At 62.2% G+C, this 54,793-nt stretch carries 62 protein-coding genes (1 of these 62 cut by a window edge); 13 read left to right on the top strand and 49 right to left on the bottom strand.

From position 1 onward, the window contains the following. The 6 genes from F2P45_RS04195 to F2P45_RS04170 all read right to left on the bottom strand — a co-directional run. A protein-coding gene (locus F2P45_RS04195) for an Rpn family recombination-promoting nuclease/putative transposase (RefSeq protein ID WP_166870803.1) crosses the window boundary here: on the bottom strand, nt 1–352 show its 5' portion. 722 nt of this gene lie to the left of the window's left edge; only the first 352 of its 1,074 coding nucleotides appear in the window; its start codon is at nt 350–352; its stop codon lies beyond the left edge, outside the window. A 42-nt stretch (nt 353–394) separates the two neighbouring features. Then, nucleotides 395–1,012, bottom strand: coding sequence for a protein-methionine-sulfoxide reductase heme-binding subunit MsrQ (gene msrQ / locus F2P45_RS04190; RefSeq protein WP_166870801.1), 618 nt, complete (start codon nt 1,010–1,012; stop codon nt 395–397). 4 nt (nt 1,013–1,016) lie between these two features. Then, nucleotides 1,017–2,000 (bottom strand): protein-methionine-sulfoxide reductase catalytic subunit MsrP, encoded by a 984-nt coding sequence (msrP, locus tag F2P45_RS04185; RefSeq protein WP_166870799.1) that lies wholly within the window; start codon nt 1,998–2,000, stop codon nt 1,017–1,019. 76 nt (nt 2,001–2,076) lie between these two features. After that, nucleotides 2,077–3,246, bottom strand: coding sequence for a c-type cytochrome biogenesis protein CcsB (gene ccsB / locus F2P45_RS04180; RefSeq protein WP_187367137.1), 1,170 nt, complete (start codon nt 3,244–3,246; stop codon nt 2,077–2,079). Nucleotides 3,247–3,284: 38 nt separating this feature from the next. Beyond that, a complete protein-coding gene (locus tag F2P45_RS04175) occupies nt 3,285–5,387 on the bottom strand; it encodes a cytochrome c biogenesis protein ResB (protein WP_166870795.1) in 2,103 nt (700 codons plus the stop codon). 317 nt (nt 5,388–5,704) lie between these two features. After that, the gene (locus tag F2P45_RS04170; protein ID WP_166870793.1) at nt 5,705–6,382 is read right to left on the bottom strand and encodes a c-type cytochrome; all 678 of its coding nucleotides are present in this window, start codon (nt 6,380–6,382) and stop codon (nt 5,705–5,707) included. Nucleotides 6,383–6,580: 198 nt separating this feature from the next. On the opposite strand from F2P45_RS04170, the gene yihA reads away from it, so the two are divergent. Together yihA and hemB are read left to right on the top strand one after the other, a co-directional pair. Further along, nucleotides 6,581–7,297 carry a ribosome biogenesis GTP-binding protein YihA/YsxC gene (yihA, locus tag F2P45_RS04165; RefSeq protein ID WP_099873853.1) on the top strand — a complete coding sequence of 239 codons (717 nt, stop codon included), beginning with the start codon at nt 6,581–6,583 and terminating at the stop codon, nt 7,295–7,297. 42 nt (nt 7,298–7,339) lie between these two features. Beyond that, nucleotides 7,340–8,356: a porphobilinogen synthase gene (gene hemB / locus F2P45_RS04160; RefSeq protein ID WP_166870791.1), complete on the top strand. Its 1,017-nt coding sequence runs from the start codon at nt 7,340–7,342 to the stop codon at nt 8,354–8,356. A gap of 64 nt (nt 8,357–8,420) precedes the next feature. On the opposite strand, the gene F2P45_RS04155 is transcribed toward hemB, so the two are convergent. The 6 genes from F2P45_RS04155 to F2P45_RS04130 all read right to left on the bottom strand — a co-directional run bounded on the left by F2P45_RS04155 (nt 8,421) and on the right by F2P45_RS04130 (nt 17,972). Then, a complete protein-coding gene (locus F2P45_RS04155; protein ID WP_166870789.1) occupies nt 8,421–9,329 on the bottom strand; it encodes a hypothetical protein in 909 nt (302 codons plus the stop codon). 174 nt (nt 9,330–9,503) lie between these two features. Continuing rightward, nucleotides 9,504–11,411 (bottom strand): FAD/NAD(P)-binding protein, encoded by a 1,908-nt coding sequence (locus tag F2P45_RS04150; protein WP_166870787.1) that lies wholly within the window; start codon nt 11,409–11,411, stop codon nt 9,504–9,506. A gap of 95 nt (nt 11,412–11,506) precedes the next feature. Next, on the bottom strand, nt 11,507–14,599 hold the full coding sequence (locus tag F2P45_RS04145) for an efflux RND transporter permease subunit (protein WP_166870785.1): 3,093 nt from the start codon (nt 14,597–14,599) through the stop codon (nt 11,507–11,509). Next, the gene (locus F2P45_RS04140; protein ID WP_166870782.1) at nt 14,596–15,795 is read right to left on the bottom strand and encodes an efflux RND transporter periplasmic adaptor subunit; all 1,200 of its coding nucleotides are present in this window, start codon (nt 15,793–15,795) and stop codon (nt 14,596–14,598) included. The genes F2P45_RS04145 and F2P45_RS04140 overlap by 4 nt, the downstream gene beginning before the upstream one ends. An 87-nt stretch (nt 15,796–15,882) precedes the next feature. Beyond that, the gene (locus tag F2P45_RS04135; protein ID WP_166870780.1) at nt 15,883–17,247 is read right to left on the bottom strand and encodes an ATP-binding protein; all 1,365 of its coding nucleotides are present in this window, start codon (nt 17,245–17,247) and stop codon (nt 15,883–15,885) included. Further along, entirely contained in the window at nt 17,244–17,972 is a 729-nt protein-coding gene (locus F2P45_RS04130) for a response regulator (RefSeq protein WP_126077535.1), read from the bottom strand. Before F2P45_RS04130 ends, F2P45_RS04135 begins: the two co-directional genes overlap by 4 nt. A gap of 173 nt (nt 17,973–18,145) precedes the next feature. Between F2P45_RS04130 and F2P45_RS04125 the strand changes: the two genes are divergently transcribed. After that, a complete protein-coding gene (locus F2P45_RS04125; protein WP_166870778.1) occupies nt 18,146–18,631 on the top strand; it encodes a Spy/CpxP family protein refolding chaperone in 486 nt (161 codons plus the stop codon). A 246-nt stretch (nt 18,632–18,877) separates the two neighbouring features. Then, entirely contained in the window at nt 18,878–19,555 is a 678-nt protein-coding gene (locus F2P45_RS04120; protein ID WP_229504911.1) for a hypothetical protein, read from the top strand. Between the two features lie 21 nt (nt 19,556–19,576). On the opposite strand, the gene dsbD is transcribed toward F2P45_RS04120, so the two are convergent. The 3 genes from dsbD to F2P45_RS04105 all read right to left on the bottom strand — a co-directional run bounded on the left by dsbD (nt 19,577) and on the right by F2P45_RS04105 (nt 23,476). Continuing rightward, nucleotides 19,577–21,412 (bottom strand): protein-disulfide reductase DsbD, encoded by a 1,836-nt coding sequence (gene dsbD, locus F2P45_RS04115; protein WP_166870776.1) that lies wholly within the window; start codon nt 21,410–21,412, stop codon nt 19,577–19,579. 272 nt (nt 21,413–21,684) lie between these two features. Next, nucleotides 21,685–22,428 (bottom strand): hypothetical protein, encoded by a 744-nt coding sequence (locus F2P45_RS04110; RefSeq protein WP_166870774.1) that lies wholly within the window; start codon nt 22,426–22,428, stop codon nt 21,685–21,687. A gap of 115 nt (nt 22,429–22,543) precedes the next feature. Beyond that, the gene (locus tag F2P45_RS04105) at nt 22,544–23,476 is read right to left on the bottom strand and encodes a sodium-dependent bicarbonate transport family permease (protein WP_166870772.1); all 933 of its coding nucleotides are present in this window, start codon (nt 23,474–23,476) and stop codon (nt 22,544–22,546) included. A gap of 92 nt (nt 23,477–23,568) precedes the next feature. On the opposite strand from F2P45_RS04105, the gene F2P45_RS04100 reads away from it, so the two are divergent. Then, a complete protein-coding gene (locus F2P45_RS04100) occupies nt 23,569–24,528 on the top strand; it encodes a LysR family transcriptional regulator (RefSeq protein WP_166870770.1) in 960 nt (319 codons plus the stop codon). A 47-nt stretch (nt 24,529–24,575) separates the two neighbouring features. On the opposite strand, the gene F2P45_RS04095 is transcribed toward F2P45_RS04100, so the two are convergent. The 30 genes from F2P45_RS04095 to F2P45_RS03945 form a co-directional block, all read right to left on the bottom strand. Beyond that, nucleotides 24,576–27,656 carry a M66 family metalloprotease gene (locus tag F2P45_RS04095; RefSeq protein ID WP_187367136.1) on the bottom strand — a complete coding sequence of 1,027 codons (3,081 nt, stop codon included), beginning with the start codon at nt 27,654–27,656 and terminating at the stop codon, nt 24,576–24,578. A gap of 257 nt (nt 27,657–27,913) precedes the next feature. Next, nucleotides 27,914–28,309, bottom strand: a complete 396-nt coding sequence (gene rplQ / locus F2P45_RS04085; RefSeq protein WP_099873839.1) for a 50S ribosomal protein L17 — start codon at nt 28,307–28,309, stop codon at nt 27,914–27,916. 109 nt (nt 28,310–28,418) lie between these two features. Continuing rightward, complete coding sequence (locus tag F2P45_RS04080) at nt 28,419–29,396, bottom strand: DNA-directed RNA polymerase subunit alpha (protein WP_126077545.1); 978 nt, start codon at nt 29,394–29,396, stop codon at nt 28,419–28,421. A 133-nt stretch (nt 29,397–29,529) separates the two neighbouring features. Next, nucleotides 29,530–30,153, bottom strand: coding sequence for a 30S ribosomal protein S4 (gene rpsD / locus F2P45_RS04075; protein ID WP_054265841.1), 624 nt, complete (start codon nt 30,151–30,153; stop codon nt 29,530–29,532). A gap of 229 nt (nt 30,154–30,382) precedes the next feature. After that, complete coding sequence (gene rpsK, locus F2P45_RS04070; protein WP_008444339.1) at nt 30,383–30,787, bottom strand: 30S ribosomal protein S11; 405 nt, start codon at nt 30,785–30,787, stop codon at nt 30,383–30,385. A 12-nt stretch (nt 30,788–30,799) separates the two neighbouring features. Further along, nucleotides 30,800–31,165, bottom strand: coding sequence for a 30S ribosomal protein S13 (gene rpsM / locus F2P45_RS04065; RefSeq protein WP_166870766.1), 366 nt, complete (start codon nt 31,163–31,165; stop codon nt 30,800–30,802). Between the two features lie 28 nt (nt 31,166–31,193). Then, complete coding sequence (gene rpmJ, locus F2P45_RS04060; protein ID WP_010394471.1) at nt 31,194–31,307, bottom strand: 50S ribosomal protein L36; 114 nt, start codon at nt 31,305–31,307, stop codon at nt 31,194–31,196. Nucleotides 31,308–31,344: 37 nt separating this feature from the next. Next, nucleotides 31,345–31,563 carry a translation initiation factor IF-1 gene (gene infA / locus F2P45_RS04055; protein ID WP_005663428.1) on the bottom strand — a complete coding sequence of 73 codons (219 nt, stop codon included), beginning with the start codon at nt 31,561–31,563 and terminating at the stop codon, nt 31,345–31,347. A gap of 36 nt (nt 31,564–31,599) precedes the next feature. Further along, a complete protein-coding gene (gene secY, locus F2P45_RS04050) occupies nt 31,600–32,934 on the bottom strand; it encodes a preprotein translocase subunit SecY (protein WP_166870764.1) in 1,335 nt (444 codons plus the stop codon). 32 nt (nt 32,935–32,966) lie between these two features. Next, a complete protein-coding gene (rplO, locus tag F2P45_RS04045) occupies nt 32,967–33,398 on the bottom strand; it encodes a 50S ribosomal protein L15 (protein ID WP_054265838.1) in 432 nt (143 codons plus the stop codon). A 28-nt stretch (nt 33,399–33,426) separates the two neighbouring features. Continuing rightward, nucleotides 33,427–33,615: a 50S ribosomal protein L30 gene (gene rpmD, locus F2P45_RS04040; protein WP_054265837.1), complete on the bottom strand. Its 189-nt coding sequence runs from the start codon at nt 33,613–33,615 to the stop codon at nt 33,427–33,429. Between the two features lie 10 nt (nt 33,616–33,625). After that, nucleotides 33,626–34,144, bottom strand: a complete 519-nt coding sequence (gene rpsE, locus F2P45_RS04035; protein ID WP_054265836.1) for a 30S ribosomal protein S5 — start codon at nt 34,142–34,144, stop codon at nt 33,626–33,628. A 12-nt stretch (nt 34,145–34,156) separates the two neighbouring features. Beyond that, nucleotides 34,157–34,519 carry a 50S ribosomal protein L18 gene (gene rplR / locus F2P45_RS04030; protein WP_054265835.1) on the bottom strand — a complete coding sequence of 121 codons (363 nt, stop codon included), beginning with the start codon at nt 34,517–34,519 and terminating at the stop codon, nt 34,157–34,159. Between the two features lie 11 nt (nt 34,520–34,530). After that, nucleotides 34,531–35,064, bottom strand: a complete 534-nt coding sequence (gene rplF, locus F2P45_RS04025; protein ID WP_054265834.1) for a 50S ribosomal protein L6 — start codon at nt 35,062–35,064, stop codon at nt 34,531–34,533. Between the two features lie 12 nt (nt 35,065–35,076). Then, on the bottom strand, nt 35,077–35,472 hold the full coding sequence (gene rpsH, locus F2P45_RS04020) for a 30S ribosomal protein S8 (RefSeq protein ID WP_054265833.1): 396 nt from the start codon (nt 35,470–35,472) through the stop codon (nt 35,077–35,079). Between the two features lie 14 nt (nt 35,473–35,486). Continuing rightward, the gene (gene rpsN / locus F2P45_RS04015) at nt 35,487–35,792 is read right to left on the bottom strand and encodes a 30S ribosomal protein S14 (protein WP_054265832.1); all 306 of its coding nucleotides are present in this window, start codon (nt 35,790–35,792) and stop codon (nt 35,487–35,489) included. A gap of 4 nt (nt 35,793–35,796) precedes the next feature. Beyond that, the gene (gene rplE / locus F2P45_RS04010; RefSeq protein WP_054265831.1) at nt 35,797–36,336 is read right to left on the bottom strand and encodes a 50S ribosomal protein L5; all 540 of its coding nucleotides are present in this window, start codon (nt 36,334–36,336) and stop codon (nt 35,797–35,799) included. A 6-nt stretch (nt 36,337–36,342) separates the two neighbouring features. Then, nucleotides 36,343–36,657, bottom strand: coding sequence for a 50S ribosomal protein L24 (gene rplX / locus F2P45_RS04005; protein WP_099873836.1), 315 nt, complete (start codon nt 36,655–36,657; stop codon nt 36,343–36,345). Between the two features lie 9 nt (nt 36,658–36,666). Further along, nucleotides 36,667–37,035, bottom strand: a complete 369-nt coding sequence (rplN, locus tag F2P45_RS04000; RefSeq protein ID WP_008444317.1) for a 50S ribosomal protein L14 — start codon at nt 37,033–37,035, stop codon at nt 36,667–36,669. Nucleotides 37,036–37,505: 470 nt separating this feature from the next. Beyond that, nucleotides 37,506–37,778, bottom strand: a complete 273-nt coding sequence (gene rpsQ / locus F2P45_RS03995; RefSeq protein ID WP_054265829.1) for a 30S ribosomal protein S17 — start codon at nt 37,776–37,778, stop codon at nt 37,506–37,508. Beyond that, the gene (gene rpmC / locus F2P45_RS03990) at nt 37,775–37,966 is read right to left on the bottom strand and encodes a 50S ribosomal protein L29 (protein ID WP_054265828.1); all 192 of its coding nucleotides are present in this window, start codon (nt 37,964–37,966) and stop codon (nt 37,775–37,777) included. The genes rpsQ and rpmC overlap by 4 nt, the downstream gene beginning before the upstream one ends. Nucleotides 37,967–37,978: 12 nt before the next feature. Beyond that, nucleotides 37,979–38,398 carry a 50S ribosomal protein L16 gene (gene rplP, locus F2P45_RS03985; RefSeq protein WP_054265827.1) on the bottom strand — a complete coding sequence of 140 codons (420 nt, stop codon included), beginning with the start codon at nt 38,396–38,398 and terminating at the stop codon, nt 37,979–37,981. Between the two features lie 2 nt (nt 38,399–38,400). Continuing rightward, nucleotides 38,401–39,249: a 30S ribosomal protein S3 gene (gene rpsC / locus F2P45_RS03980; protein ID WP_054265826.1), complete on the bottom strand. Its 849-nt coding sequence runs from the start codon at nt 39,247–39,249 to the stop codon at nt 38,401–38,403. Between the two features lie 9 nt (nt 39,250–39,258). After that, complete coding sequence (rplV, locus tag F2P45_RS03975; RefSeq protein WP_181002795.1) at nt 39,259–39,591, bottom strand: 50S ribosomal protein L22; 333 nt, start codon at nt 39,589–39,591, stop codon at nt 39,259–39,261. Continuing rightward, the gene (rpsS, locus tag F2P45_RS03970) at nt 39,588–39,863 is read right to left on the bottom strand and encodes a 30S ribosomal protein S19 (RefSeq protein ID WP_054265824.1); all 276 of its coding nucleotides are present in this window, start codon (nt 39,861–39,863) and stop codon (nt 39,588–39,590) included. Before rpsS ends, rplV begins: the two co-directional genes overlap by 4 nt. A gap of 9 nt (nt 39,864–39,872) precedes the next feature. After that, complete coding sequence (gene rplB, locus F2P45_RS03965) at nt 39,873–40,700, bottom strand: 50S ribosomal protein L2 (protein ID WP_054265823.1); 828 nt, start codon at nt 40,698–40,700, stop codon at nt 39,873–39,875. Next, nucleotides 40,700–41,017, bottom strand: coding sequence for a 50S ribosomal protein L23 (gene rplW / locus F2P45_RS03960; RefSeq protein WP_166870762.1), 318 nt, complete (start codon nt 41,015–41,017; stop codon nt 40,700–40,702). The genes rplB and rplW overlap by 1 nt, the downstream gene beginning before the upstream one ends. Further along, a complete protein-coding gene (rplD, locus tag F2P45_RS03955; protein ID WP_166870760.1) occupies nt 41,014–41,640 on the bottom strand; it encodes a 50S ribosomal protein L4 in 627 nt (208 codons plus the stop codon). The genes rplW and rplD overlap by 4 nt, the downstream gene beginning before the upstream one ends. 2 nt (nt 41,641–41,642) lie before the next feature. After that, nucleotides 41,643–42,299 (bottom strand): 50S ribosomal protein L3, encoded by a 657-nt coding sequence (rplC, locus tag F2P45_RS03950; protein ID WP_166870758.1) that lies wholly within the window; start codon nt 42,297–42,299, stop codon nt 41,643–41,645. Between the two features lie 365 nt (nt 42,300–42,664). After that, nucleotides 42,665–43,168 carry a hypothetical protein gene (locus F2P45_RS03945; RefSeq protein ID WP_166870756.1) on the bottom strand — a complete coding sequence of 168 codons (504 nt, stop codon included), beginning with the start codon at nt 43,166–43,168 and terminating at the stop codon, nt 42,665–42,667. A gap of 257 nt (nt 43,169–43,425) precedes the next feature. On the opposite strand from F2P45_RS03945, the gene F2P45_RS03940 reads away from it, so the two are divergent. The 8 genes from F2P45_RS03940 to F2P45_RS03905 all read left to right on the top strand — a co-directional run bounded on the left by F2P45_RS03940 (nt 43,426) and on the right by F2P45_RS03905 (nt 51,837). Next, nucleotides 43,426–44,001 (top strand): TerD family protein, encoded by a 576-nt coding sequence (locus F2P45_RS03940; RefSeq protein ID WP_166870754.1) that lies wholly within the window; start codon nt 43,426–43,428, stop codon nt 43,999–44,001. A gap of 245 nt (nt 44,002–44,246) precedes the next feature. Then, a complete protein-coding gene (locus tag F2P45_RS03935; RefSeq protein ID WP_166870751.1) occupies nt 44,247–45,566 on the top strand; it encodes a VWA domain-containing protein in 1,320 nt (439 codons plus the stop codon). A gap of 48 nt (nt 45,567–45,614) precedes the next feature. Continuing rightward, nucleotides 45,615–46,649, top strand: coding sequence for an ATP-grasp domain-containing protein (locus F2P45_RS03930; protein WP_166870749.1), 1,035 nt, complete (start codon nt 45,615–45,617; stop codon nt 46,647–46,649). A gap of 2 nt (nt 46,650–46,651) precedes the next feature. After that, complete coding sequence (locus F2P45_RS03925; RefSeq protein WP_166871150.1) at nt 46,652–47,812, top strand: phosphoribosyltransferase domain-containing protein; 1,161 nt, start codon at nt 46,652–46,654, stop codon at nt 47,810–47,812. Further along, nucleotides 47,799–48,563 (top strand): HAD family hydrolase, encoded by a 765-nt coding sequence (locus F2P45_RS03920; RefSeq protein ID WP_166870747.1) that lies wholly within the window; start codon nt 47,799–47,801, stop codon nt 48,561–48,563. Before F2P45_RS03925 ends, F2P45_RS03920 begins: the two co-directional genes overlap by 14 nt. Then, nucleotides 48,560–49,651, top strand: a complete 1,092-nt coding sequence (locus F2P45_RS03915; protein WP_166870745.1) for a cysteine protease StiP family protein — start codon at nt 48,560–48,562, stop codon at nt 49,649–49,651. The genes F2P45_RS03920 and F2P45_RS03915 overlap by 4 nt, the downstream gene beginning before the upstream one ends. After that, nucleotides 49,644–50,558, top strand: a complete 915-nt coding sequence (locus tag F2P45_RS03910; protein ID WP_166870743.1) for an HpcH/HpaI aldolase/citrate lyase family protein — start codon at nt 49,644–49,646, stop codon at nt 50,556–50,558. The genes F2P45_RS03915 and F2P45_RS03910 overlap by 8 nt, the downstream gene beginning before the upstream one ends. A gap of 28 nt (nt 50,559–50,586) precedes the next feature. After that, entirely contained in the window at nt 50,587–51,837 is a 1,251-nt protein-coding gene (locus F2P45_RS03905) for a TerD family protein (protein ID WP_166870741.1), read from the top strand. Between the two features lie 56 nt (nt 51,838–51,893). Here F2P45_RS03905 and creD read toward each other — a convergent pair whose 3' ends face one another. The 4 genes from creD to abiEi form a co-directional block, all read right to left on the bottom strand. Then, nucleotides 51,894–53,306 (bottom strand): cell envelope integrity protein CreD, encoded by a 1,413-nt coding sequence (gene creD / locus F2P45_RS03900; protein WP_166870739.1) that lies wholly within the window; start codon nt 53,304–53,306, stop codon nt 51,894–51,896. Nucleotides 53,307–53,425: 119 nt separating this feature from the next. Continuing rightward, complete coding sequence (locus F2P45_RS03895) at nt 53,426–53,644, bottom strand: hypothetical protein (RefSeq protein ID WP_166870737.1); 219 nt, start codon at nt 53,642–53,644, stop codon at nt 53,426–53,428. A 7-nt stretch (nt 53,645–53,651) separates the two neighbouring features. Then, the gene (locus F2P45_RS03890) at nt 53,652–54,095 is read right to left on the bottom strand and encodes a nucleotidyl transferase AbiEii/AbiGii toxin family protein (protein ID WP_166870735.1); all 444 of its coding nucleotides are present in this window, start codon (nt 54,093–54,095) and stop codon (nt 53,652–53,654) included. After that, complete coding sequence (gene abiEi, locus F2P45_RS03885; protein WP_166870733.1) at nt 54,092–54,649, bottom strand: type IV toxin-antitoxin system AbiEi family antitoxin; 558 nt, start codon at nt 54,647–54,649, stop codon at nt 54,092–54,094. The genes F2P45_RS03890 and abiEi overlap by 4 nt, the downstream gene beginning before the upstream one ends. Nucleotides 54,650–54,793 lie beyond the last annotated feature (144 nt).

Raw genomic sequence — 54,793 nt, 5'->3', positions numbered from 1 at the left:
GCACCGGCGGCAACAGCAATCCCGGTGACAATTCATGGCGCTTGACCAGATCCTGGCACAGCAAGCCAACGTAGGTCTGCATGCGCAGCGCCATGCAGCGGTCCACGCCCGACTGGAATTCGAGCAGGATGACCACGTCCATCAATTGAGCGCCGACCCGGACGCGCCAGACCACGTCGCCATGGCGCGCCGACGGCCGCTCGCTCACGTAATCCGCATTGACCCGTTGGAAGGCCGACAGGGCGACTCCTTCAAGCAGCTTGAAGGGAGTAAAGCCGGTGATCAGCTCGCGCACCATTTCCGGGTGCGCGAACAGGGCACGGTAGCCACGGTCGTGTTGTTGAGTAGTCATGGGGCATTCTAGCCAGCGCCCCTGCCCTGCCTTTGCGCTGCCTCAAACGCGCGCGGCAGCCTTCTGGCGACTCCAAAAAACCCGCAGGCCCAGCAGTAGCGCGACGATGGCGCCCGTAATCAGCGGTTCGGTGAAGTTGTTCTTGCCCGCCTTCATCCACCAGAAATGCAGGATCGCCAGCGGCGCGATGACATAGATGAGCCGGTGCAGCCACTGCCAGCGCTTGCCGCCGAGGCGCTTGATCATGCCGTTGGTGCTGGTGACGGCCAGCGGAATGAGCAGCACAAAGGCGATGAAGCCGACCGTGATGAAAGGCCGTTTGATGACATCCCGGAACATTTCCGCAACATCGAAAAAATGATCGAACCACAAAAAGGTCAGGAAATGCAGGAAGCCGTAGAAAAAGGTGAACAGGCCGGCCATGCGGCGCAGCTTGACCAGCCAGTTCCAGCCCGTCAGGCGGCGCAGGGGCGTGATTGCCAGGGTGATGCACAGCATGTACAGCACCCAGTCGCCGCTGCCGCGCGTGATGAATTCGAGCGGCTCGACCAGCTGCCCGCTGACGGTCAGGTACACCATGCGCGCCAGCGGCAGCAGCGCCAGCGCGAACAGCGCGGACTTGATCGCTAACAGTTGCTTCGGACCGGGATTGAACGCCATCGGTTCAGAAATTCTTTTTCAGGTCGAGTCCGCTGTACAGCGAGCCGACGTCATAGCCGTTGAACATCAGGGTCTTGCGTTTTTTCTGGAAGAAGCCGTCTTCGCCGATGCGGCGCTCGCTGGCCTGCGACCAGCGCGGGTGGTCGACCTCGGGATTGACGTTGGAATAGAAGCCGTACTCGGACGGCGCCGACACATTCCACGCCGTACGCGGCTGGTCCTTGACGAAGCGGATCTTGACGATCGACTTGGCCGACTTGAAACCGTATTTCCAGGGCACCACCAGGCGCACCGGCGCGCCATTCTGGTTCGGCAGGGTCTGCCCGTACATGCCGAGGGTAAGCAAGGTCAGCGGGTGATTGGCTTCATCGATGCGCAAGCCCTCCACATACGGCCAGTTCAGCACGCGGCTGCCCACGCCCGGCATCTGGGCCTTGTCGGCCAGGGTGACGAATTCGACGTATTTGGCGTTGCCGGTCGGCTCGACCTTCTTGATCAGCTCGGACAGCGAATAGCCGACCCAGGGAATCACCATCGACCAGCCTTCCACGCAGCGCAGCCGGTAGACGCGCTCTTCGAGGGGCGCCAGCTTGAGCAGCGCGTCGATATCGAGCGTCATCGGTTTTTTGACTTCGCCTTCGATGGTCACCGTCCACGGACGCGTCTTGAGGGTATGGGCGTTCTGGGCCGGATCGGACTTGTCGAGGCCGAATTCGTAGAAGTTGTTGTAGGTCGAGGCATCCTTAAACGGGGTCTGCTTGTCGAGCGCGGAATAGGCCGGATTGAGTTTGCTGGCCAGCTTCTGGGACGGCGCGCTAGCCGGCGCGGCGAAAGCTTCGCGGTTGGCCATGTCCCACAGGGCGCCGCCGGCGGCCGCGCCGAGCGACATTTGCGCGATGAAGCGGCGGCGCGATTCGTACACCGCCTGCGGTGTGATTTCGGATGAGAACGGCAAGTCGATGCCGTTGGGAGGACGTTTGATCAGCATGGGCGGCTCCGGCAAGTCAGATAGGGTGGAGCTACCTTACACCAACTTGCCGCGCCGCCGCATTACAGTTTCGTCATTAAAGTTTGCCGTAAGAATGCAGGCCGGACAGGAACATGTTCACGCCCAAGAACGCGAAGGTGGTCACCAAGAGGCCGATCAGCGCCCACCAGGCCGCCACGCGGCCGCGCAGGCCGGTCATCAGGCGCATGTGCAGCCAGGCCGCGTAGTTGAGCCAGACGATCAGGGCCCAGGTTTCCTTCGGATCCCATGACCAGTAGCCGCCCCAGGCTTCGGCCGCCCACAGGGCGCCCAGGATGGTGGCCACCGTGAAGAAGGCGAAACCGACCGAGATCGACTTGTACATGACGTCGTCGAGCACTTCCAGCGACGGCAGGCGGTCTTCCAGGTAGCCGTGCGACTTGATCAGGTAGGCCGAACCGACCATGGCCGCCAGCGCGAAGGTGCCGTAGCCGATGAAGTTGGCCGGCACGTGGATTTTCATCCACCAGCTCTGCAGGGCCGGCACCAGCGGCTGGATGTCGGCGGCGTCGCGCGAATCGGCATACCACATCAGGAAGGTGACCGCGGCGGCGATCACCGGCAGCACGAAGGCGCCCAGCTGGCGCGTGGCGTAGTGTTTCTCGTAGTACAGATAGAACATGGCGGTGATCATCGAGAACAGGATGAACACTTCATACAGGTTCGACACCGGGATATGGCCGACGTCGGGACCGATCAGGTAGGACTCGTACCAGCGCACCATCATGCCGGTCCAGCCCAGCACCACGGCGGCCCAGCACAGCTTGGAGCCGACCGAGAAGCCGAAATTGGCGCGGCTGGCCAGTCCGACCCAGTAGAACACGGTCGAGAAAAGGAACAGGGCGCTCATCCACAAAATCGCGGATTGACTCGACAGCATGTATTTCAGGAAAAACTTCTTGTTTGCCATGGCAAGGTCGTGGTCGTACATCGCGATGGCGAAGAACGACAGCAAGGCCACCAGCGGCATCAGCCAGCGCACCGGTTTCCAGTGCCAGCCGAGCGCGGCGAAGGTGGGCGCGCTCAGCACCAGGATCACCTTTTCGTAAATGTCCATGTAGGCGCCGTAGCGGTTGAGCGCGAACAGCGCCGCGCCCAGCAGCACGGCGGCGAAGATCCAGTCGACCGGGTCGAGCCGCTTGAAGTAGCCGGGCGCTTGCTGGTAAGTCTGCGCTGGTGCGCCTTGCGGGATTTGTTTAGCTTGCATCATGTTCTCCAGTCCTGCTGATACGCTGTCGGCACAGCTTACGCCAACTGCGGCAGCTTGGCTTTCAGATCGTTAAATTCATGCTCGAAATCAAGCGTCTTGCGTTGCGTGCTCATCGCCATCAAGGCGTGCGCGGGAGCGCCGGCGTCGCCGCCGCGCACCCAGATCCACAGGCGCCTTTCGCGGATGTAAAACATGGCGAACACGCCCAGCACCAGGAATACGCAGCCGAGGTAGACCACGGCCTTGCCCGGCGAGCGCGTCACCTGCAGCACCGAGGCCTTGACTTCGACAAACTCGTCGAGCTGCAGGTAGACCGGGGCGCCGTAGAAGAAGCTGTCGGACAGGGCGTTGGTCGCCAGTTGCAGGAAGCGCGCCTGAGTCTCGTCGCCGGCCACCGGCGCCAGGCCCTCTTTTTCGCGCGCGGCCTGCCACAGCTCCCACAGGGTGCCGTTGAGGATCTTCATGAAGATGTTGGCGGCCTTTTCCTGCTCGGCGGCGGGAATCTTTTCGAGGAAGCGCGAGACCGCCGCGTAACCGCCCTGCTTGCCGTCGCCGGCGAAGATGGCCAGGCTCTTCGAGGAAGACTCCTGCAACTGGCGCGCCAGGGTGGCGGCCGGGCTGTTGCCGGTAGCCGGCATGGCGCGCCGCGCGTAGCGTTCGGCTGCCAGCTCGCGCAGGGCCGGGTCGGCCAGGGCGGCGCGCAGGCGCATCCATTCCTTGACCGTGTGCGCCTCGTCCGAGGGAATGCGCAGGTAGCTGAACGGATCGTTGGGCGAGGCGCGCACGCCGGCCAGGAACACCTGGACCCCGTCGATGGTCACCGGCTGCATGTAATTCTGGTATTCGCGCGCCTGGCCGGTCTTGTCGCGCAGCTTGTACTGCACGCTCGGACCGACGTTTTTCAGGTTCTTGTTGTCGGCGTTCTTGCCGGCCGAACCGGAATTCTTGTCGAGCTTGGCGGCGAACTGGTCGTTCAGGCTCTGGCCCTTGGTGACCGCGCGCGGATCCTGGTTGCCGGCCGTGTTTTCGACGTTGAACGGGCGAAACGCGCTCCACTCGACCGTGTATTCGTCGGCGCCGCGCTTGAGCGGGGTCGACGCGTTGACTTCGCCATCCATCGTAAACGAGGCCTGGTCGGTGCCGCTCATCGGGTAGCCGACCAGCTTGAGCTTGCTGCCGCCATCTTCGAAGCTCGACTGGTACACCGCCACGCCCTTGTAGATCAGCGGTTCGTTGACCTTGATGGTGGCCGGGAAAGTCTTGCCGGTTTCATGGTCGCGTATCACCACTTCGCTGGCGAACAGCTTGGGCATGCCGGTCGAGTAGAAATCGATATTGAAGCGCTTTAACTGGATCGTGAACGGCAGCGGCTGCAGGAGCGAGCCCTGCGGGCGCGGAATGACCGCGATATCGCTCGACTGGCCCTCGGGAATGAGGGTGTTGCCGCGGTAGGTCGGATTGGCGAGGCTGAGCCGGTGCTTTTCGGGAATCTCGGAGATCAGGCCGCCGCCGACGAAGGGCGTCTTGCCCAGGAACCACTCCTGGAACTGGATCGGGATATCCGAGTCGAGCATGCCGCCGACCAGGATGATGATGATCGAGCTGTGCGCGAAGATGTAGCCGAACTTGTTGGCCGCGCCCTTCTTGGCCGCGACCAGGGTGCCATTGTCCTTTTCCACGATCTTGGCCGAATAGCCGGCGTCGACCAGGCGGGCGGCGCTCTGGGCCGCCAGTTCGGCGCGCGAGAGCTGCGCCGTCCACTCGGCCTTGTGGTGGAAATTGCGCAGCGAGGTTTCGCGCACATTCTCGCGCCAGCTGCGCATGTCCTTGATCATTTTCGGCGCATTGCGCACGATGCACAGGGCGGTCGAGAGGATCAGGAACACCAGGATCAGCAGGAACCACCAGGCCGAATACACGGCGTACAGGCCGAGCTTGTCGAAGACATCGAACCAGAACGGACCGAACTGGTTGACGTAGTTGGGCATCGGCTGGTTTTGCGTGAGCACCGTGCCGATCATCGCGGCAATCGAAATGATGGTCAGCAAGCTGATGGCAAAGCGCATCGACGAGACCAGCTCGACCGCCTCGTCGAGGAAGGGACGGCGCGTGTTTACTACGATTCCGGTGGTGCTCATTCTCTACAGATCCCTATGTGCAGGCACGACTTCGAGCCTATTCCAGTAGGCAGGAGTCGCACCTGGCGTGCCTGCCAAACGGGGGCGGCGTTTCTCGTCGTTGCATGGCTAGCCATGCGGCCTCCTCGCGCCTTGCCCGCGCATGGCCGGCATCGCCATATGCTTCCCCCCGCCTACTGGAATAGGCTCAACCCGCGAGGATACCAACAAAAAGGGCAGCCCGCTTGCGCGCCGCCGCCCTTTCGACCTTCCCTGGCAAAACGCGCACCGTGCGGCGCGCGTTTCGCTTCGATATCTTTCGCTGCGCTGTACTTCGCTTACTTCAAGCCGGCGATGTAATCGGCGACGGCTTTCATTTCGTCGTCGGACATGCGCTTGGCCAGGGTCGTCATCTGCACGCTGTTTTTACGCGCGCCGCTCTTGAAGGCTTGCAGCTGGCTGACCGTGTAGTCCTGGTGCTGGCCGGACAGGCGCGGGAATTGCGCCGGCATGCCGTTGCCGTTGGCGCCGTGGCAGCTGGCGCAGGCGGCCACGCCGGTGCCCGGAATGCCGCCGCGGTAGATTTGCTTGCCCAGCAGGACGGTATCCTTGTTCTTGGCCGCGCCCGGTTTCGGGGTTTGCGTCGCCAGATAGGCGGCGATGTTTTTCTTTTCATCGTCCGAGAGCATCTTGGCGAAGCTCGTCATGACCGGATTGACGCGGTTCGGCGTGGTGAAATCCATCAATTGCTTGTGCGTGTAGGCGTCGAACTGGGCCGACAGCTTCGGATTGGCGGCGATGGTCGAATTGCCGGCCGCGCCGTGGCACGACACGCAGGCGGGCAAGCCGCGCGCGGCGTCGCCGTTGTCGTACAGGGTAGCGCCTTTAGCGGCGTCGGCCTTGGCTGGGGCGGCTGCCGGCGTGGCGGCGGACACGAGGCCCGACACGGCAAAGGTAGCCACCAGCAAGGATTTCACAAACGCCGCTCCGGCGGCCGGTAAAAACGCACGATTCATTCAAACACCCTGAGACAAGTCGAAAATTGGTTTTGTTGAAAATTCCGGGTGAAACAGACCCCAGGAATTCGGTTCTAATGTAGTGCAAACGATCTTGTGTGCTCGCCATGGCTTTTGCGTGACAACAATTCGTAACCCCTTATTGTACAATAGCTTTCTCGCGTTATCGCCCCTCTTGTTGCATTTTCTGCCCATCCCATGTCCAAACTCTGGCAAGCCCGCTTCTTCACGACCGTCAACCAACTGCGCGACCTGCCTAATACGCAGGCACCGGAAATCGCCTTCGCCGGGCGTTCCAACGCGGGAAAGTCGACCGCTATTAACATTCTGACAAATCAGAAAGGCCTCGCGTTCGCCTCCAAAACGCCGGGCCGCACCCAGCACATTAATTATTTTTCGATCGGTGGCGCGCACGTCGGGCAACACCGCAAGGATGCCACCATCGTCGAGGAAATCGAGGCGCTGCTGGTCGACCTGCCCGGCTACGGCTATGCCGAAGTGTCCGGTTCGGCCAAGCTGCACTGGCAAAAGCTGCTGGGCGACTACGTCCAGCGCCGCGACCAGCTGGCCGCGCTGGTGCTGATCATGGATTCGCGCCGTCCGTTCACCGAACTGGACGTGCAGATGCTCGAGTGGTTCGCCCCGACCGGCAAACCGATCCACTGCATCCTGACCAAGGCCGACAAGCTCAACCGCAACGAATCGACGAATGCCCTGCGCCAGGCGCGCATGATGCTCGAAAGCTACGTCGATGAAGATGGCGAAGGCTTCCCCTTCACGGTGCAACTGTTTTCGGCGCTCAAGCGCGTCGGCATCGAGGAAGCCAACGACAAGATCATCGACCTGCTGGGCCTGACCCCGATCGAAACCGATCCGGACACGCCGCTGGTCGACCCGGTCGACAGCGACGACTGAGCGCGTCGATCACCTGATTTTTTGTTCACTCGGAAAAAAACGATGTCCACCATTCCAGTGCAGTTCCCCGCCACGCGCATGCGCCGCATGCGGCGCGATCCGTTTTCCCGCGCCATGGTGCGCGAAAACACGATCACCTCCTCCGACCTGATTTATCCGGTCTTCATCGTCGACGGCGTCAACCAGCGCCAGCCGATCTCGGCAATGCCAGGGATCGAGCGCCTGTCGGTCGACCTGCTGCTGGAGGTGGCCGGCGAGTGCGTCAAGCTCGGCATTCCGGTGCTGGCCCTGTTTCCATCGATCGATGCGTCCCTGAAAACGGCGGACGGGATCGAAGCGACCAACCCGGACGGCCTGATTCCGCGCGCCGTGCGCGCCCTGAAACAAGGCTTCCCGGAACTGGGCGTGCTGACCGACATCGCGCTCGACCCGTACACCAGCCACGGCCAGGATGGCTTGATCGACGAGAACGGCTACGTGCTCAACGACGTCACCACCGCCATGCTGATCCGCCAGGCCCTGTGCCACGCCGAGGCCGGCGTGGACGTGGTGGCGCCGTCGGACATGATGGACGGGCGCATCGGCGCCTTGCGCGGCGCGTTCGAGGAGCGGGGCTACATCCACACCCGCATCATGGCGTATTCGGCCAAGTATGCGTCGGCGTTCTACGGGCCGTTCCGCGAGGCGGTCAGCTCGGCGGCGTCGCTCGGCAAAAGCGACAAATTCACCTACCAGATGGACCCGGCCAACGGCAACGAAGCGCTGCGCGAAGTGGCGCTCGATATCGCCGAAGGGGCCGACATGGTCATGGTCAAGCCGGGCATGCCCTACCTGGACATCGTGCGCCGCGTGAAGGACGAGTTCAAGGTACCGACCTTCGCTTACCAGGTCAGCGGCGAGTACGCCATGATCAAGGCGGCCGTGCAGAACGGCTGGCTCGAGCACGACAAGGTGATGATGGAAGCGATGATGGCGTTCAAGCGCGCCGGCGCCGATGGCGTGCTGACCTACTTTGCGCTCGATATTGCGCGCCTGCTCAAGGCCAGGGGCGAAACTTAGCCTCCGGATCGTCGTTCCCGGCCTCGGCGCCCCCCTTGCCGGGAACGACGGTTTGTGCTCGCAGTCAGCGCCCGCGCCGGTTTTCCGGAAACATTTCCTTCTGCAAGAAATCGGCCAGTTCCGCCGTATCCTCCACCCGCGCGCTCATCTTCACCACGCGCTGCAAGCGGTGCGAATCCCATTCGAAGTCGCCGGTCTTTTCCTTGCGGATAATCTCGATCATCTTCTTGATCACGGCCGTCTCGATATCCCGCTCGTTGCCGATCTCGACCGTGACTTCCTGCAGCCAGCGCCGCTTGAAGCTCGGATTCCAGCCGCGGAACTTGACCGTGGCCGTCATCGCATTCTTTTTCACCTCGAACACGCCGCCCGTATCGTTGCGGTCGTCGCCCATGCTGCGCCCGTTGGCCGCGGCGATATTCGCCTTGGCGATGCGCATGCCGCGCTCGGCCGCGCTTTCCTCGGCCGGCTGCTCGCTCTCGGTCTGGCCGCGCGCGCGGCGCCGCGCTTCGATCGCGGCCGCCATGTCGGTCTCGGGCGCCACCGCAGTCGGGCGCACCGGCTTGGGCGGCTCGGGAACGTCGGCTTGCTTGACCGGCTTTTCATTCGGGATGGTGATGGTGTCGGGCAAACGCTGGACCCTGGCCACGGTCGGCGGCTTGGGCCGCGCCTCGGTGGCCGGCTTGGGCGTGGTTTTCGGCTGTTGCTTCGGCTGCGGCTTGGGCTTGTTCTCGGGCAGCGGCGTGACGTAAGTGACTTCCCCGCCCGAATTCGGCGGCGGCGCCTTTTTCTCTTCCTGCGGCTTCAACACCCACAGCAGCACCAGCAGCACGTGCAAGGCCAGGGTGACGGCCACACCCACCGAATTGAAGCGCTTGACCTCGTAACTTGGCACCGCATAACCGGGCAAGGGCTGACCGCAATGCTCGCAGTAGCCGCTGTTCTCGGTCGAATGGTGGGAATGGTCGCGCAAAATGTAAACAACTTTCCAGGGACGGCGCCAGCAAAATGCGGCTCAGGAGCCGAAGTCTATACGTTTTGTGGTTTTTGCGCATTGGCAAGCTCACCCTGTGCAGCTTACAAGATGAGTGTCTTGATGGTTGTTACTATATGTATCAATGCTGCAACAATACGACCCTCCCCGGCCTCAGCTGGTGACCCGCTCGGCGCCGGCGAACACGCGCGGACGCTGCTGGCGCCGGGCACTGTCGCGCTCGGCCAGTTGCGCGAACAGTTCGCGCACGCAGCGCTCGGCGTCGAGCACCTGGCGCGAGTGCATGTGCGGGCGCGGCAAGGCGTGCGTGTAGTAATGCGGCCCTTCCACCAGGAAGCCGAGCGCCCACAGGTTGGCCACCGGGCGCGCCGCGCTGTCGAGCGGATGGTTGGCCTGGTCGATGTCCACCCCGCCCGGATGGAAGGTGCCATTGTAATAAGGGCGGATGGTGCCGCGCTTGAGCAGGTTGCGGGTCAAGGGGCTGTCGTCGGTTTCGGGCGAGAACACATCGAGCCGCGCCACGATCAGCGCGTCGACATGCTGGATCGCCGCGCCCGAGGCAAAGCGCGTGTGCAGGGCGAACTGGGAGCGGTCTTCGTCGATGCGCACGGCCGCGTTGGGACCGGCGGCAACGCTCAGCACGCCGGCTTCGAGCAGCGCCAGCAACTGTTCGTTGCGCTGGCTCGGCGGGCCGAAGCTGACCCGGTTGATCGCCGGGTTATAGACGCTGAGGAACTTGCGGTGCGACGCGGCGCTCAGGCCGCCATGCTCGATCATGTCTTGCAGCACGGTGCGGGCGTCGCGCAGCACGTCGGCGGCGGCCTTGATCGGGCTGCCCAGGTTGCCCCGGCGCGCTTCAGACAGGTCGTCGGCGATCATGCAGGTGAAAAAGGTGGCAAAGTCGTCGGCCGTGTCGAAGTGGCGCCCCTGCAGGGGAAACAGCATGGCGTCGATGGCGGCCCGTTCCTCGGCGCCAAGCTCGTAGTTCAAGGGATCGGGTAGCGGCGCGCCCTTCGCTTCGGCCAGCGCGCCGCGCCAGGCGTAGCCCATTTCGCGGGTCAGCAGCGGCAGCAGTTCGCGGTCGAAGTCGAGCTGGGGGCTGCCGCGCTCGCGCTGGGCTTGCTGGCGCAGGGCGCGCAGCGCGTCGCGCGTGAAAAAGCGCGTCTGGTGGCGTCCGTTCAAGCCTTTCTGGTTGATGCCGCGCGCCGCCGCCGGCAGGCATTTGCGCGAAAACAGCAGCAGCGCCGGCTCGCGCCCCGACGCGATGTAGCGCAGGCCGCTGCCGGAGGGCTCGAAACGCCCGCCCCGGCCCACCGTCAGCTGCGAGACCACATCGTGCGCGGTCAGGCCCAGCCCTTCGATCGCGACCCGGGCGTCGCTGGCGATGCCGACCAGTTTGTCGAGCGGATACACATGGCGGATGAAGGCCAGCTTGCCGTTGTAGCGCGCATGGTCCTGGGCAAACTTGTGGCACCAGGCTTCTTCGTCGGTCAGGTTATTGCGGCTGTGGCCGGTCGTCATGAAGACGAAATCGCTGTTGACCGAAAAACCGCTGTCGAGCTCCACCATGAAGCTGCTGTCGGGCATCTGGAACATGTCGATGGCGCGGTGCCGCAGATGGGTCAGGCTCACTGTCGGCGGCAGCGCCGCGCGGATGGTGTCGTAGGCCCAGACCAGGTAGCGCCCCAGCAGATAGCGCGGCAGGTAGTCGAGCGGCGTGATCGCGGCGCCGTCCTCGTCCCCTGGCTCGACCTGCACGAACTGGTCGCCGAAGCGGCGGTAGCCTTCGGCGTGGGCCCATTCGGTGAGCGAGGGCGTGGCGCACACGGGCGCGAGCTCGACCGCCTCGCGGAAGGGGAAAATCGTGACCTGGCTGGCCACGGTATTGATCAGGAGGTGCTGCGGCTGGCTCGGCGAGTGCACGCCCGGACCGCACTCGCCCGGGTCGATCAGGTTCACTTGCAGGGGGGTGTTGTGGGCGCGCGCGAAGGCGGCGATGCGCTCGAGCAGGGACAGGCCGCGCGGGCCCATGCCGATAAGGGTGACGCTGTAACGTTTCATGGTGACCGCCTGTCAATGAAGATGCATAGCTTCCATGGTGGCAGGCGGTCAAATCGTCGTGTTGTTTCCAGTCAACTAAATTCCTTGTGGAAATATCAGTGTGTTTTCTCGACATTGGCCAGCTGCTCGTCGGTCATCGGACCGCTGCCGCTGTACTTGTCGAGGAACAGGTAGATCACCGGGGTGATGTAGAGCGTGATGACTTGCGAAAACAGCAAGCCGCCGACCACGGCCAGGCCGAGCGGCTGGCGCAGTTCGGCGCCGGCGCCCAGGCCGAGCGCGATCGGCAGCGCGCCCATCAGCGCGGCCAGGGTGGTCATCAGGATCGGGCGCAGGCGCAGGATGCAGGCTTCGCGGATCGCTTCGGCGGGACTCAAGCCCTCCTTGCGCTGCGCATGCAGGGCGAAGTCGATCATCATGATGGCGTTCTTTTTCACGATCCCGATCAGCATCAGGATGCCGATGATGGCGATCATGGTCAGGTCCAGCCCGAAGATGCGCAGGGTCAGCAGCGCCCCCACGGCGGCCGAGGGCAGGCCCGCCAGGATGGTCAGCGGGTGGATGAAGCTCTCGTACAGCACGCCCAGCAGGACGTAGATCACGCCCAGCGCGGCCACGATCAGGATGATCTGGCTCGACTGCGAATCCTGGAACACCGCGGCGTCGCCGCCGTACTTGGTGATGACCGAGGCCGGCAGCTTCATGTCCACGCCCATCCGGTCGATCTTGCCGGTGGCCACGCCCAGCGGCACGTCGGCGGGCAGGTTGAACGAGAGCGTGATCGCCTGCAGCTGGCCCTGGTGGTTGACCGAGGTCGGGCCAACCGTGCGTTCGACCGTGGCAAAGCTCGACAACTGCACCAGCTGGCCGCCCTTGCTGCGCACCGACACCCGTCCCAGGGCGTCTTCGGACTGGCGGTCGGCCAGCTCGGCTTCGAGGATCACGTTGTAGCTGGCGGCGGCCGCATAGATGGTCGAGACCTGGCGCTCGCCGAAGGCCGCGTACAGGGCGGTACGCACGTCGGCGATCTGCACGCCCATGGCGTTGGCCTTGTCGCGGTCGATCTTCAGGGTCGCCTGCAGGCCGCGGTTCTGCGAATCGCTGGTGACATCGCGAAAGCTCGGGTCGGCGCGCATGCGCTCGAGGTATTTGTTGGCCCAGTCGCCCAGCGCGTCGGAACTGACGCTTTGCAGGGTGTACTGGTAGCGGCTCTTGCTTGGCCGCCCGCCCAGCTGCAAGTTCTGGATCGGCGAGAGAAACACCGACACGCCGGCCACCTGGCGCGTGGCTTTGCGCAAGCGCTCGACCACCTGCGGCATCTTCACGCGCACGTCGCGCGGTTTCAAGGCGATGAAACCGCGCCCGGTATTGCCGCCGCCGGTAAACGAGGTCACATCCTGCACGCTCGGGTCGGCGCGGATCACGGCCACCACTTTCTCTTGCAGGATCAGCATGGCGTCGGTCGAGGTGTCTTCCGCCGCTTCGATGGTCATGCGCAGCTGGCCCAGGTCTTCCTCGGGGAAGAAACCCTTGGGGATGGTGGTGTACATGACGATCGTCAGGACAAAGGTGCCGACGGCGACCCCCAGCACGATGAAGCGGTGCGCCAGCGCCAGGTCGAGCGACCTGGCATAGCCGTCGCGCACGCGCGCGAAACCGGCTTCGAAGTGGCGTCCGATGAAGCTCTTCTCGCCACCCTCTTCCTCCGAGTGGGGCGGCAGCAGGCGGCTGGCCAGCATCGGCACCAGGGTCAGCGACACCAGCGCCGACACCAGCACCGACAGCCCGACCACCACCGCGAATTCGTGGAACAACAGGCCAATCACGCCCGGCATGAAGAAGATCGGGATGAACACGGCCACCAGCGAAATCGAAATCGAGACGATGGTAAAGCCCATTTCGCGCGAGCCGATCAGGGCGGCGTCGACGGGTTTTTTGCCCATCTCGATGTGGCGCACGATATTTTCCAGCACCACGATGGCGTCGTCGACCACCAGGCCCACGGCCAGGGTGATGCCGAGCAGGGACACGTTATCCAGGCTGTAGCCGAAGGCGTACAGCAGCGACAGGGCGCCCAGCAGCGAAATCGGCATGGTCACGGCCGGGATGAAAGTGGCGGCGGCGCGGTGCAGGAACAGGAAGATCACCAGCACCACCAGCGCCACAGTGCCGGCCAGGGTCAGGTTGACGTCGTGGATGGCTTCGCGGATCGACACCGAACGGTCGTTGACGAGGGTGATCTTGATCGAGGCGGGCAACTGGGCCTGGAAGCGCGGCAGCAGCTGGCGCACGGCGTCGACCACCTGCACCGTGTTGGCGTTGGGCTGGCGCTGCACCAGCAGCACGATCGAGCGCTCGCCGTTGTAGCTACCGGCCGCCTTGACCGACTGGTAGCTGTCTTCGACCGAGGCCACGTCTTTCAGGCGCACCGGTTCGCCGTTGCGGGTGGCGACGATCAGGTCGGCAAACGCGGCCGCGTTCATCAATTGCGCATTGCCCTGGATGGTCATGGTCTGGCTCGGGCCATCGAGCACGCCGAGCGGCGCGTTCGAGTTGGCGGCGCGCAGCGCCAGCGCCAGTTCGTCCATCGACAGGTTACGCGCGTTCATCAGGTCGGACTTGGCGCGCACCCGCACCGCGAAGCGCTTCTGGCCGTTGACGGTCACCTGGGCCACGCCGGGCAGGGTCGACAGGCTCGGGGCGACCAGGTTTTCGGCGTAGTCGTTCAGTTCCGACAAATTCATCGACGGCGACGTCATGGCCATGAACAGCACCGGGGCGTCGGCCGGGTTGACCTTGCGGTAGGACGGCAGCTCGGTCATCTCCTGCGGCAGCTGGCGCTGGGCGCCGAGCAGCGCGGCCTGCACATCGATGGCGGCCACGTTGACGTCGATGCTGGGGTCGAACTCCAAGGTCAGCGAGGTCTGGCCCTGGGTGCTGGTCGAGGTGATCAGGTTGATGCCGGCGATGGTCGAGAACTGCTTTTCGAGCGGCAGCGCGACCGAGGACGCCATGGTTTCCGGGCTGGCGCCGGACAGGTTGGCCTGGACGTTGATGACCGGGGTGTTATAGCTGGGCAGCGCCGCGACCGGAATGGCCAGGTACGACAGCACGCCCACCAGAATCATGCTCAGCGAGAGCAGCACCACCATCACGGGACGGCGGATGCACAGTTCGGACAAATTCATTGGGCCGCCACCGTGGTGGTGCTGGTGGTGGTCGCGCCAGCTTTCGGCGCGGCGGCGTCGGCCAGCCTGACCTTCGCGCCCGGACGCAGGTTCTGCTTGCCCTCGGTGATGACTTTTTCGTCGCCGTTCAGGCCCGAGACGGCCGCGTTCAGGCCAAACGCATGCAGGCGCACGACCGGCATCTGTTGCGCGCTCTGGTCGGCGCCCATCACGTACACGAAAGTGCCGCGGGTATTGCTGATGATGGCCGCCTGCGGAATCACCACCGCGTTCTTGATGGTCTGCACCGTTACGCGCGCGCTGACGTACTGGCCCGGCCACAGGCTGGCATCCTTGTTGTCGAACAGGGCCTTGACCTTGATCGAGCCGGCCAGCGGATCGACCGTGTTGTCGATGAAACTGAGCTTGCCGCTGACCGCCCTGGCGTTCGGGCCGGCCAGCGCGTCGACCGTGACCGCGCCGTTTCTCTGGGCCGCCAGCAGGTCGCCCAGCGCGCTTTCGGGCACGTTGAAGGCGATGTTGATCGGGTCGAGCTGGGTGATGGTGGTGAGCGAGGTGGCCAGTTGCACCAGGCTGCCCGGGAACACGTTGATGGCGCCGACCCGGCCCGCCATCGGCGCGCGGATCGCGCTGTAGCTGGCGTTGACCTGCTCGGCCTGGAGCGCGGCCTGGCCGGCGCCGACCAGCGCGCGCGCCGAATCGAGCTGGCTTTTCAGGGTATCGACCGCGCTCTGGGCGATGAACTTTTGCGCGAACAGTTCCTCGCTGCGCTTGTACTGGCGTTCCAGGTCGGCGGCGCTGGCGGCGTCGCGCGCCATCTGGGCGCGCGCCTTGTCGATATTGGCGCGCTCGCTGCGGTCGTCGAGCGAAAACATCAGTTCACCGGCCTTGACGAACTGGCCTTCCTTGATATGCACCTTGCGGATCGTGCTGGTCGTCTGCGGATGCAGGTCGACCGTGCTGACCGGCGTCACGCTGGCATTGGCCTGCAACACCACCGGCACATCCTGGCGCTGCGGCGCGATGACGTTGACAATGGCCGGCGGCTGGGCGCCGCCGTTGGGACCCGCTCCGCCCTTGCCGGCCTGGCCGGCGCCGGCGGCTTTGTCATCACGGCCCGGATACCACGCGAGCGCGCCGATGAGGACGGCGAGGCCGGCGAGGCCGGCGATGATGACGATGCTCTTCTTTTTCATGCGTTTCCCTGGTCGCCACTGCGGGCGGCTTATGATCGGTTCAATTCATTGAGGCGAAGGCGATGCCGCGCCGGCGGGCTAGCCATCCTAGGTGCCGGCGTAATACTCCGGCAGGACCAGGCTCACTTCCAGCCCGCCCTCCGGATGGTTGATCAGCGCGATGCTGCCGCCGTGCTGCTCGGCGATGTTGCGGGCGATGGTCAAACCCAGCCCGGTGCCGCCGGATTCGCGCGAGCGCGAGGTTTCGACCCGGTAGAACGGTTCGAACACGCGCGCCAGCTCGCCCGGGGCGATGCCGGGACCGTTGTCGCGCACGCGGATGCGCGCAGCGCCCGCGCCCGCCTCCACCGTCACATCGGCGCGCTGGCCGTACTTGACGGCGTTGTCGATCAGGTTCACCAGGCAGCGCCGCAGCGCCATCGGCCGTCCCAGCAAGGCCATGCCGGCGTGGCCGTGCACCACCACCTGCTGGCCGGCGTCGGTGGCGTCGCAGCTGACCGAATCGAGCAGGGAATCGAGGTCGAGCGCCTGCATCGCTTCGGTGGTGTCGGTGCTGCGCGCCAGGTCGAGGCCTTCGCGCACCATTTCCTGCATGGCCGACAGGTCGCCCACGAGGCGGTCGCGCAGCTCGCCGTCGCCGACTTTTTCGAGGCGCAGGCGCATGCGCGTGAGCGGTGTTTGCAGGTCGTGGGTGATGGCGGCCAGCATCTGGGTGCGCTGGAAAATGTACTGGCGGATGCGCGCCTGCATGGCGTTGAAGGCCGCGCTGGCCTGGCGGATCTCGCTCGCGCCGGACAATTGCAGCGGCGGGTGGTTGATGTCGTTGCCGAGGTCCTTGGCGGCCTGCGCCAGCTGCTTGAGCGGACGGGTGGTCATGCGCGCCACCAGATACGCGAGGAAGGCGATGCTGACCAGGAACATGCCGATGATCATGCGGTAGTCGGTTTCCTGGGCGATGAGGGAGGCCGGCGGCGGCAGCACCAGGAGGCGCAGCAGTTCGCCATCGCGCAGGCGCACGTTGATGCTCTCGCACACGCCCTTCCATTGCGACTCGGTCGGGCCGAACATGCTGTTCTGGATGCGCGGCACGTCGCAGGCGGCGGGCCGGGCCGCGATAGTGGCCAGCTGGTACTGCGGCCCCATGCGCACCCCCAGGGCCGCCGTGAAGGGCGAGGGCGCCGGCTTGACCGGCAGCTCGTCGTTGATGACGACCAGCTGGATGCCGGGGCGGTTGGCCGCCGCCAGGTAGGCCAGGCGGGCCGAGGCGGGCACGGTTTCGGTGGCGGTGATGAGTTGCTCGGCGCGGTCCATGGCGTGCTGGTCGCGGAAGGCTTCGATGACCCGCTGGCGTTCGTTTTCGGCCAGCAGCTGGGTCAGCACGGCCGTGATCACGACGCCGAGCAGCAGCGTGAGGAACACGCGCCCGGTCATCGAACCGAAGAAGGCCTTCACGTGCCCGGCTCCACCGTCACCTGGCCGGCCAGCACATAGCCGCCGTTGCGCACTGTCTTGATGATCTGCGGCAGGCGCGCGTCTTCGCCGAGCTTCTGGCGCAGGCGGCTGATCTGGATGTCGATCGAGCGGTCGAACGGGTCGGCGTCGCGGCCCTGGGTCAGGTTGAGCAGCTGGTCGCGGTTGAGCACGCGGTTGGGATGCTCGAGGAACACGCGCAGCAGGCGGAATTCGGCGCCGGAGAGCATGATCACGATGCCTTCCGGGTTGAGCAGGTGGCGCGCGGTCAGGTCGAGCGTCCAGCCGGAAAAGCGCATCTGCTGGGCATTGTCGGACGGGGCGTTGGACGGCATCGCGTGGCTGCGGCGCAGCACGCTGCGGATGCGCGCCAGCAGCTCGCGCGGCTCGAACGGCTTGGGCAGGTAATCGTCGGCGCCCATTTCCAGGCCCAGGATGCGGTCGAGCGGCTCGTTGCGGGCGGTCAGCATGATCACCGGCAGGGTCGAATTGGCGCGCAGCTTGCGGCACAGGGTCAGGCCGTCGTCGCCCGGCAGGTTCAGGTCGAGCACGATCAGGTCGGGACGCGCTTCGTCGAGCGTCTTCCACATGGCGGTGCCGTCGGCGGCGGCCAGGGCCCGGTAGCCGTTCGATTCGAGGTAATCGGCCAGCAGCGAGCGGATGTCGCGGTCGTCGTCGACGATGAGAATGGTAGAAGGAGTATCCATGCCCGCAATTATCCCCACTTAGGGCGGCCCCGGATAGCGGTTTTGTATCGTCATGTATATTGGCATGAGGGCGATACAAATAGATACAAACTCATGGGCAGCGGAAACGGCATGGAAACATGCAGGGCAGATGATGCAGTTGCACCCCGCACATTTCACCCAAAGGAAACGCCATGAACGTACTCACTACCGTCCGCAACACCCTCGTGATCAGCCTGGCCGTACTGGGCATGGGCGGCGCCGCCGTTGCCGTGCATGCACAGGAGAGCAACCCGAAAGCGGCCAGCGTGGAGCGCCATCAGGGCGAGCGCGCGGCGCACATGGCCAAGCGCCAGGCCCACATGGCCCAGCGCCAGGCGCGCCTGCACGATCAGCTCAAGCTGACGGCGGAACAGGAACCGGCCTGGGCCGCCTGGAGCGCCGCCAGCAAGCCGGGCGAGCGCCCTGCCCGTGGCGAACGCGGCCAGTGGGCCGGCAAGAGCGCGCCGGAGCGCATGGAACAGCAGCTGGAGATGGCCAAACAGCATGTGGCCAGCATGGAAACCCGGCTGGCCGCGCTGAACACCTTCTATGCGACCTTGACGCCGGAACAAAAGAAGGTGTTTGACGAGCAAGGCATGCGGCGCGGCCATCATGGCAAGCACAAACGCCCTGCCTGAGGCGCCACCCACGCGGCCGTTTGAGGCACGCAAGCGCTAATCGAGCCCTCCGCGCCAGCCCGGCGCGGAGGGCTTGTTTTTTAACAATGTTGTACTTACACCGCAATTGTTGCCGGCTGCCTCAAATAAAGGCGCTGCGGCATTCTCACAAAGTGTAACGTGGTGTATCCTGAGGAAAATCTATCCGCGCGGCAATCCAAAACCAGTTTCCGGCTGCGGCACTAAAAACCACAATCCGGGGGCAGCATGGGCACAATGGTGTACGACAAGACCGACAAGGGTCGAGAGGAAATTTCCACGCGCAAGCACCAGCTGGCGTCGCGCCTGCGCACCTTGCTGGTGATGATCGACGGCCGCCATTCGCTCGACGACCTGCTGCGCAATTTTGCCGGCGTGGGCGTGACCGGGGACAGCGTCAAGGAATTGCTGCAAGAGGGCTATATCTTCCTCGCCAGCGGGTCCGAACCGGAACCGGATCTGGCGGGGCCGTCATCGAAGCTGCCGATGTCGGCGCGGGCGCGCCAGCTGGCCCGGCGCGCGGCCGGGGTCGAGGGCGCCCACCTGGAAGCCGATCTGCACGACGACACTCCGGTACCGGCGCCGGCGCCGTTGCCGCAGGTGGCCAGCTCCCCCCTGCAATCGCCGCAGGCGCTGGCCGAAAGCCAGCTCGACGATGCCACGCGTTTCCGTCACCTGTACGATTTTTACAACCAGACCATCAAGAGCACCATCGGCCTGCGCGGCATCATGCTGCAGCTCAAGGTTGAAAAGTGCAGCAACGTGGCCGACTTCCGCGCGCTGCGCCTGCAATACCTGGAAGCGGTGCTCAAGGCCAAGGGCAGCGAGATGGCGCGCAGCCTGCGCGGCCGTCTCGACGAACTGCTCGGCGGCACGCCCGAACACGACGACTTCAAGCTGCCGTAAGCGGCGCCGGGCCGGTGCGGATCAGTTCAGCTTGTTCAGCGAGACCGTGAACTTGTCCGCATTCTGATAGCCGATGACGCGGCTGCCGGCGATTTCCCGGCCGCTCTTGTCGAACAGGATGATCCCCGGCGGCCCGAACAGGCCGAAGCGCTTGAGCATGGCTTTGTCGTCGGCATCGTTGGCGGTCACGTCCACCTGCAGCAGCAAGCTTCCCGCCAGTTGCTGCTTGACGCGCGCGTCGACGAAGGTCAGTTTTTCCATCTCCTTGCAGGACACACACCAGTCGGCATAAAAATCGAGCATCGCGGTCTTGCCGGCGTTTTGCGCCAGCGCGGCGTCGAGCTGGGCCACGGTCTTGATGCGCGTGAACGCCAGGCCATGCTGCTGCCCGCCCACGCCCAGATGGGCCAGCGGCGCGAGTGGATCGCGCCCGCCGGTGGCCAGGCCAACCAGCTGCACCGCGCCGAGGATGGCGAAGGCGGCCCCGAGCGCCATCGCACCCCAGTGGCGGGTATCGCGCAAGAGATAGACGCCGTAGCCGAGCAGCAGCGCGCTCCACAGCAGCATTTGCAGCAGCGGCGCCAGCACTGGCGAGGTGATCCACAAGGCCATGCCGAGCATGCTCACGCCGAAGAATTTCTTGACCTTGTTCATCCAGCCGCCGGTACGCGGCAGCAGGGAACCGGCCGACAGGCCGACCAGCAGCAGCGGAATGCTCATGCCCACCGCCAGCGAGAACAGGGCCACGCCGCCGATGACGCCGTCGCGGGTCTGGAAGATGAAGGTCAGCGCGCCGGCCAGCGGGGCCGCCACGCAGGGGCCGACGATCAGGGCCGAAATGGCGCCCATGACGAACACGCCGGCGAGCTTGCCGGCCGACTGGCGGTCGGACGCGCTGGCCAGGCGGCTTTGCAGGAAAGTGGGCACTTGCAGCTCGTAGACGCCGAACATCGACAGCGACAGGCCGACGATCATGATGCCGACGCCGATCAGGATCCACGGTTTTTGCAGCTCGGCGGCCAGGCCTTCGCCCATCAGGCCGGCGGCCACGCCGAGCGCGGTGTAGACCAGGGCCATGCCCAGCGAATAGGCCAGCGCCAGGATGAAGCCGCGCGCGCGCGTGGTGCCCTTGCCTTCGCCGACGATGATGGACGCCAGGATCGGCACCATCGGCAGCACGCAGGGGGTAAACGACAGCCCGAGACCGAGCACGATGAAGGCTGGAATGATCAGCCACAGCTTGCCGCCGCCGAGCAGCGCGGCGCCGTCGCCGCTGGCCGGGGCCGGTGTGAAGGTGGCGCTGGCAGGTGCGCCGGCGGGCCGGTCGAGGATGGCCGGGTTGCCGCTGTCCTGCATCGGCTGGGTGGCGCCGGGGATGGCAATGCCGGGCTTCATGCCGGGCACGGGCGACGAGCCGCCGGAACCGACCAGGCGCGCGACCGCGTCCTGCGGCGCGTAGCACAGGCCGGCGTCGGCGCAGCCCTGCGAGGAAGCGGTCAAAGTGAACATGCCGGACGACTCGACCGGGATGGTGATGGTGACGCTCTTGCGGTAGCTTTCGACGTCCTTCTGGAAGGTTTCGTCGAACTTGATCTTGCCGGCCGGGATGACCGGGGCGCCGAGGGTGGCGTTGGCGGCCGTGAATTTGAAGCGCTCGCGGTACATATAGTAGCCGTCGGCGATGTCGTAGGTGACGGCGATGGTTTGCGGGTCGACCATGCGCGCCGAGAACTTGAAGGCGACTTCGGGCGCGAGGTAGTCTTCTTCCGCGCGCGCGGGGGCGGCGAACAGGAATGCGAGGGCAAGCAGAAACAGCGCGAAGGCCTGGGCCGGCGCTTTCAACGAAAAGGCAAACATGACTTCCTTAGCGGGATGCGAAGCAGAATAGTACACCCGGGGAAGAGTTCCCGTCTGCGATGGGTCACACAGCCGGCAGCCGACGGTAGCCGGTTTGCGCATCGCGGAAGCGGCCGCGCGTCAGGAGAGAGGTGCATTGCGCGCCGCCGGGAAAGTTGCCAGTCGGCGCGCAGTTTCCATTCCCGAACAAGGCCGATCAATCGGTCAAGCGCGCCGCAATCGCGTAGCGCCTGACCGATCGGCAAGACGCGAAGCGACTGCTGGCGTTTTTCCTACAACTTGTAATCGGCAACAGGCTGGTTGTTGATGTCGTATACCGTCGCCAGGATCGATGTCCCGAGCACGCCCGCAGCATTGGACTGTTGGCAGATGCGCGTGCGCGGTGCGGTGGAGAGCCGTGGGAATGTGGTGCAAGCGTACAGCTTGTCTCCCGACTTCAGCACGGACCACTCGACGTCGTTGTTCGAATCGAGCGACGGATCGCAGTAGTGGGCATACTTGGCCGCTCTGAATGTTTCATCGTAGCTCATGGTCTTCGCACCGGAAAAATAGGTTCCGGAACCACTGCTCAACACTGGCAGATCGTTCTTCGTTTTCACCGTCATGCATTCGTTGTAGCGCGCAAATTGGTCGCCGATCGCCACGCCGACAGGTTTGAACTGGGCGTCGAAGTGCAGTTTCCAAATAGTCTGATACGCCAACTTGCCGTTGGTGCCGCTGCGCTGGAACTGCACCACCTTCGCCGACGTCGTTGGCACGGAAACGCCATTGGTCACGAAGGGATGCGCCTCTTCCGTACGAACGATCAACGCCGCCGTGCCGCCGTCCGTGCCGGTGGACGGAATATTCGACGTGGTCTTGGTCGTACTCAAAAAGTTCTTGACCGCTTCAGCGACGTTGATCTCCGCTGGATTCGCAACCGGCAGCGTAGTTGATCCGGAACCGGACGAGTCCGACCCACCGCCGCCACAGGCAACGAAGATCGGCAGAAGCGCTAACGAGAGTATTTTTTTCATTTTTAGAATTTTAGAAATAATAGGAATATTGCCAGGACGGATTGTACGCATCGTCGGGGCAACAAATCTATTCAATTACCACCTCTGTTCAAGGCGGGCGTTCACACATGCCGGATCAGTAAACATAGTGCACCCAGCGCTGATAGACAGGCAGGCCGGCGAGCACATTGACGGGGAACGTGATGCCCAAGGTGGCCAAGGTGGCCAGTCCCAGGTCGGCATGCGGAATGGCGCTGCGGATCGCGGCCGGCGCGGCGATGTACGAGGCGCTGGCGGCCAGCGCGGCCAGCACCAGGGCGCTGCCTTCCGGCAGTTGCAGCATCAGCGCGACGGCGATCCCGCCCCAGGCCAGCGCGAACGGGGCCAGCGCGGCGAACAGCATCAGGCGCCAGTGGCGCAGCGGCGATGACGCCGCGAAGCTGCGCGCGGTGCACAGGCCCATTTCCAGCAAGTACAGCGAGAGCATGGTCTTGAAGCCGTCGATCAGCACCGGCTTCAGGGGCGCCAGCCCCACCGGGCCATACAGATAGCCGATCAGCACGCCGCCGCCGAGGAGCAGCACGCCGCGGCTGGTGAGCGCTTCCCACAGCACCCGCGTGCCACCGTCGCGGCCGCTCAGATGGCGCTGCCACAGCAGCATCAGCACGATCGCGGGTAGCTCCAGCATCACCAGGTACAAGGTGGTCTGCGGCGCCAGCGCCAGGCCGGCGCGTTCGGCCATGGCCACCACGACGGCAAAGGTGCCGGCGCTGACCGAGCCGTAGTGGGCCGCGACGCTGCTGGCATCGTCGGCGGAGAGCCGCACCAGCCGCCGCAGCAGCGGATAGCACACGACCGGCAGCACCAGGCCGAGCGCGGCGACCGCCAGCAGTTCCGGCAGCAGGGCCGCGCTCAAGGCGCCGTGCAAGGCCATCCCGCCTTTCAGGCCGAGCACCAGCATCAGCAGGATCGCCAGGGTGTCGTAGATCGCCACCGGGACTTTCAGGTCCGACTTGACCAGCCCGGCGGCCAGCCCGAGCGCGAAAAAAGCAATGACGATATCTAACATGTGCACTCCGGCAAAGACAGGATGGCGAGTTTGCCGAAAGTTACGTATATTGGATAATAAATTGTTCAACCACTGCCCATAGAGAATCGTCAATGAATGTGCGGCACCTGAGTTTCCGGCTGTTGCAGGTGTATGTGGAGGTGGTGCGCTGCGCCAGTGTCTCGGCGGCGGCGCGCGTGCTGCACCTGACCCAGCCGACCGTATCGCTGCAGCTCAAACGGCTGGCCGAAGCGGTCGGCGAGCCCCTGTTCGAGAGCGGCACCGCGCGCATGGAGCCGACCCTGGCCGGACGCGAGCTGTACCGGGCCGCCTGCGATGTGCTCGACCGTTTCGACGACTTCGCCGGGTTCCTGGAGCGCGCCCGGGGCGGTCACGCCGGGCATGCGCGGATCTGCGTGGTCACCACGGCCAAATATGTGCTGCCGCGCCTGCTCGGACCGTTTGCGGCCAGCTATCCGAACGTCGAGGTGCGTCTGAGTGTGGCCAACCGGGCCAGGGTGCTGGAACGTTTCGACAAGCGCGAAGACGACTTGTATCTGTTCAGCCATCCGCCGAGCGGCCCGTCGGTGCGCAGCGCGCGCATGCTCAAGAACCCATTGCAACTGATTGCGCCGTTGGGGCACTGGGCGGCCGGCGTGGCCAGGCTGCCGTTCGCGCGCCTGGCCGGCGAGCGCTTCCTGATGCGCGAGCCCGGTTCGGCCACGCGCATGATGTTCGAAGCGTGGCTGTCCGGACGCGGGCTGGGATTGGAGAAAAGCATGGAAATCGAGAGCAACGAAGCGATCCGCCTCAGCGTCGCCTCTGGACTGGGCTTGTCGGTGATTTCCGAGCACACCTTGCAGGAGGGACGCGAGCGGCTTGCGGTGCTCGATGTCGACGGTTTTCCGCTGGAAAGCAACTGGTACCTGGTGGCCCCGCGCGACCGGCGCCTGCCGTATGCGGCGCGCGAGCTGGTGCGTTTCATCGGCCAGCACGCGGCCGACTGCATCGAGGCGGAATGGATTTATCCCGACATCGGGCAGGTAGCGGAAGATTTCATCCAGGGCGGATAAGGGCCGGATTTTCCGCCCCTCACGACCAGGAAGGCCGCGCCGGCGCCTTACCTGGACGGCAAGTTTTTCACGTTCGCCGCATCGGTGAGCGGCAACAGCAAGTTCTCGCTCATGGTCAGCCCCGTCCACTTCTGATTGGCGTTGCCGGTACATCCATAAGTGATGAGGTTGCCACGGCCGTTGGTCAGGAAGCCATTGGCCAGGTCGAAACAGCGGGTACCGCGCTTGACCGCCCCCGCCACGGTGGTATCCCATACCTGGTTGTCGGCACGCGGGCTGCAGGTCGACAGGGTCACGCGATTGCTGCCGCCCATGTCGGTCAGGCACTGGTCGAGCCTGGCCCCGCTACGGATGCGGCCGGCGGCGTCCTGCACCCAGCTTTCGGTTTGCTGACCGCTGCAGCCGGCCGCATTCGAAATAGTCAGTTGCAATGCGTTGCCGACCGTTTCAGTCTTCAGGCAATTGCTTCCGTTCTTGATCAACTGGCCGGCCGGCATCTGCGGCGTGCTTTTCAATCCCAGTTTCTCGATCAGTGCGAGCAAGGCGCTTTGGGCCGCGGGATCCTTCTGCTCCAGCTTGGCGGCGTACGCAAACATCCAGCGGTTCAGGCGGCGCGCGACATCGTTCTGGGCCTGATAGCGTTCGAGCTGGGCCCGTGCTGCGCTGCTCAATTCGTTGGCAAAGTTGTCCGCATAACTGTCGAATAACAGGGCCGTGCTGGTGTCGAGTGCCAGTACTTTGCTTCCGGACAATGCCAGCAGTGCCGTCTGGAAGCGCGGCATTTCAGCCTTGCGCAGCGCCGCGTAGCCGAACTCGCGCCCGACCCGCACTGCCGGCGCCATGGCGGCAAGATTGCCGGGAATGGCGATCGCGGACAGTTCCTTGGCTGTCGCGCCCGGTTCCTGGCAGAACAGCTTCGCCTGGGTCGGCTGCTCATCCTGGGCCAGCTGGACGTGCAGTTTGTTGGCGTTGACGCCCATCCGGTTGGGCGCCAGCGTAATCTTCTTGCTCGGCGCGGCGGCATAGTCGACGCTCAGCCAGCATTGGCGCGCACTGGCATTCGCGACCGGCTGCGGCAGGTCGAAGGTGTTGCCCCAGTTGCCGCGGGCGGCCGGGTAGAGCAGACCGACTGCGGCGACCGGGTCGTAGCCGCCGAGAATGGTCCAGACCGGCACGCCATGCTTGCGTGGTGGCGCAAATTTGCCGTCGCTCGTGTTGTACCACTCGGTAGTCGAACTTGGCAGCGCCGGCGCAGTGTTCTCCATGGCACGGATGGTGGCATTCCACTTGCGGTAGCCGGTCGGCGAGTCCGCGGAGAACACCGCTTTGTTCAGCGCCGGCTGGATCTTGTGCCTGGTGCTGTAGCCGGTGTAGTGGGTGTAGCGCGACATGCTGCTCGACGAAAAGCCGCCGGCCATCGAGTCCCATCCGAACGGGTACAGCTTGGCAAAATTGGGAACGCCGTTGCTGCCGTCGCCCAGGCTCTTGCTGCCCCAGTTCAGGTTGGCGCGCATATGGTTGCGGTTGGCAATGAAACCCCAGCCGCTGTCATGGTGATGCGCGCAATCGAAACAGTTGGCGCCGACCTGGCCAGGATAGTGGCCGAGCCCGTAATGATGGCCGATCTCATGGCTGAATTCGTTACCCACCGAGTCGATCAGGGTCAGGATCCCATTGCCGCCGCTCAGGCCGTGAGTGACGAGGCCGTTGGTGTACTTGCCGCGCGCATGATGGATGGTCGCCGCCTGGGTGATGTGCGGCTGTTTCTGGCTTTGCATATTCGAGCTGGTAACGCCCCAGTTCGCCATGTTGATGCCGGTACTGAAGGTGGACTTGGCCGTATCGGCACGCATGTCGCCGCCGTAGACGTCGCCGCTGGTGGCGCTGGCCACATCGTAGATGACGCCGCTCGAGACCATGACGCGGGTCAGCTTGACCGGCTCGTAGGCGGCCACGGTCAGCTTCGATACCGGGACCGTCTGGAAGTAGTCGGTGGCGGCGGCGGCGGCATCGGTCAGCATGTAGTGGCCGCTGCTGGCCGGCGGGTCGGCGAGCATGCCGAGCTGGATGCTGGCGATGACAAGTTCGGCAGGTGCGGCGAAGTCGATCGCGGCAGCGCCGAGCGTGCCGGTGCGGCCCTTGTCGTCACGGACGCTCAAGGTCATGCCCGGCTTGACCCAGTTCCAGGGCAGCACGACCGACCAGGCCTTGTGCGAGTACACCACGTCGTGACGCTCGTCGGTGCCGGGGCGGTCGGCCGTGAACAAAGCCTGCGGCGCGCGCATGGCCAGCAGCGGCCTGGCGGCGCCATCCACCGTCACGGTCAGTTGCAGGGTTTCCACATTGCCCAAAGCGGGGTCGGGGGTAATCAGGAGCAGTGCATCGCGCTCGGTGGTCAGACGCGGCAAATTCGCCGCTTCGTTGCCGGTCGGGTTGACAACGTGGCTCTGAACGAACTGGACCATTGCGCCGAACGGCCCTTGCAGGTCTTTGCGTACGGCACGCGGCTGGCCATTGGCGGTAGTGTCGTAGAAAGCGAGCGCCGTGCCGCGGTCGTATATGGCCGAGTTTGGTTCAGGGAAAGCAAGGGCCGGCGCCGGCGGGACGATCACCGGCGGCACGCTCACGACAGGAGGCACGCCGACCGTTGGCGGTATGGCCACCGGCGGCACGACCACCGGGGGCACCACGACCGCTGGCGGCACCACGGCCGCTGGCGGCACGACGACGGCTGGCGGCGCGACGGCAACTGGCGGCGCGACGACCGCTGGCGGCACGACGACCGGAGGCACGCTCACTGCCGGCGGTACGGCAGCCTCGGGCGCGCTGGCGCCTGGCTGCACGCCGCTGACCGGGGGCAGGTAGCCATCGGGAATGACGGTGCCGGGTGGAAGCGTATCGCCCACCGGGGGCACGTTATCGACCGGGGGCGTGCCGCTAACCGGGGGCACGGGGGCGCCTGGCGTCACCTCGGGCACGGCTGGCGTAGCGGCCTCCGGCGGCGTGGCGGCACCGGGCTGCATGGCGTCGCCAAGCGTCCCGACGACGTTGTTATTGCCGGATCCGCCGCCGCACCCGGCGAAGGCTGCAAGAATCGCCACGCACACGATCCGTTTTGTTGTATTCAATGTTGTCTCCTATTTGTATGTATAAATTCTGGGAGGCAACAGTGTAGAGGCTCAAAGTCTTGCAGTAAAGTATTATCTTTATGTAAATACCCGACTTTTGGATAAGTATTTAGCATCTCTTGTTATGCTTTTTTCTTGTGATATTTCCACCTAGAATGCATACATTCATCGCTTTTTTGGGCGATGCATAGGCTCCCGCCGGCGTGCGGACGTAAAAAAAGCCAGGCAAAGCCTGGCTTTTTTACGTACCGCGCCGATTACTCAGCGGTTGGTGCGTCTTCAACTTCGGTGACTTCTGGACGGTCCATCAGTTCAACGTAAGCCATTGGTGCATTGTCGCCAACGCGGAAACCCATTTTCAGGATACGCAGGTAGCCGCCGTTGCGGTTTGCGTAGCGTGGGCCGAGTTCGGCGAACAGCTTCAACACCATTTCGCGGTCGCGCAGGCGGGCGAATGCCAGACGCTTGTTTGCCAGGGTGTCGGTCTTGCCCATCGTCAGGATTGGCTCGACAACGCGGCGCAGTTCCTTGGCTTTTGGCACGGTGGTTTTGATGGCTTCATGACGCAGCAGGGAAACGGTCATGTTGCGCAGCATTGCCAGACGGTGGGACGAAGTACGATTCAGCTTGCGAAGGCCGTGACGGTGACGCATGGTAATTCCTTTCGAGTTGTTTAAATCCAGCTCTTCGATCGCCTTTCAGCGCGGGCCGGTTGGTATGGATTGATACGCCCGGAACCCCTGTCCCGGACGGTGCTGCAAATTACTTCTCGAGGCCGGCTGGTGGCCAGTTTTCGAGCTTCATGCCCAAGGTCAAGCCGCGCGATGCCAGCACTTCCTTGATTTCGTTCAGGGACTTGCGGCCCAGGTTCGGCGTCTTGAGCAGTTCGTTTTCCGAACGCTGGATCAGGTCGCCGATGTAGTAGATGTTTTCCGCTTTCAGGCAGTTGGCCGAACGCACGGTCAGTTCCAGGTCGTCGACCGGACGCAGCAGGATCGGATCGACCAGCGGTGCGCGCGAAGGCGCTTCGGCAGCCGCTTCGGTGCCTTCCAGCGCCGCGAACACGTTCAGTTGATCGACCAGGACGCGCGCCGATTGACGGATCGCTTCTTCCGGCGTGATCACGCCATTGGTTTCGATGTTGATCACCAGCTTGTCGAGGTCGGTACGCTGTTCGACGCGGGCCGATTCGACGAAGTACGACACGCGGCGCACCGGCGAGAACGACGCGTCCAGAATGATGCGGCCGATCGTCTTGTTGGTGTCTTCCGACAGGCGACGGACGTTGCCCGGCACATAGCCACGGCCTTTTTCGACCTTGATCTGCATGTCCAGCTTGCCGCCAGCGGTCAGGTGGGCAATCACGTGGTCCGGATTGATCAGTTCGACGTCATGCGGCAGGTCGATGTCGGAAGCCAGGATCGCGCCTTCGCCTTCCTTTTTCAGGGTCAGCGTGACGGAATCGCGGTTGTGGACTTTGAAGACCACGCCCTTCAGGTTCAGCAACAGGTCGACCACGTCTTCTTGCACGCCGTCCAGCGACGAATACTCATGGACGACGCCGGCGATCGTCACTTCGGTTGGCGCATAGCCGACCATCGACGACAGCAGTACGCGGCGCAACGCATTACCCAATGTGTGGCCATAGCCACGCTCGAACGGCTCCATCACGACTTTGGCGTGACCGGCACCGAGCGTTTCAACATCGATAATACGTGGCTTCAACAGACTGTTTTGCATGAAATGTCCTTTTCAATACCCTCGGCTCATTACACCGATAAGGCTGATGGCATTAGTGAAAACGCCCACTCCAGGGAGCGGGCGGGGAATCGGGTCATTGCGCGGCTTGACAGCCGCGCAATCGAGCCGAGTATTAACGCGAATACAGTTCGACGATCAGCGATTCGTTGACGTCGTTAGCGATTTCGTTACGCTCTGGGAACGAACGGAAGGTGCCTTCCATTTTCTTCGAGTCAACCGAAACCCAGCTAGGCATACCAACTTGTTCAGCCAGCGACAGGGCTTCAACGATACGCACTTGCTTTTTCGACTTTTCGCGAACGGCGATGACGTCGCCGGTCTTGACAGCGTACGAAGCGATGTTCACAACGTTACCGTTGACGGTGAACGCTTTGTGGCTGACCAGCTGACGCGCTTCAGCGCGGGTCGAGCCGAAGCCCATGCGGTAGCAGACGTTGTCGAGACGCGCTTCCAGCAAACGCAGCAGCGCTTCGCCGGTGTTGCCCTTGCGACGGTTTGCTTCAGCGAAGTAGCGGCGGAACTGACGCTCGAGAACGCCGTACATACGCTTGACTTTTTGCTTTTCGCGCAGCTGGTTGCCGTAGTCCGAGGTACGAGCACCGGATTTGACACCGTGCTGGCCTGGCTTGACGTCCAGTTTGCATTTCGAATCGAGCGAGCGACGTGCGCTCTTGAGGAACAGGTCCGTACCTTCACGGCGGGACAGTTTTGCTTTAGGTCCGATATAACGTGCCACAATGTTTCCTTTAGAATAATGACGCCCCGGCGGCATCCTGTGATGCTGGCCAGGCGCTAGTCCGTACGCAATGCGCCAGACGGTGGCTGACAAGAAACCTGTGCGAAAAGACCGCGACAGGCGACAACAGCCGGGCAGTATACCCTATTCGGGGACTGCGCCGGCGATCATCAACGACTAATTTACAACAAACGGCCGGAAACGAGGTTCCGGTCGCCAGCGGGCCGTATCAGATACGACGACGCTTTGGTGGACGGCAGCCGTTGTGCGGCACTGGCGTCACGTCCTGGATTTCGGTGATCTTGATACCCAGGTTGTTCAAAGCGCGAACAGCCGATTCACGACCAGGACCTGGGCCCTTGATACGTACTTCGAGGTTCTTCACGCCGCATTCGACAGCGACCTTGCCTGCTGCTTCTGCCGCAACCTGCGCTGCGAACGGGGTCGATTTACGCGAACCCTTGAAGCCAGCACCGCCGGACGTCGCCCACGACAGGGCATTGCCCTGGCGATCGGTGATCGTGATGATGGTGTTGTTGAACGATGCGTGGACATGTGCGATGCCTTCAGCGACGTTCTTTTTAACTTTTTTGCGAACGCGCGCTGCTGCGGCGCTGCTTTGTTGCTTAGCCATGGTGTTGTCCTATTATTTCTTAAGCGATTGTGCGGCCTTGCGCGGACCCTTGCGAGTACGGGCATTGGTGCGTGTACGCTGGCCGCGGCAAGGCAGACCCTTACGGTGACGCATACCGCGGTAGCAGCCCAGATCCATCAAACGCTTGATGTTCATGGACAGTTCACGACGCAGATCGCCTTCGACTACGAAAGTGCCGACGGCATCACGCAGTTTTTCCAGTTCGCTGTCGTCCAGGTCCTTGACCTTTTTGTTGGTCGCAACACCCGTTTCAGCGCAGATCTTCTGTGCGCGTGGGCGGCCAACACCGTAGATAGCCGTGAGGCCGATTACGGTGTGCTGATGATTGGGGATATTAACCCCTGCAATACGTGCCATTCGTTATTCCTCAATAAATAACGTTAAATTAACCTTGACGCTGCTTGTGACGCGGTTCCACGCAGATTACGCGGACGACGCCTTTGCGCTTGATGATCTTGCAGTTGCGGCAGATCCGCTTGACTGATGCGAGAACTTTCATATTTGCACTCTCTTATGTTCGGATTGATTACTTAAATTTACTTGGTCCGGAACACAATGCGGGCCCGGCTCAAGTCATACGGCGTCAACTCCACCGTGACTTTGTCGCCGGGCAGGATGCGGATGTAGTTCATCCGCATTTTACCCGAAATGTGTCCGAGCACCACGTGCCCGTTTTCCAGCTTTACTCGAAACGTTGCATTAGGGAGATTCTCAAGAATCTCGCCCTGCATTTGTATGACGTCGTCTTTTGCCATTCGGTCTGTACACTCCTGGTTCGCGGTAACCGCCGGTTAGCGCGTCGGAATTCCGCCCTTGAAATTTGCCTTGCGCAGCAGCGATTCATATTGCTGCGACATGACGTAGTTTTGTACTTGAGCCATGAAGTCCATGGTGACAACCACAATAATCAACAGGGAAGTACCGCCAAAATAGAATGGCACTTTCCAACGGGCCTGCATAAATTCCGGCAACAAGCACACTAAAGTGATGTACACCGCTCCGGCCAGTGTCAAGCGCATCAGGATCTTGTCGATATAACGCGCCGTCTGGTCGCCGGGACGAATCCCCGGCACGAAGGCACCGCTCTTCTTCAGGTTATCCGCTGTTTCCTTGCTGTTAAAGACCAGCGCCGTATAGAAGAAACAGAAAAACACGATTGCCACTGCATACAACAGAGCATGGATAGGCTCGCCTGGCCCCATCGATGCTGCCAAGTCTTTCAGGAAACCGACTACCGGTGTGCTGGAATCTTTGCCTTTCGTGAACCAGTCCACGATGGTGGCCGGGAACAAGATGATCGACGATGCGAAGATCGGCGGGATCACGCCGGCCATGTTCAGCTTCAAAGGCAAATGGCTGGTCTGACCACCCATGACTTTGTTGCCAACCTGGCGCTTCGCATAGTTGACCAGGATCTTGCGCTGGCCACGTTCGACAAATACCACACCAAAAGTAACGAATCCGACCAGCAGGATGATGAAAATCGCCGACAGGCTGCTGATGGCACCGTTCGACACGAGCGAGAACAAGCTACTCAGCGCCGATGGCAAACCAGCGGCAATACCCGCAAAGATAATGATCGAAATGCCGTTGCCCAGGCCACGCTCGGTAATCTGCTCGCCCAGCCACATCAGGAACATGGTACCGGTCAGCAGCGAAACAACCGCCACGAAACGGAAGGCCATGCCAGGATCGATCACCAGGCCCGGCAATGCTTCGAGGCCGACGGCGATGAAGGTTGCCTGCACCAGTGCCAGCACGACCGTGAAGTAGCGCGTGTACTGGGTGATCTTGCGGCGTCCGGACTCGCCTTCTTTCTTCAATGCCTCGACGGCCGGAATTGCGAGGCCGGCCAGCTGCATGATGATCGAAGCCGAAATGTACGGCGTAATACCGAGAGCGAAGACTGCTGCACGCTCCAGCGCGCCACCCGAGAACATGTTGAACATGCCCAGGATGCCGCCTTGATTCCTGCTGAACGTCTCAGCCAGTACATCCGGGTTAATCCCTGGAACAGGGATATGGGTACCCAGACGATACACGACCAACGCGCCAAGCAAAAACCAGAGCCGACTCCATGGGAAACCGGCTGCCGCACTTTTACCAAGTTGTGAATTAGTCGCCAATTTATGCTCCGATCAAGCTGTTAGCCTGCAACTTACGCTACCGTGCCGCCAGCTGCTTCGATGGCCGCTTTCGCGCCTGCCGTTACTTTCAAGCCCTTGAGGTTCACCGCTTTGGTGATCTCGCCGGACAGGATCACGCGCACATCGCGCGCCAGCACTTGCAGAACGCCTGCTTGCTTGAGCACCAGGATGTCGACATCGCCGACCGCCAGGTTGTTCAAGTCGGACAGACGCACTTCAGCCTTGAACGTTGCGTTCAGCGATTTGAAACCACGCTTAGGCAAACGGCGCTGCAGAGGCATCTGACCGCCTTCGAAGCCGACCTTGTGGAAACCGCCCGAACGCGACTTCTGACCTTTGTGGCCACGGCCAGCGGTTTTACCGATGCCCGAACCAATACCACGGCCTACGCGGCGCTTGTAATGCTTGGCGCCTTCAGCTGGTTGAATTGTATTCAATTCCATTGTTTTCTCCGTTCATAAGCCCGAAGGCTTACGAAACAACTTTAACGAGGTACGAAACTTTGTTGATCATGCCGCGCACCGAAGGGGTGTCTTCCAGCTCGGAAACCGAGTTGACGCGACGCAGACCCAGACCGCGAACGGTGGCGCGATGCGATTCGCGCGTGCCGATCAGGCCCATGACCAACTGAACTTTGACTGTTTTGGTAGCTTGTGTCATTTTGTCCGCCTTAAGCCAGAATGTCTTCAACCGACTTGCCGCGCTTGGCGGCGATGTCGCTTGCAGTACTCATTTTCGACAGACCGTCCAGGGTAGCGCGGACCAGGTTGTAAGGGTTCGACGAGCCCGTGGATTTCGCCACGACATCGGTTACGCCCATTACTTCGAAGATAGCGCGCATGGCGCCACCCGCGATCACGCCGGTACCTGGCTTGGCTGGCATCATCATTACTTTCGATGCGCCGTGACGGCCGGTAACTGTGTGGTGCAAAGTACCGTTCTTCAGAGGAACCTTGATCAGGTTACGACGGGCTTCTTCCATTGCCTTCTGCACGCCAACTGGCACTTCTTTCGATTTGCCCTTGCCCATGCCGATACGGCCATCGCCGTCGCCCACAACGGTCAGTGCTGCAAAACCCATGATACGACCACCCTTGACCACTTTGGTCACGCGGTTGATCGCGATCATCTTTTCGCGCATGCCATCATCCGGCTTGTCGCTTTGCATTTTCGCTTGCATTTTTGCCATGACGATTCTTCCTTAGAACTTCAGACCGGCTTCACGCGCGGCTTCTGCCAACGCCTTCACACGGCCGTGGTAACGGAAACCGGAGCGGTCGAACGCAACTTCGGTAATCCCTGCTTTCAGTGCTTTCTCGGCGACGCGCTTGCCAATCAAGGCGGCAGCGGCGGCATTGCCACCCTTGCCGGACTTGCCTGCCAGCTCGGCGCGAACTTCGGCTTCGGCGGTGGACGCCGAGACCAGGATTTTCGCGTCCGGGCTGATCAGGTTGGCGTAAATGTGCTGGTTGGTACGATGTACCGACAGACGATTTACTTTCAGTTCCGCGATCTTGATGCGGGTCTGGCGTCCACGACGCAGACGTGATTCTTTCTTGTCCATGGTCAGCCCTATTATTTCTTCTTGGTTTCTTTAAGCTTAACCACTTCGTCCACATAGCGGACGCCCTTGCCTTTGTAAGGCTCAGGGGAGCGGTAAGCGCGCACTTCTGCAGCGACCTGACCAACCTGTTGACGATCGATACCCTTGATGATGATTTCGGTCGGGGTTGGGGTGGCGCAAGTCACGCCTGCTGGCATCGAGTGCACAACAGGGTGCGAGAAACCCAGCGACAGATTGAGCTTGTCGCCGGCGGCCTGGGCTTTGTAGCCCACGCCCACCAGGGACAGCTTCTTCTCGAAGCCTTTGGTCACGCCGGTCACCATATTGTTGACCAGGGCACGCAAGGTGCCGGACATCGCGTTCGACTCACGGCTGTCGTCGACGACGTCGAAGCTCAGCGTGCCATCTTTGTTTTCTACTTTTACCAGGCCGTTCAGGGCCTGGGTCATGGTGCCCAACGGGCCCTTGACGGTGATCGCTGCTGCAGTGATCGCCACATCGGCGCCAGCTGGGACAGCGATCGGCATTTTAGCTACTCGGGACATTGTCGATACTCCTTAAGCCACGTAGCAAATAACTTCGCCGCCGACACCGGTGGCGCGTGCTTTGCGGTCCGTCATGACGCCTTGCGGGGTCGACACGATCGCCACACCCAGGCCATTCATCACGGTAGGGATGTCATCTTTGCCTTTGTAGACGCGCAGGCCCGGACGGGACACACGCTCTAAACGCTCGATGACCGGACGGCCAACGTAATACTTCAAACCGATCTTCAGTTCCGCCTTGCCACCAGCTGCGGTGACGGCGAAATCTTCAATGTAACCCTCGTCCTTGAGGACGACAGCAATCGCTACTTTAACTTTCGACGATGGCATGGCCACGGTCGTCTTTTGAACACCTTGTGCGTTGCGAATGCGGGTCAGCATATCGGCGATAGGATCGCTCATACTCATTGCTTATTCTCCTATTACCAGCTTGCTTTAGTCATACCCGGAATCTCACCACGCATGGCAAATTCACGGAGCTTGATACGGGCCAGACCGAATTTACGGAATGTGCCACGTGGACGGCCGGTCACGGCGCAGCGGTTACGCTGGCGGGTCGGGGCCGAGTTGCGCGGCAGAGCCTGCAACTTCAGACGGGCTTCATAACGTTCTTCTTCCGACTTCGACTGGTCGTCGATGATGGCTTTCAGAGCGGCACGCTTCGGGGCGAATTTCTCCACCAGGTCTGCACGCTTCTGTTCGCGGTTAATCAGTGCTAGTTTTGCCATGATCTCAGTTTCTGAACGGAAATTTAAAGGCGGCGAGCAGAGCTTTCGCTTCGTCGTCGGTCTTGGCGGTTGTCGTGATGCTGATATTCATACCGCGCAACGCGTCAATCTTGTCGTACTCGATTTCAGGGAAAATGATCTGTTCCTTGACACCGATGTTGTAGTTGCCACGGCCATCGAACGAACGGCCATTGACGCCACGGAAGTCACGCACGCGCGGCAGGGCCACGGTGATGAAGCGATCCAGGAATTCGTACATACGGGCACCGCGCAGGGTGACCATGGTACCGATTGGATAGCCTTCACGGATTTTGAAACCCGCGATCGCTTTGCGCGACTTGGTGGTCACTGGCTTCTGGCCGGCGATCTTGGTCAGGTCGGCGACAGCGTGCTCGAGAACCTTCTTGTCGGCGATGGCTTCACCAACACCCATGTTCAGGGTGATCTTGGTCAGGCGCGGGACTTCCATTGCCGATTTGTAGCCAAATTTGGCGACCAGGTCGGCAACGACCTTATCTTTATAAAATGCTTGGAGACGGGCCATGATGTCTTAAACCTTCACTACTTCGCCGGAGGACTTGAAAACGCGGACTTTCTTGCCGTCTACGTCTTTGAAGCCCACGCGGTCTGCCTTGCCAGTCGCTGCATTGAACAATGCAACGTTGGACACGTGAATCGGCATTGTCTTGTCGACGATACCACCAGTTACACCGGTCATTGGGTTCGGCTTGGTCGCTTTTTTAGCGACGTTGACGCCTTCAACCACGACATGCTCAGCATCGATACGTTGCTGAACAACACCGCGTTTGCCCTTGTCTTTCCCGGTCAGAACGATGACTTCGTCGTTTTTACGAATCTTATCCATTACGACTCCTTACAGGACTTCAGGTGCCAGGGACACGATCTTCATGAACTTTTCAGTGCGCAGTTCGCGCGTGACTGGTCCAAAAATACGGGTACCGATCGGCTCGAGCTTGGCGTTGAGCAAAACAGCAGCATTGCCGTCGAACTTCACCAGGGAGCCGTCTTGGCGGCGCACACCTTTAGCGGTACGCACAACCACAGCGTTATAAATTTCACCTTTTTTGACACGGCCGCGTGGCGCAGCAACCTTGACGGTTACTTTGATCACGTCGCCAATGCCAGCATAACGGCGCTTGGAACCGCCCAATACCTTGATGCACATGACTTCCTTGGCACCGGTATTGTCGGCTACTTCGAGCCGGCTTTCAGTTTGAATCATAGTATTCTCTTTCCCAACTTAAGCCGAAGAATCCCCACAATGTGGGCCTGCGGTCAGTCTTGGTCCCGCCAACCTCCCCTGCTGGGTCGATTGATTGGGTGATGGACTTTCCAAAAACTTTCGTTGCAGGCCGCTGCCACCGGGGTGACTGATAAATGCGGCGTTACATGAACGAAGCCCGCTAGTATCACACAATACTGGCGGGCCCGCAAGAACTTTTATCCGGAAGCTGGCTGCCGCACAAAAATGCGACACCCCCATCCGGCACTACTGGTACTTCTGCTGCTGCCTGGCTCTAGTCAGTTGAGGACAGGGCGAAAGCGATAAACCCCGCCCTGTCCCGCAACCAATCTGATCAGTTGAGGACAGGGCGAAAGCGGTAAACCCCGCCCTGTCCCGCAACCAATCTGATCAGTTGAGGACAGGGCGAAAGCGGTAAACCACGCCCTGTCCCGCAACTAGCTAGACTTTTAGATTACCTGCGCCGCTTGCACGACACGCGTAACAGTCCAAGCCTTGGTCTTCGAGATCGGGCGACCTTCTTGAATCTCGACCGTATCACCGGTCTTGACCGAGTTGGTTTCGTCATGCGCGTGGTACTTGTTCGAACGCATGATGATCTTGCCGTACAGCGGGTGCTTGACGTGACGCTCGATCAGGACGGTAACAGTCTTGTCCATCTTGTCGGAAACCACTTTACCGACCAAGGTGCGCTTCAGGGCGACTTTAGTAGTTTCGGTCATTTGGCTTCCTTCGAGTTCATGACAGTCTTCACACGCGCGATGTCGCGGCGTACCTTCTTGAGTTGCGAAGTGTTGCTCAGCTGCTGCGTTGCGATTTGCATGCGCATGCCGAACTGTGCCTTCAACAAATCATTCAGCTCTTTCTGAAGAGCTGCCTGGTCTTTGCCGCGGAGTTCTGTTGCTTTCATATACGACTCCTTTTATTGGCCGACTTGGCGGATGACAAACGTCGTCGCCAGTGGCAGTTTGGCGGCGGCCAGACGGAACGCTTCCCGGGCCAGCGTCTCGTCGACGCCGTCCATTTCGTACAGTACCTTGCCTGGCTGAATTTCAGCGACGTAGTACTCCGGGTTACCTTTACCGTTACCCATACGGACTTCAGCTGGCTTGTTCGAAATTGGCTTGTCCGGGAAAATACGGATCCAAATACGACCACCGCGCTTGATGTGACGGGTCATGGCACGACGAGCTGCTTCGATCTGACGTGCTGTGATACGGCCGCGGGCAACTGCCTTCAGACCGAATTCACCGAACGAGACAGCGGTGCCGCGGGTGTGCGAAATGCCGGTGTTACGGCCTTTCTGCTCTTTACGATACTTCCTGCGTGCTGGTTGCAGCATGATTATTCTCCTGCTTTCTCAGCTGGTGCAGCAGCAGCCGCTTCCGGCTTCTTCACTGCGACTGCAGGACGAGCACGGACGACTGGAGCGCCAGTTGGGGTTGAACCTGGACGGCCTGGAGCACCGGCTGGACGCGGACGGCCTGCTGGCTTGCCATCGTCACGGCGCGGACCGCGGCTCTTCTTCTCGTCAGCCGGGGTATCGATGACTGGTGCGTCGCCGTTCGGCGCGCGGTCACCCTTGTATACCCAGACCTTGACGCCGATGATGCCGTAGGTCGTTGCTGCTTCGCTGGTGCCATAGTCGATATCGGCGCGCAGGGTGTGCAGAGGCACGCGGCCTTCGCGGTACCACTCTTTACGTGCGATTTCGATGCCGTTCAGACGGCCCGACGACATGATCTTGATGCCCAGGGCACCCAGACGCATGGCGTTTTGCATGGCGCGCTTCATCGCGCGGCGGAACATGATACGCTTTTCCAGCTGCTGCGAGATCGAGTCCGCGATCAGCTGCGAGTCGATTTCCGGCTTGCGGATTTCTTCGATGTTCACGTGCACAGGAACGCCCATGATCTTGGTCAGTGCCGACTTCAGTACTTCGATGTCTTCGCCTTTTTTACCAATGACCACGCCTGGACGCGAGCTGTAGATCGTGAAGCGCGCGTTCTTGGCAGGACGCTCGATCACGATGCGGCCAACCGAAGCGTTCTTCAGTTTCTTTTTCAGGAACGCACGTGCCTTGAGATCTTCGTTCAGCATTTGGGCAAAGTTACCATTGCCCGCGTACCAACGCGATGCCCAGTTACGGGTTACTGACAGGCGAAAGCCTGTTGGATGAATCTTCTGTCCCATCGTGACCCCTTAGTTGCCGACAGTCACGTAGATGTGACAGGATTGTTTTGAGATGCGATCACCCCGGCCTTTAGCGCGTGCAGTGAAGCGCTTCAGGATAGGACCCTTTTCAACGTAGATCTGGACGACCTTCAGCTCGTCGATGTCAGCGCCATCATTGTGCTCGGCGTTCGCAATGGCGGACTCCAGAACCTTCTTGATGATCGTTGCACCTTTTTTCGGGCTGAACTGCAAGATGTTGAGTGCTGCGTCAACTTTCTTGCCACGGATCAGATCGGCAACCAGACGACCTTTTTGGTCGGACAGGCGCACACCTTTGAGGATAGCTTTGGTTTCCATTATTTCTTCGCCTTCTTGTCAGCGGCATGGCCCTTGAACGTACGGGTCAGTGCGAATTCGCCGAGCTTGTGACCAACCATGTTCTCGGAGATGTATACCGGCACGTGGAGCTTGCCGTTATGCACTGCGATCGTCAGGCCGATGAAGTCTGGCGAGATCGTCGAACGGCGCGACCAGGTTTTGACTGGCTTTTTGTCTTTGTTCGCTTGCGCGGTTTCGACTTTTTTCACCAGGTGGGCGTCGATAAACGGCCCTTTTTTCAATGAACGTGTCATGTCTTATCCTTATTTCTTGCCGCGGCGCGAGACGATCATCGAAGTCGTACGCTTGTTACGGCGCGTCTTCTTACCCTTCGTCTGTTGGCCCCAAGGCGACACTGGATGACGACCAGCTGCGGTTTTACCTTCACCACCACCGTGCGGGTGATCGACCGGGTTCATGACCACACCGCGAACGGTAGGACGAACACCGCGCCAGCGCATCGCGCCAGCTTTACCGATCTTGCGCAGGCTGTGCTCGGCATTACCGACTTCGCCAACCGTTGCACGGCATTCGATGTGCACGCGGCGTACTTCACCCGAGCGCAGACGCACTTGAGCGTAGGTACCTTCACGCGCCATCAGAACCACACCAGCGCCGGCGGTACGTGCCATCTGGGCACCTTTACCTGGCAGCATCTCGACGCAATGCATCACGGTGCCGACTGGGATGTTACGGATAGGCAGGCAGTTGCCCGACTTGATAGGCGCTTCCGAACCGTTCATCACCGAATCGCCAACGGACATGCCCTTGGTAGCGATGATGTACTGGCGCTCACCGTCTGCATAGCACAGCAGGGCGATGTTCGCGGTACGGTTTGGATCGTATTCGATACGCTCGACCTTTGCCGGAATACCATCCTTCTGACGCTTGAAGTCGATCAGGCGATAGTGCTGCTTATGACCACCGCCGATGTGGCGGGTGGTGATGTGGCCGTTGTTGTTACGGCCGGCAGTTTTCGATTTCTTTTCAACCAGGGCTGCGAACGGACGACCTTTGTACAGGTCCGGGTTCACAACCTTCACCATGCCGCGACGGCCTGGCGAGGTTGGTTTCATCTTTACGAGTGCCATTATTTAGCCTCCTCGGAGAAGTTGATTTCCTGGCCAGGCTTCAGGCACACGAAAGCACGCTTGGTATGGTTGCGACGGCCATTGAAACGGCCCGAACGCTTTTGCTTACCTTGGCGATTGGCTGTCTGCACCGACAGCACTTCAACCTTGAACAACAGTTCAACGGCTGCCTTGATTTCAGGCTTGGTCGCATCCGGCAATACGCGGAACACGATCTGCTCGTTCTTTTCCGCGACCATGGTGGCCTTCTCGGAAATGACCGGCGCCTGGAGCACCTTCATCAGGCGCTCTTCGGAAAATTTGATTACGCCGCTCATGCGAACATCTCCTCGATCTTGGCCAGTGCCGCTTTGGTGACCACGATTTTTTTGTAGAACACCAGCGACATCGGATCGGCCTGATGCGGCTCAACGACGAGCACGTTCGGCAGATTGCGCGATGCCAGCAACAGGTTCTGGTTATCCGCGAGGTTGTCAGCGATGATCAGGACCGATTCCAGACCCATGCCCTGCAGCTTTTGCGACAGCAGCTTGGTTTTAGGAGCATCGATGTTCATGCCTTCAACCACAACCAGGCGCTCTTCGCGGGCCAGTTGCGACAGGATCGAGCAGATACCTGCGCGATACATCTTCTTGTTCACTTTGTGGGTGAAGTTTTCGTCAGGCGAGTTCGGGAAAATCCGACCGCCGCCGCGCCACAGTGGCGAGGACGACATACCAGCACGCGCGCGGCCGGTACCTTTTTGGCGCCATGGCTTCTTGGTCGTGTGGTGAACTTCTTCACGATCTTTCTGCTTGCGGTTACCGCCACGTGCGTTGGCAGCGTAGGCGACGACGATCTGGTGGATCAGCGCTTCGTTGTAGTCACGACCGAAAACGGTATCGGCTGCGGCGACGTTCGAACCTGCTTGACCTTGCTCATTCAGAAGCTTGAGTTCCATAATTAAGCTCCCTTCTGAACTTTGGATTTAATAGCTGGCGAAACGATCACCTGGCCATTTTTCGCACCTGGTACGGCGCCTTTGACCAGCAACAGCTGACGGTCGGCATCGATACGGGCGATTTCGAGATTCTGTACGGTACGATTCACGTCACCGAGGTGACCGGTCATGCGCTTACCAGGGAAAACACGACCTGGATCCTGCGCCATACCGATGGAACCTGGAACGTTGTGCGAACGCGAGTTACCGTGCGTTGCGCGACCGGAAGCGAAGTGGTAACGCTTGATGACGCCGGCGTAACCCTTACCGATCGTAACGCCCTGGACGTCGATCTTCTGACCGACTTCGAACAGGGAAGCGGCAACAACATCGCCAGCTTTCAGTTCGGCTGCTTTACCAGCGTCGACGCGGAATTCGCGCAACATGGTGCCAGCTTCGACGCCGGCTTTAGCGTGGTGACCCGCAACAGCTTTGGTCACGCGGGAAGCGCGACGTTGACCGAATGCGACCTGGACAGCGGAATAACCATCTGTTTCAGGGGTTTTGATTTGTGCGACACGGTTGTTCGACACGTCCAGAACGGTGACAGGGATCGAGTCCCCTTCATCCGTAAAGATGCGCATCATTCCAACCTTGCGACCGAGAAGGCCTAGGCTCATTTTTTCTCCATTCCCACCTGCGATTGGGCGGGGCTGACTGTTTAACTACCAAGTAAAGGACAGATTCAAAAACACACGAATCCATACCGAAGCCGGCTAGGATAGCACGCAAAAAGGCTTGACGCAACAACTTAGTTGGAGGTATGTCGATGTGTTGTACGCAAGCGAGGACAGGGGAATGCAAGGGGTGTCGACGCAACGTTTTTCTGCGTGTTTTTTCGCGTGCGAAGCGCGCCGAAGCCGATAGCGCCGGCGAGTTGCGCCGATCTTTTAGCCGTCTCCCCCGCCTGCGCGGGGGAGACGGTCTTGCGGTCGGTGGCTCGAAAATGCGTTTGCGTTTGCGTTTGCGTTTGCGTTACTTAGCGCTAGCGCGCCAGCGGCTGTCCGCCCGAGCCCAGGCGCAGGCGGGCCCAGAACTGCGCCAGGCGCTCCCACAGCCCGCGCCGCACCTTGCCGCTGCGCAGGCGCGTCTCGCCCGCCATCGGCACCGCCATTTCCCAGCGCACCGGATAGATATTCACGCGCTTGGTATACCGGCTGAGCAGCGCGGTGGTCTCGACCCCGGCGAAATCGAGGTGGCGGTCCAGCAGGAACACGAACATCGGCTCGACATGCTGCTTCTTGCCGCGCGTGCTCACCTCGACGCAGGACGGCAGGATCACGCCATCGCTCAGGGTGGTGTTGGCCGCCACGATATAGTGCCCGAGAGGGTCGAGCGGCACCGCGTCCAGGCTGGTCGGGCGCACGAACGACTCGCCATTGCCCAGGTTGACTTCCTCGTCGATCGCCCATTCCCAGATAGGATAGGCGGCAAAGTCGGCATGCGAGACCTTGCGGATGGAACGGCGGATAGCAAGATCTGGGGTCATGGACTGTTTGGCAACGCATGGAGGTAACCTCGCCAGTTTATGGCCAGCGGTGATTTCTGTCCAGCAACGCCCAGAGCGGCGTGACGCGAAAACCTCAAAAACAAAATTTAGCGCTTGCCTCCCAATCAAGTGCGCCCATATACAGTGCGGCTGGCACGTTGTATATTACGACCGGAAATTGCAACACTGTAATTTTGTTATCGATCGCCAGGATGCTGGCGTGAGAGTGTCCCTCAACCCGTTACAAGGAGTTCTACATGGCAATCAGTTTGCAAAAAGGCGGCAACGTCAACCTGAGCAAGGAAGCTCCGGGACTGACCAAGGTCGTTATCGGCCTCGGCTGGGACCCGCGCGCGACCGACGGCAGCGCGTTCGACCTCGACGGCAGCGCTTTCATGCTCAAGGCTGACGGTAAAGTTCGCGCCGATGCGGATTTCATTTTTTACAACAACCTCAAGTCGAGCGATGGTTCGGTGGTGCACGCCGGTGACAACACCTCGGGCGCCGGCGAAGGCGACGACGAGAAGGTCAATGTCGACCTGAGCGCGGTACCGGCCGACATCGACAAGATCTCGTTCTGCGTGACCATTCACGAAGCCGAAGCGCGCAAGCAGAACTTCGGCATGGTCGGCAAGGCCTACATCCGCTGCCTGAACGCCGACGGCGACAAGGAACTGGCGCGTTACGACCTGTCCGAGGACGGCTCGACCGAAACGGCCATGATCTTCGGCGAGCTCTATCGCGCCGGCGCCGAGTGGAAGTTCAAGGCGATCGGCCAGGGCTTCGCTGGCGGCCTGGGGCCTCTGGCCAAGTCGTTCGGCGTCGACGCGTAAAGCCAGACCCGCACGACCCGCAGGTTTGCGCCCGCAAGGATCGCAGCTTCAGAGCGGCGCCTTGCGGGCGTTGTGACGTGTGGAGGGGGCGTATGTATGTGCAAGCATATTTGCGCCCCCACCCCGTCGTCTCTGACATTGCCAGACCCGTCGTTCCCGCCTGCGCGGGAACGACGGTGTTCATGGCGTCGATAAAAACCTCGGCGCCTTAACCCGGCTCATCCTTTTAGCCCATAACGGACACCATGGAAAACTTATCACGCGGGCAGCGCTTGCCACTGGCCGGCATCGCCCCCAACGGCCGCATCGAGATCGGCCTCTCCGCCAGCGGCCTGCGCCTCGACTTCGCCTGCTTCGGCCTCGGCGCCGACGGCAAGCTGCTCGATGAGTCGTACATGACCTTCTTCAACCAGCCGCGCACGCCCTGCGGCGGCGCCGAGCTGGCCAGCATCCCCGGCGACCTGAGCGGTTTTTCCATCGATACGGGCCGGCTGCCGGCCAATATCGACCAGCTGGCCATCACCGCCAGCGTGGACGGCGACGGCACCCTGTCGCAATTGAGCAGCGGCTACCTGCGCCTGCTCGCCGGCGGCGCGGAACAAGCCCGCTTCGCCTTTTCCGGAAAGGATTTTGCCCAGGAACGCGCCATCATGCTGGGCAAGCTGTACCGCAAAGACGGCCAGTGGCGCTTCATGGCGGTCGGCCAGGGCTTCAACGGCGGCCTCGACGCGCTGGTGGCGCACTTCGGCGGCGCCGTCGCCGCCCCGGCTCCGGCAGCCGCGCCCGCCCCTGCCCCGGGCCGCATCTCGCTCGAAAAGCGCATCGCCAGCAGCGCGCCGCACCTGGTCAGCCTGGTCAAGCACGCCACCGTCTCGCTGGAAAAAGCCGGCCTGGCCGACCACCGCGCCAAGGTCGCGCTGGTGCTCGATATTTCCGCCTCCATGGGGACGCTCTACCGCAAGGGCCTGGTGCAGCAGTTCGCCGACCGCGTGCTGGCCCTGGGCTGCAAGTTCGACGACGATGGCGAAATCGACGTGTTCCTGTTCGGAACCGGCATCCACCAGCCGGCGCCCATGAACCTCGGCAATGCCCTGACCTATGTCCGCGACGTGGTCCAGGCCCATCCGCTCGAAGGCGGCACCAACTACGGCAAGGCGATGGAAGCGGTGCGCCGTTTCTATTTCCCGGACGCCAACGGCGGCGAACGCCACAGCAAGGTGTCGGCGCAGTTGCCGGTGTACGTCATGTTCGTCACCGACGGCTCCACCTCCGACGAAGCGCTGACCGAAAAACAGCTGCGCTGGGCCAGCCAGGAACCGATCTTCTGGCAATTCATGGGGATCGGCCGGGGCAGGAAGTCGAAAAAGCGCTTTTTCCACGTCGGGCCCACCGACTTCCCCTTCCTCGAAAAACTCGACGAACTGTCCGGCCGCCTGATCGACAACGCCGACTTCTTTTCGGTCGAATCGCCCGACGAACATTCGGATTCCGAGTTGTACGACTTGCTCATGGCAGAATACCCAGGCTGGATCAAACTGGCAAAACAACACAGCCTGCTCGCCTAGCACGACAGCAACAATAACAACAATTCCGATTCAATAAGAAAGCAACTCATGCGTGTCTGGTTCAACAGGACGTTTTCGTCCGTGTACGCGGCGATTGGCCTCATCCGTGAAGCCGATCTGGAAGGCCGTTTCCACCTCATCTACAGCAATGCCAATCCGCACGCCCTGGCCGGGCGCGTGGCGCACGACTTCTTCGTCGAGCCGACCGGCCTCGACAACGAGCAATACATCGACTGGTGCCTGGCATTTTGCCGCGAGCAGCGGGTGGACATCTTCATCCCCGGCCGCCTGTCGACCGAACTGGCCAGCGCCCACGCGCGCTTTGAAGCGCAGGGCACGCGCGTGCTCAGCGCCGCCACCCAGGAACAGCTCGAACTGATCCACGACAAGGCGCGTTTCTACGCCACCACCAACTTGCCCGGCGCCCCGGTGGCCGAATTCCGCGTGTTCGAAAACATCGCCCAGTTCGACGCCGGCTATGCCGAACTGCGCGCCCGCTATCCGAAGCTGTGCGTCAAGCCCTCGCGCTCGGTGTACGGCCTCGGTTTCGCCATCCTCGACGAAGAGCGCAGCAGCGCCGCCCTGCTGCTGGCCGGCGCCGAATATCACATCGGCTACGAAGACATGCGGCGCGGCCTGGCCGAGCTGGGCGAGTTCCGCACCATGCTGCTGATGGCCTACCTGGACGGCCATGAATACAGCGTCGACTGCGTGGGCGACAAGGGCCGCCTGGTGACCGCCGTGGCGCGCAAGAAGCCGATGACGGCCGGGCGCGGCCAGCTGATCGACATGCGCGCCGACATCCTCGAAGCGACCGCCGAACTGACCCGCATCCATGGCCTGAACGGCGCCTTCAACGTCCAGTTCCGCGAAGGCGACGGCAAGCTGCACCTGCTCGAAATCAATCCGCGCATGTCGGGCGGCATCGGCATGGCCTGCGTGGCCGGCCCCAACCTGCCGTATATCGCCCTGAAGGGCTTTGCCGACGGTTTCGACAAGGTAGTAGTGGCGCCGGTGCGCGACGGCATCCGCGTGGCCGAACTGAGCTCCCCGGCCGAGCTGCACTCGGTGGACCTGCTGTGAGCATGATGCAAGAGCCCGAACGCCACCGCCTGAGCCTGCCCACCGGCGAGCTCGAACTCGACATCCACGACAGCGCCTTTGCCCTGGATGAGGTGATGGGTTTTGCCGCGCGCGCCAACGCCAAGCGCGGCTTCCTGTTCCTGAGCAAAGTGCTGGGCAAGCACTGGCCGGTCACGCCAAGCATGATGCGCACCGTGCACCAGAGCCTGGCCGACACCGTGCCCGAACTGCCCGGCCCGGTGGTCTTCATCGCCATGGCCGAAACCGCCATCGGCCTGGGCCAGGGCGTGTTCGAAGCCTGGCTGGCGGCCCATCCCGGCCGCCAAGGCTTGTTCCTGCACACCTCGCGCTACCGGGTCGGCGACGCCCCCATCATCGAATTCGAGGAAGCGCACAGCCACGCCCCGCGCCAGTTCCTGCACATGCCGCCGGACGCGCACACGCGCGAACTGCTGCTCAGTGCCAAGGCCCTGGTCCTGGTCGACGATGAAGCGAGCACCGGCAACACCTTCCTGAACCTGAGCGACGCCTGCCGCAAGCTCAATCCCGGCATCGCCCACGTGCACCTGGCGACGATTACCAACTTCATGGGCGCGGCCGCCACGCAAGCCCTGTCGGCGCGCTTCGGCCTGCCGGTGACGATGGGCGCGCCGGTCAGCGGCGAGTACCGCTTCACACCCGGCCAGCTGGCCAGCGCCAGCGCCCCGGCGCAATTGTTCGACCCCTGCGCCGACCGTGGCGCCAGCGGCGACTTCGGCCGCTACGGCCTGCACCGCGCGCTCACCGTGCCGGCCGGCCTGGCCGAACGGATCGCAAGCGATGTCAAGCCGGGCGAAACGGTGCTGGTGCTCGGCACCGGCGAATTCATGCACCCGTCCTACCTGCTCGGCGCCGCCCTGGAACAGCTGGGCGTGGACGTTGTTGTGCAATCGACCACGCGCTCGCCGATCCTGACCTGGGGCGCGGTCGGGGCCGCGCTCACGTTCCCGGACAATTACGGCGAAGGCGTGGCCAATTTCCTGTATAACGTCACCCCCGGCCAGTACCGGCACGTAGTCATTTGCCACGAAACCGCCCCCACCGAGGCGCTGCGGGGCCTTGCGGACACGCTCAGCGCGCGTCTTTTCCACTTTAAGACCGAGACCCATATTGAAGAAGTTTGAGAAATTCCTGTTCGCCGACCTGGACGACACCCTGTTCCAGTCGCTGGAAAAGTGCGAGGGCCGCGGTACGCCGATCGAAGCGGCCGCCTTCCTCAAGGATGGCAGCCCGATCTCGTACACCACGCCGGGCCAGCGCGCCTTCCTGGCCTTCGCCCAGGATGGCATGACGATGATCCCCACCACGGCGCGCAACGTCAATGCGTTCCAGCGCGTGGGCATCGACTTCCACAGCTACGCCGTGCTCGACTACGGCGGGATCGTCCTGCTGCCGGACGGCTCGGTCGACCAGGAATGGCTGGAACACATGCGCAGCGCCATGCAGGCCGCCCTGCCCGGCCTGCAAGAACTGGCCGGCTTGATCGACGCCTGGGCCGAGCGCACCGGTTTCGGCAACCGCGCCCGCCTGATCGAGGATTTCGAGACGCCCTTCTATCTGGTGGTCAAGGACCCGCAAAAAATCGCGGCCAACCTGGAACCGATCGAACGCGAGGTGGTCCAGCCGTGGATCGATGCCGGCAATCGCGACTACTTCATCCATCGCAACGGCAACAACCTGGCGATTTTGCCGAAAGCGCTGAACAAGGCGCATGCGGTGGCGCACGTGAGCGCGCGCCTGCGCGCCGAACATGGCGATATCCTCACCTTCGGCATGGGCGACAGCAAGTCCGACGCGCGCTTCATGGCCGCCTGCGACTACGCCATCACGCCGAGCCATACCCAGCTCGCCGGCCTGACCCTGGAGACCCTATGAATTTTTCTGGCAGTTACCGTTCGGAAGACGTCAGCTTCCTGCTCAAGCCGCTGGCGATGCAGGACTTCGTCGATGTCCCGGAAAAAGAATTCCTGATCCAGTCAGGCCAGCGCCACTACAGCGAAATGCTCTCGCCCGAATCCTTGCCGTCGGAACGCTACCTGGCGGTGTTTCGCGAAGCCTGCGCCGGCAACACGGCGCGCATGGCGCGCGACTGCCTGACCCTGGCCGGGCTGATCGCCCAGCGCCGTAGCGGGCCGGTCACCCTGGTCTCGCTGGCGCGCGCCGGCACCCCGGTCGGCGTGGTCTTGAACAGCCTGCTGCCCAAGGTGTTCGGGCGCGCCAGCACCCACTATTCGGTCTCGATCATCCGCGACCGCGGCATCGACCAGGTTGCGCTCGAACATATCCTGGCGCAGGGCCACGCCCCTGAATCGATCGTCTTCATCGACGGCTGGACCGGCAAGGGCGTGATCTCGCGCGAGTTATCAAGCGCCATCGACGAATTCAACACGCGCCGCGGCAGCGCGATCGACGGCGGCCTGTACGTGCTGTCCGACCTGGCCGGCAGCGCTGCCTGCGCCGCCTCCTGCGACGACTACCTGATTCCGTCGAGCATACTGAACGCCACCGTCTCCGGCCTGATCAGCCGTTCGATCCTGAACGAGGCAATCGGACCCGGGGACTTCCACGGCTGCGTGTACTATCAGCAGTTCGAAGCGCACGACCAGTCGCAAAGTTTCGCCGACGGCCTGGTGGCGGCCGCGCTGGACATCGCCGCCGCCGACGGCACGCCGGACGCCCGGGCGGTCGACCGCGAAGCTGCCGGCGCCGTCTCGCGCGCCTACATGCTGGCCGCGCTCGAACAACATGGCATTACCGACGTCAACATGATCAAGCCCGGCATCGGCGAAGCGACCCGCGTGTTGCTGCGCCGTAGCCCGCGCCTGTTGATCCTGCGCGACGCCGGCGCGCCCGACGTGGCGCATCTGGCCCTGCTGGCGCAGGAAAAAGCAATTCCCGTGATCGTCGACGCTACGTTGCCGTATCACGCCGTTTCATTGATCAGGAGTGCATTGGATGGTTAAGTCGATGGGAGCGTCGCTGTATGTGCCGGCGAATCACAAATACCTGATGGACGTGGCGAATGGCGAGCGCATGGGGCACGTGCGCTCGCTGATTTTCTGCACCGAGGACGCGGTCGCCGATGCCGACCTGAGCTGGGCGCTGTTCAATTTGTCGGTGGTGCTGGCCAATATGCGCAGCGACGGCATGGCCGAGCGCTTCGTGCGCGTGCGCAATCCGGAAGTGATGGCGCGCGTGCTGGCCATGCCGGGCGCCGACAAGCTGACCGGCTTCGTGATCCCGAAAGCGACGCGCACCAACTTCGATGCCTACTTCAAGCAGATCCGCAACACCGACCATATGCTGATGCCGACCCTGGAAACGGCCGAAGTGTTCAACGACTGGGAAATGCGGCAATTTCGCAAGATGCTCGAAGCGCCCGGCGTGCGTCACCGCATCCTGGCGCTGCGCATCGGCGGCAACGACCTGCTGGCGCTCCTGGGCCTGCGCCGTCCGCGCACCATGACCTTGTACCGCACCCCGCTGGGGCCGGTCATGGCGCGCCTGGTGACCACCTTCCGCCCGTACGGCTTCGTGCTCACCGCGCCGGTGTTCGAACACCTCGACCTGCCCGAACTGCTGGACCAGGAAGTCATGGAAGACCTGGCGCACGGCATGGTCGGCAAGACCGCCATCCACCCGAGCCAGATCACCCTGATCGAGCAGCATTACCGGGTCAAGCCGAATGACCTGGAGGCCGCCCGCGCGATCCTCGATGTCGATGCGCCGGCCGTGTTCAAGATGCATGATTCGATGTGCGAAGTGGCCACCCACCGCGCTTGGGCCGAACGCACCATCGAACAATCGAAAGTATTTGGCGCTCATCACGACCTCCCACCGATGAGCCCGGCAATCCCACGGGAACTCTGACCATCACTTGAGTGAAAAGGACCACAACGTGACAAATTTTTCGCGCGGACAAAAAGGCAAGCTGGCCGACATGGGCCTCTCCGCCCCCTTCACCGTCATGGTCGACATCGACACGGCCGGGCTGGTGGTCGACATCTCCTGCTTCGGCCTGGACGGCAGCGACAAGCTCTCGGACGATCGCTACATGGTGTACTACAACCAGCTGGCCACCCCCGCCAATGAAATCAAGATGACCCTGGCCGGGCGCGCCGCCAGCTTCGCCGTCAACCTGGACGCCTTGCCGGCCTCGATCGCCAAGCTGGTGTTCGTGGCCGCCATCGACGGCAACGGCACCATGCGCAGCGTGGGCGCGAGCAGCATCAAGCTCGGCGAGGCCGTGCAGTTCCCCTGGTCGGGCGCCGACTTCCAGGATGAAAAAGCCGTCATCGTCGGCGAAATCTATCGTAAAGACGGCATCTGGCGCTTCGGCGCCGTCGGCCAGGGCTTCAACGGCGGACTGTCGTCCCTGCTCAAGCACTTTGGCGGGACCGAGGCGGCGCCAGCGTCGGCGCCAACGCCGCCGCCAGCGGCGCCGACTCCGCCACCACCGCCGCCGCCACCCGCGCCGGCGCCACAAAAACCGGTGTCGCTGTCGAAAGTCACGCTCGACAAGCGCGGCGACAAGGTCTCGCTCGACAAGCGCGGCGGCAGCCAGGGTTTCGGCCGCATCCACGTCAACCTGAACTGGAACCGTGGCGCTGCCGCCGGGGCCGCGCCGAAGCAGGGCTTTTTCGCGCGCCTGACCGGCGGCGGCGGCAACAAGGGCATCGACCTCGACCTGGGCTGCATGTACGAACTGGCCGACGGCCGTCCGGGCCTGGTGCAGGCGCTGGGCAACGCCTGGGGCGACTTCGACCGTCCGCCGTACATGCGCCTGGCGGCCGACGACCGCACCGGGCAATCGAGCGACGGTGAAAACCTGACCATCAACGGCGACCACTTCAACGACATGAAGCGCGCCCTGATCTTCGCCTTCATCTACGACGGCGCGCCGAACTGGGCCGCCACCGACGGCGTGGTGACCATCAACATGCCCGACCAGGCGCCGATCGAAGTACGGCTCGACCAGGGCGGCAACCAGATGATGTGCGCCATCGCCATGATCGAAAACCGGGGCGGCAGCATGCAGGTGACCAAGCTGGCCGAGTACTTCTCGCAGGTCGGCCGCGAAAGCGCGCACGAACTGATGGACCGCCGCTTCGGCTTCGGCCTGCGCTGGACCACCGGCTCGAAAGACTAAGCGTCGATGCCGCCGGACCCGCGCAATGCGGGCCCGGCGGCGCGCAGGCTCGCAGGTCAGGACACCACCGTGACCGGCTCCGCGTCGGCCTTGCCGACCTGGTACCAGTCCACCTTGCGGGTGGCCACCATGATCGCGCCGAGCACCGCGAACAGCAGGATACTTCCCAGCACCAGCGCATTATTCTCCGACACCAGCAAGCCATACAGCGCACCGTAGAGCACGGTCAGCGCCACGCCGAAGCCCAGTCCGCGCTGCCAGTTGCGCAGCACGAAACTCAGATAGAAACCCAGCAGCAAGATGCACGCCGTGCTGGCGATGGCATACGCGATGACGAACTGGATATGTTCCGACAGGCCCACCAGCAGCAGGAAGAACAGCACCAGCGCCATCCCGACCAGCAGATATTGCACCGGGTGGATCGGCAGGCGCTTGAGGATTTCGAAGATGAAGAAAGCGGCAAAGGTCAGCGCCACGAACAGCAAGCCATACTTGGTGGCGCGCTCGGCCAGCGAATACACATTCACCGGTTCGATGAAGGCCACGCTGAAGCGGTCCACCTGCACCGCCGCGCGGGCCGCGGCGACTTGCCCGGCCGGCACGGCATCGGCGTTGGCCGCCCCGTTTTGCAGGGCGAGCAACTGCTGCTGGGCGGCAGTCGACAAGGACGAGATCGCCCAATTGGCCTTGAAGCCATCATCGTTGATGACGCGGTCCTTGGTCGACGGCAAGAAGTTACCGGCGAACTGAGGATGCGGCCACTTCGACGTCAGGCTGATCTGGTTGTTGCGTCCGACCGGCGAAAAATGCTGGCGTTCGATGCCGTCCAGGCCGAGGTTGAACGCGAAGGGAACGCGCGCGCTCTGTTCGAGGTCCATGGCCGGCAGGTCGGCATGCAGGCCGCTGCCGAGGGCGATGGAACCGGTGCCCTGCTGGAATTCGATCGACTGCTTGCCCCAGGCGATGGTGGGGATATTCCGAATCCCGCGCACATCTTCGATACCGACGGCGATGCTGACCTGGCCGAGCGTGATGCGCGAGAGCGAGTTAGCGCGTGGCAGCGCCGATTTCAGCGGCAGGTCGAAGTCGCCGGTCAGCTTGTGCTGGCCGCTGTAGAACAGCACCCGGTGAATGCCGCGATAGCGGTAATCGGTATCGAACTTGCCCTCGACGTTGAGCTGGTTCGGGAACACCAGGTGCACGCGGCTGACCGAGCGTTTCACGGTTTCCGATTTGGTGGCATCGGTGGCGGCGGGAACCGTGACATCGAACTCGTCGGTGTAGGGAATGACCATGACCGGGCCGACGATCGACTGTTCGCGCACCGAATCGGCGGCGATGCTGGCGACCGCCTCGGCGCGGAAGTCGCTGCGTTCGCGGATGGTGCTCTGGATCATCGCCAAAGGCAGGCAGATCAGCACAGTGAGCGCCAGGATGGCGAGTATCTTGTACAACAGTGTTTTTTGCATGGAAGCTCCCGATTGGTGATGGCGCCAGTGTAGGGAGCGTGTATGCGTTCAATATGCGCTGCGTGTGAAGTGGCGTGCGAATCGCGTCGTTCGGTTTAGCGGCGATCCTTGCGCGACGCTCAAGACGTTGGGGGCATGGCGTTCACGGCACTCTGCATCTGGCCGAACAAGCCACCGACCGACGACGCCAGGTAATCGTCGTAGCCGGCGACGCTCAGCGTCCTGGCGATCGTCGACGAATCGATGAAGCGCATCAACTGAGCCTTGAATGCCTCGCTCTTGACGATCTGCGGGATCTGCTCGATTGCGCGCTCCAGCAGCCCGGGGTAGTCCAGCACGCCGTAATCATTGATCTTGGCGACTACCAGCTCCGGAGCGAGCCGGGCGGCACGCGTCGCCATCCAGGCCAGGTTCCAGATGTCCCGGTGGCGGATCCTGGCCGAGTCGATCCCGACCGGTCGCCGGCTTGTTGCTGACCACGACTGTCAATCCGAAGCGCGCACCGATGCGCTTCTCAACGCACTCCATGATCTTCTGCATGCTCGCGGCGTTGAAGTTCACGCCCCCGGCGAAGTCGAGGTCCTCACTGAAACGATCCGACCCGCGGCACAGTCGCAGTGAGGTGCCTCCCTGGAACACCAGATCGTTGAGAAGGCCCTCGGCGTCGAGTGCCTGGAAGATTTCGTAGTGCAGCAGTTCCTTCTCTACCACCGGCCTCATGGCCGACAGTCCCGGGTTGGCCATGACCAAGTTGACCAGCTCGCCGAAATCCTTCCTGTCGATGCTCATGCGCCTTCTCCTTGCGACTCGTCTTCAAGCGCGTTGTGATCGATCATGTTGGCGTTACGCCCGACGCGCAAGAGGTCGCGGATGGCTGCTTGCCTGGTGGCAATTCGAAGTGGCCGGCTCTTGACCAGAATTGTGCGTTCGATGATTTGCGCGACGCCACGTTTGGTATGGGTGAACTCGATCGTAGCAAAAGGGGTATCGACCACGCCGCTCTTGCCGGTTGTCATCACGGTCATGCGGCTGATCGGAATTTGCGAGATGACCCCGTACTCGGACAGGACCGACTCCAGGCTGACATACGAGAGGCAGCCTGGGCGCAGCGCCTTGGCGATCTCCTCGGCGACCCAGCGATTCTTGCTCGTCGCGGCCGGGTTCAGGTAGAGCCCCTTGGCGACGCGCTGCAGCAAGCCGTCGGCGACCATCCGCTGCAAGGATTTCTCCATCGCCTTCTCGCCCTCTTCTGGAAACAACTTCTCGATGTCGCGTCGGGCCATGACATACACGCCGCGTCGATCAAGCTCCGATAGCTTGCGGATCAGTTCTATCTTTTTCATTAAGTACCCTCTAACCCTAATGCCGTTAAGTTAAGCTCTTGACTGTCGCTTCTTGTAAACAAATCCCAGAAGTGTTAACTTCTGGAACTATGTTCTCAGATGCCCTTTCTCTTGCCATTGACCTCCCACGATCCCCTCCAGACT

It is taken from the genome of Massilia mucilaginosa (assembly GCF_011682145.1).
GTDB classification, from domain to species: domain Bacteria; phylum Pseudomonadota; class Gammaproteobacteria; order Burkholderiales; family Burkholderiaceae_D; genus Telluria_A; species Telluria_A mucilaginosa.
This window is presented reverse-complemented; position numbering and strand designations above follow the sequence as displayed.

Coding starts and splice junctions, on each gene's coding strand:
- rpmC (WP_054265828.1), bottom strand. CDS start 37,966: ATGAAAGCAACAGAACTCCGCGGCAAAGACCAGGCAGCTCTTCAGAAA.
- F2P45_RS04110 (WP_166870774.1), bottom strand. CDS start 22,428: ATGAAAAAAATACTCTCGTTAGCGCTTCTGCCGATCTTCGTTGCCTGT.
- rplC (WP_166870758.1), bottom strand. CDS start 42,299: ATGAGCCTAGGCCTTCTCGGTCGCAAGGTTGGAATGATGCGCATCTTT.
- F2P45_RS03915 (WP_166870745.1), top strand. CDS start 48,560: ATGAATTTTTCTGGCAGTTACCGTTCGGAAGACGTCAGCTTCCTGCTC.
- rpsE (WP_054265836.1), bottom strand. CDS start 34,144: ATGGCAAAAATGCAAGCGAAAATGCAAAGCGACAAGCCGGATGATGGC.
- yihA (WP_099873853.1), top strand. CDS start 6,581: ATGTCCAAACTCTGGCAAGCCCGCTTCTTCACGACCGTCAACCAACTG.
- rpmJ (WP_010394471.1), bottom strand. CDS start 31,307: ATGAAAGTTCTCGCATCAGTCAAGCGGATCTGCCGCAACTGCAAGATC.
- rplX (WP_099873836.1), bottom strand. CDS start 36,657: ATGGATAAGATTCGTAAAAACGACGAAGTCATCGTTCTGACCGGGAAA.
- F2P45_RS04120 (WP_229504911.1), top strand. CDS start 18,878: ATGGGCACAATGGTGTACGACAAGACCGACAAGGGTCGAGAGGAAATT.
- rplQ (WP_099873839.1), bottom strand. CDS start 28,309: ATGCGTCACCGTCACGGCCTTCGCAAGCTGAATCGTACTTCGTCCCAC.
- F2P45_RS03925 (WP_166871150.1), top strand. CDS start 46,652: ATGATGCAAGAGCCCGAACGCCACCGCCTGAGCCTGCCCACCGGCGAG.
- rplW (WP_166870762.1), bottom strand. CDS start 41,017: ATGAGCGGCGTAATCAAATTTTCCGAAGAGCGCCTGATGAAGGTGCTC.
- F2P45_RS04150 (WP_166870787.1), bottom strand. CDS start 11,411: ATGAAACGTTACAGCGTCACCCTTATCGGCATGGGCCCGCGCGGCCTG.
- rpsQ (WP_054265829.1), bottom strand. CDS start 37,778: ATGACCGAAACTACTAAAGTCGCCCTGAAGCGCACCTTGGTCGGTAAA.
- F2P45_RS03890 (WP_166870735.1), bottom strand. CDS start 54,095: ATGAGCATCGACAGGAAGGATTTCGGCGAGCTGGTCAACTTGGTCATG.
- hemB (WP_166870791.1), top strand. CDS start 7,340: ATGTCCACCATTCCAGTGCAGTTCCCCGCCACGCGCATGCGCCGCATG.
- rplN (WP_008444317.1), bottom strand. CDS start 37,035: ATGATTCAAACTGAAAGCCGGCTCGAAGTAGCCGACAATACCGGTGCC.
- F2P45_RS04105 (WP_166870772.1), bottom strand. CDS start 23,476: ATGTTAGATATCGTCATTGCTTTTTTCGCGCTCGGGCTGGCCGCCGGG.
- creD (WP_166870739.1), bottom strand. CDS start 53,306: ATGCAAAAAACACTGTTGTACAAGATACTCGCCATCCTGGCGCTCACT.
- dsbD (WP_166870776.1), bottom strand. CDS start 21,412: ATGTTTGCCTTTTCGTTGAAAGCGCCGGCCCAGGCCTTCGCGCTGTTT.
- ccsB (WP_187367137.1), bottom strand. CDS start 3,246: ATGCAAGCTAAACAAATCCCGCAAGGCGCACCAGCGCAGACTTACCAG.
- rpsH (WP_054265833.1), bottom strand. CDS start 35,472: ATGAGTATGAGCGATCCTATCGCCGATATGCTGACCCGCATTCGCAAC.
- F2P45_RS03945 (WP_166870756.1), bottom strand. CDS start 43,168: ATGACCCCAGATCTTGCTATCCGCCGTTCCATCCGCAAGGTCTCGCAT.
- rpsC (WP_054265826.1), bottom strand. CDS start 39,249: ATGGGACAGAAGATTCATCCAACAGGCTTTCGCCTGTCAGTAACCCGT.
- rplB (WP_054265823.1), bottom strand. CDS start 40,700: ATGGCACTCGTAAAGATGAAACCAACCTCGCCAGGCCGTCGCGGCATG.
- F2P45_RS04130 (WP_126077535.1), bottom strand. CDS start 17,972: ATGGATACTCCTTCTACCATTCTCATCGTCGACGACGACCGCGACATC.
- abiEi (WP_166870733.1), bottom strand. CDS start 54,649: ATGAAAAAGATAGAACTGATCCGCAAGCTATCGGAGCTTGATCGACGC.
- F2P45_RS03935 (WP_166870751.1), top strand. CDS start 44,247: ATGGAAAACTTATCACGCGGGCAGCGCTTGCCACTGGCCGGCATCGCC.
- infA (WP_005663428.1), bottom strand. CDS start 31,563: ATGGCAAAAGACGACGTCATACAAATGCAGGGCGAGATTCTTGAGAAT.
- F2P45_RS04140 (WP_166870782.1), bottom strand. CDS start 15,795: ATGAAAAAGAAGAGCATCGTCATCATCGCCGGCCTCGCCGGCCTCGCC.
- rpmD (WP_054265837.1), bottom strand. CDS start 33,615: ATGACACAAGCTACCAAAACAGTCAAAGTTCAGTTGGTCATGGGCCTG.
- rpsS (WP_054265824.1), bottom strand. CDS start 39,863: ATGACACGTTCATTGAAAAAAGGGCCGTTTATCGACGCCCACCTGGTG.
- F2P45_RS03910 (WP_166870743.1), top strand. CDS start 49,644: ATGGTTAAGTCGATGGGAGCGTCGCTGTATGTGCCGGCGAATCACAAA.
- F2P45_RS04170 (WP_166870793.1), bottom strand. CDS start 6,382: ATGAATCGTGCGTTTTTACCGGCCGCCGGAGCGGCGTTTGTGAAATCC.
- F2P45_RS04100 (WP_166870770.1), top strand. CDS start 23,569: ATGAATGTGCGGCACCTGAGTTTCCGGCTGTTGCAGGTGTATGTGGAG.
- rplE (WP_054265831.1), bottom strand. CDS start 36,336: ATGGCCCGTCTCCAAGCATTTTATAAAGATAAGGTCGTTGCCGACCTG.
- F2P45_RS04175 (WP_166870795.1), bottom strand. CDS start 5,387: ATGAGCACCACCGGAATCGTAGTAAACACGCGCCGTCCCTTCCTCGAC.
- rplP (WP_054265827.1), bottom strand. CDS start 38,398: ATGCTGCAACCAGCACGCAGGAAGTATCGTAAAGAGCAGAAAGGCCGT.
- rplD (WP_166870760.1), bottom strand. CDS start 41,640: ATGGAACTCAAGCTTCTGAATGAGCAAGGTCAAGCAGGTTCGAACGTC.
- rplR (WP_054265835.1), bottom strand. CDS start 34,519: ATGGACAAGAAAGAATCACGTCTGCGTCGTGGACGCCAGACCCGCATC.
- F2P45_RS03940 (WP_166870754.1), top strand. CDS start 43,426: ATGGCAATCAGTTTGCAAAAAGGCGGCAACGTCAACCTGAGCAAGGAA.
- rpsK (WP_008444339.1), bottom strand. CDS start 30,787: ATGGCTAAGCAACAAAGCAGCGCCGCAGCAGCGCGCGTTCGCAAAAAA.
- rplF (WP_054265834.1), bottom strand. CDS start 35,064: ATGTCCCGAGTAGCTAAAATGCCGATCGCTGTCCCAGCTGGCGCCGAT.
- msrP (WP_166870799.1), bottom strand. CDS start 2,000: ATGCTGATCAAACGTCCTCCCAACGGCATCGACTTGCCGTTCTCATCC.
- rpsN (WP_054265832.1), bottom strand. CDS start 35,792: ATGGCAAAACTAGCACTGATTAACCGCGAACAGAAGCGTGCAGACCTG.
- rpsM (WP_166870766.1), bottom strand. CDS start 31,165: ATGGCACGTATTGCAGGGGTTAATATCCCCAATCATCAGCACACCGTA.
- F2P45_RS03930 (WP_166870749.1), top strand. CDS start 45,615: ATGCGTGTCTGGTTCAACAGGACGTTTTCGTCCGTGTACGCGGCGATT.
- F2P45_RS04145 (WP_166870785.1), bottom strand. CDS start 14,599: ATGAATTTGTCCGAACTGTGCATCCGCCGTCCCGTGATGGTGGTGCTG.
- F2P45_RS04125 (WP_166870778.1), top strand. CDS start 18,146: ATGAACGTACTCACTACCGTCCGCAACACCCTCGTGATCAGCCTGGCC.
- msrQ (WP_166870801.1), bottom strand. CDS start 1,012: ATGGCGTTCAATCCCGGTCCGAAGCAACTGTTAGCGATCAAGTCCGCG.
- F2P45_RS04080 (WP_126077545.1), bottom strand. CDS start 29,396: ATGCAAAACAGTCTGTTGAAGCCACGTATTATCGATGTTGAAACGCTC.
- rplO (WP_054265838.1), bottom strand. CDS start 33,398: ATGGAATTGAATACAATTCAACCAGCTGAAGGCGCCAAGCATTACAAG.